General features: G+C 70.8%; 55 protein-coding genes and 1 pseudogene (2 of these 56 only partly in view). 34 read left to right on the plus strand and 22 right to left on the minus strand.

Annotated elements, in window-relative coordinates; genetic code table 11:
• Positions 1–77, minus strand: partial view of a trimeric intracellular cation channel family protein gene (locus AB0I49_RS23425; protein ID WP_363228986.1) — the start only. It extends 529 nt beyond the left edge of the window; only the first 77 of its 606 coding nucleotides appear in the window; the start codon lies at positions 75–77; the stop codon falls past the left edge of the window.
• 196 nt (positions 78–273) lie between these two features.
• On the opposite strand from AB0I49_RS23425, the gene AB0I49_RS23430 reads away from it, so the two are divergent.
• From AB0I49_RS23430 to mnmA, 3 genes are all read left to right on the plus strand, one after another.
• Complete coding sequence (locus tag AB0I49_RS23430) at positions 274–1134, plus strand: thioesterase family protein (RefSeq protein WP_363228987.1); 861 nt, start codon at positions 274–276, stop codon at positions 1132–1134.
• Between the two features lie 215 nt (positions 1135–1349).
• Positions 1350–2519, plus strand: coding sequence for a cysteine desulfurase family protein (locus AB0I49_RS23435; RefSeq protein ID WP_363228988.1), 1170 nt, complete (start codon positions 1350–1352; stop codon positions 2517–2519).
• 85 nt (positions 2520–2604) lie between these two features.
• Positions 2605–3753, plus strand: coding sequence for a tRNA 2-thiouridine(34) synthase MnmA (mnmA, locus tag AB0I49_RS23440; RefSeq protein WP_363228989.1), 1149 nt, complete (start codon positions 2605–2607; stop codon positions 3751–3753).
• A gap of 13 nt (positions 3754–3766) precedes the next feature.
• Here mnmA and AB0I49_RS23445 read toward each other — a convergent pair whose 3' ends face one another.
• A complete protein-coding gene (locus tag AB0I49_RS23445; RefSeq protein ID WP_363228990.1) occupies positions 3767–4171 on the minus strand; it encodes a VOC family protein in 405 nt (134 codons plus the stop codon).
• 63 nt (positions 4172–4234) lie between these two features.
• Between AB0I49_RS23445 and AB0I49_RS23450 the strand changes: the two genes are divergently transcribed.
• Positions 4235–4552 (plus strand): hypothetical protein, encoded by a 318-nt coding sequence (locus tag AB0I49_RS23450; RefSeq protein ID WP_363228991.1) that lies wholly within the window; start codon positions 4235–4237, stop codon positions 4550–4552.
• 44 nt (positions 4553–4596) lie between these two features.
• Here AB0I49_RS23450 and AB0I49_RS23455 read toward each other — a convergent pair whose 3' ends face one another.
• Positions 4597–5754: a serine hydrolase domain-containing protein gene (locus tag AB0I49_RS23455; protein ID WP_363228992.1), complete on the minus strand. Its 1158-nt coding sequence runs from the start codon at positions 5752–5754 to the stop codon at positions 4597–4599.
• A 173-nt stretch (positions 5755–5927) separates the two neighbouring features.
• Here AB0I49_RS23455 and AB0I49_RS23460 point away from each other — a divergent pair, with 173 nt between their 5' ends.
• The 3 genes from AB0I49_RS23460 to AB0I49_RS23470 all read left to right on the plus strand — a co-directional run bounded on the left by AB0I49_RS23460 (position 5928) and on the right by AB0I49_RS23470 (position 8283).
• Positions 5928–6707: a GPP34 family phosphoprotein gene (locus AB0I49_RS23460; protein WP_363228993.1), complete on the plus strand. Its 780-nt coding sequence runs from the start codon at positions 5928–5930 to the stop codon at positions 6705–6707.
• Positions 6708–6776: 69 nt separating this feature from the next.
• Complete coding sequence (locus tag AB0I49_RS23465; RefSeq protein WP_363228994.1) at positions 6777–7379, plus strand: TetR family transcriptional regulator; 603 nt, start codon at positions 6777–6779, stop codon at positions 7377–7379.
• 418 nt (positions 7380–7797) lie between these two features.
• Positions 7798–8283 carry a hypothetical protein gene (locus AB0I49_RS23470; protein ID WP_363228995.1) on the plus strand — a complete coding sequence of 162 codons (486 nt, stop codon included), beginning with the start codon at positions 7798–7800 and terminating at the stop codon, positions 8281–8283.
• Between the two features lie 77 nt (positions 8284–8360).
• On the opposite strand, the gene AB0I49_RS23475 is transcribed toward AB0I49_RS23470, so the two are convergent.
• On the minus strand, positions 8361–9212 hold the full coding sequence (locus AB0I49_RS23475; RefSeq protein WP_363228996.1) for an SDR family oxidoreductase: 852 nt from the start codon (positions 9210–9212) through the stop codon (positions 8361–8363).
• A gap of 185 nt (positions 9213–9397) precedes the next feature.
• On the opposite strand from AB0I49_RS23475, the gene AB0I49_RS23480 reads away from it, so the two are divergent.
• Positions 9398–9787: a helix-turn-helix domain-containing protein gene (locus AB0I49_RS23480; RefSeq protein ID WP_363228997.1), complete on the plus strand. Its 390-nt coding sequence runs from the start codon at positions 9398–9400 to the stop codon at positions 9785–9787.
• On the opposite strand, the gene AB0I49_RS23485 is transcribed toward AB0I49_RS23480, so the two are convergent.
• Together AB0I49_RS23485 and AB0I49_RS23490 are read right to left on the minus strand one after the other, a co-directional pair.
• A complete protein-coding gene (locus AB0I49_RS23485) occupies positions 9784–10572 on the minus strand; it encodes an alpha/beta hydrolase (protein ID WP_363228998.1) in 789 nt (262 codons plus the stop codon). The two genes, AB0I49_RS23480 and AB0I49_RS23485, sit on opposite strands and share 4 nt — an antisense overlap.
• A gap of 232 nt (positions 10573–10804) precedes the next feature.
• The gene (locus AB0I49_RS23490) at positions 10805–11314 is read right to left on the minus strand and encodes an Lrp/AsnC family transcriptional regulator (protein ID WP_363229000.1); all 510 of its coding nucleotides are present in this window, start codon (positions 11312–11314) and stop codon (positions 10805–10807) included.
• Between the two features lie 339 nt (positions 11315–11653).
• On the opposite strand from AB0I49_RS23490, the gene AB0I49_RS23495 reads away from it, so the two are divergent.
• Entirely contained in the window at positions 11654–12118 is a 465-nt protein-coding gene (locus tag AB0I49_RS23495) for a DUF2000 domain-containing protein (RefSeq protein WP_363229001.1), read from the plus strand.
• Between the two features lie 82 nt (positions 12119–12200).
• On the opposite strand, the gene AB0I49_RS23500 is transcribed toward AB0I49_RS23495, so the two are convergent.
• The 5 genes from AB0I49_RS23500 to AB0I49_RS23520 all read right to left on the minus strand — a co-directional run bounded on the left by AB0I49_RS23500 (position 12201) and on the right by AB0I49_RS23520 (position 17344).
• Positions 12201–12779 (minus strand): hypothetical protein, encoded by a 579-nt coding sequence (locus AB0I49_RS23500; protein WP_363229002.1) that lies wholly within the window; start codon positions 12777–12779, stop codon positions 12201–12203.
• A gap of 199 nt (positions 12780–12978) precedes the next feature.
• Complete coding sequence (locus AB0I49_RS23505) at positions 12979–13563, minus strand: TetR/AcrR family transcriptional regulator (RefSeq protein WP_363229003.1); 585 nt, start codon at positions 13561–13563, stop codon at positions 12979–12981.
• Positions 13564–13830: 267 nt separating this feature from the next.
• Positions 13831–15177 (minus strand): cytochrome P450, encoded by a 1347-nt coding sequence (locus tag AB0I49_RS23510; protein WP_363229004.1) that lies wholly within the window; start codon positions 15175–15177, stop codon positions 13831–13833.
• A 380-nt stretch (positions 15178–15557) separates the two neighbouring features.
• Positions 15558–16517 (minus strand): NAD(P)H-quinone oxidoreductase, encoded by a 960-nt coding sequence (locus AB0I49_RS23515; RefSeq protein ID WP_363229005.1) that lies wholly within the window; start codon positions 16515–16517, stop codon positions 15558–15560.
• A 209-nt stretch (positions 16518–16726) separates the two neighbouring features.
• Positions 16727–17344, minus strand: coding sequence for a TetR/AcrR family transcriptional regulator (locus AB0I49_RS23520; protein WP_363229006.1), 618 nt, complete (start codon positions 17342–17344; stop codon positions 16727–16729).
• A gap of 324 nt (positions 17345–17668) precedes the next feature.
• Here AB0I49_RS23520 and AB0I49_RS23525 point away from each other — a divergent pair, with 324 nt between their 5' ends.
• Positions 17669–18055: a hypothetical protein gene (locus tag AB0I49_RS23525; protein WP_363229090.1), complete on the plus strand. Its 387-nt coding sequence runs from the start codon at positions 17669–17671 to the stop codon at positions 18053–18055.
• A 260-nt stretch (positions 18056–18315) separates the two neighbouring features.
• Here AB0I49_RS23525 and AB0I49_RS23530 read toward each other — a convergent pair.
• Together AB0I49_RS23530 and AB0I49_RS23535 are read right to left on the minus strand one after the other, a co-directional pair.
• Positions 18316–18504: pseudogene (locus AB0I49_RS23530) on the minus strand (SRPBCC domain-containing protein); the annotation flags it as partial.
• Positions 18501–19103: a CGNR zinc finger domain-containing protein gene (locus tag AB0I49_RS23535; protein ID WP_363229007.1), complete on the minus strand. Its 603-nt coding sequence runs from the start codon at positions 19101–19103 to the stop codon at positions 18501–18503. The gene AB0I49_RS23535 and the pseudogene AB0I49_RS23530, both read right to left, overlap by 4 nt.
• A 21-nt stretch (positions 19104–19124) precedes the next feature.
• Between AB0I49_RS23535 and AB0I49_RS23540 the strand changes: the two genes are divergently transcribed.
• From AB0I49_RS23540 to AB0I49_RS23560, 5 genes are all read left to right on the plus strand, one after another.
• Positions 19125–19577: a VOC family protein gene (locus tag AB0I49_RS23540; protein ID WP_363229008.1), complete on the plus strand. Its 453-nt coding sequence runs from the start codon at positions 19125–19127 to the stop codon at positions 19575–19577.
• A 700-nt stretch (positions 19578–20277) separates the two neighbouring features.
• The gene (locus AB0I49_RS23545) at positions 20278–21252 is read left to right on the plus strand and encodes an alpha/beta hydrolase (RefSeq protein ID WP_363229009.1); all 975 of its coding nucleotides are present in this window, start codon (positions 20278–20280) and stop codon (positions 21250–21252) included.
• Between the two features lie 190 nt (positions 21253–21442).
• The gene (locus tag AB0I49_RS23550) at positions 21443–22363 is read left to right on the plus strand and encodes an acetoacetate decarboxylase family protein (RefSeq protein ID WP_363229010.1); all 921 of its coding nucleotides are present in this window, start codon (positions 21443–21445) and stop codon (positions 22361–22363) included.
• A gap of 14 nt (positions 22364–22377) precedes the next feature.
• Positions 22378–23976, plus strand: a complete 1599-nt coding sequence (locus AB0I49_RS23555) for a succinic semialdehyde dehydrogenase (RefSeq protein WP_363229012.1) — start codon at positions 22378–22380, stop codon at positions 23974–23976.
• A 47-nt stretch (positions 23977–24023) separates the two neighbouring features.
• Positions 24024–24734: a type 1 glutamine amidotransferase domain-containing protein gene (locus AB0I49_RS23560; protein ID WP_363229013.1), complete on the plus strand. Its 711-nt coding sequence runs from the start codon at positions 24024–24026 to the stop codon at positions 24732–24734.
• 20 nt (positions 24735–24754) lie between these two features.
• Here AB0I49_RS23560 and AB0I49_RS23565 read toward each other — a convergent pair whose 3' ends face one another.
• Genes AB0I49_RS23565 through AB0I49_RS23575 form a run of 3 tightly spaced genes read right to left on the minus strand, consistent with a single transcriptional unit; the run spans position 24755 to position 26044 of the window.
• Positions 24755–24964: a DUF397 domain-containing protein gene (locus AB0I49_RS23565; RefSeq protein ID WP_363229014.1), complete on the minus strand. Its 210-nt coding sequence runs from the start codon at positions 24962–24964 to the stop codon at positions 24755–24757.
• 3 nt (positions 24965–24967) lie between these two features.
• Positions 24968–25177, minus strand: a complete 210-nt coding sequence (locus AB0I49_RS23570; RefSeq protein WP_363229015.1) for a DUF397 domain-containing protein — start codon at positions 25175–25177, stop codon at positions 24968–24970.
• Between the two features lie 12 nt (positions 25178–25189).
• The gene (locus tag AB0I49_RS23575; RefSeq protein ID WP_363229016.1) at positions 25190–26044 is read right to left on the minus strand and encodes a helix-turn-helix transcriptional regulator; all 855 of its coding nucleotides are present in this window, start codon (positions 26042–26044) and stop codon (positions 25190–25192) included.
• A 290-nt stretch (positions 26045–26334) separates the two neighbouring features.
• Here AB0I49_RS23575 and AB0I49_RS23580 point away from each other — a divergent pair, with 290 nt between their 5' ends.
• From AB0I49_RS23580 to AB0I49_RS23615, 8 genes are all read left to right on the plus strand, one after another.
• Positions 26335–26844 carry an ATP-binding protein gene (locus AB0I49_RS23580; RefSeq protein ID WP_363229017.1) on the plus strand — a complete coding sequence of 170 codons (510 nt, stop codon included), beginning with the start codon at positions 26335–26337 and terminating at the stop codon, positions 26842–26844.
• A 171-nt stretch (positions 26845–27015) separates the two neighbouring features.
• Positions 27016–27444 (plus strand): hypothetical protein, encoded by a 429-nt coding sequence (locus AB0I49_RS23585; protein ID WP_363229018.1) that lies wholly within the window; start codon positions 27016–27018, stop codon positions 27442–27444.
• 674 nt (positions 27445–28118) lie between these two features.
• Positions 28119–29738, plus strand: a complete 1620-nt coding sequence (locus AB0I49_RS23590) for an MFS transporter (protein WP_363229019.1) — start codon at positions 28119–28121, stop codon at positions 29736–29738.
• A gap of 53 nt (positions 29739–29791) precedes the next feature.
• The gene (locus AB0I49_RS23595; protein WP_363229020.1) at positions 29792–30289 is read left to right on the plus strand and encodes an FBP domain-containing protein; all 498 of its coding nucleotides are present in this window, start codon (positions 29792–29794) and stop codon (positions 30287–30289) included.
• A 177-nt stretch (positions 30290–30466) separates the two neighbouring features.
• Positions 30467–31627: an NAD(P)/FAD-dependent oxidoreductase gene (locus AB0I49_RS23600; RefSeq protein WP_363229021.1), complete on the plus strand. Its 1161-nt coding sequence runs from the start codon at positions 30467–30469 to the stop codon at positions 31625–31627.
• 297 nt (positions 31628–31924) lie between these two features.
• Positions 31925–33253 carry an NADP-specific glutamate dehydrogenase gene (gdhA, locus tag AB0I49_RS23605; protein ID WP_363229091.1) on the plus strand — a complete coding sequence of 443 codons (1329 nt, stop codon included), beginning with the start codon at positions 31925–31927 and terminating at the stop codon, positions 33251–33253.
• 195 nt (positions 33254–33448) lie between these two features.
• Positions 33449–33988 carry a TIGR00730 family Rossman fold protein gene (locus AB0I49_RS23610; RefSeq protein WP_030884596.1) on the plus strand — a complete coding sequence of 180 codons (540 nt, stop codon included), beginning with the start codon at positions 33449–33451 and terminating at the stop codon, positions 33986–33988.
• A 24-nt stretch (positions 33989–34012) separates the two neighbouring features.
• Positions 34013–34702, plus strand: coding sequence for an SDR family oxidoreductase (locus AB0I49_RS23615; RefSeq protein ID WP_363229022.1), 690 nt, complete (start codon positions 34013–34015; stop codon positions 34700–34702).
• Positions 34703–34733: 31 nt separating this feature from the next.
• On the opposite strand, the gene AB0I49_RS23620 is transcribed toward AB0I49_RS23615, so the two are convergent.
• On the minus strand, positions 34734–35177 hold the full coding sequence (locus AB0I49_RS23620) for a DUF3592 domain-containing protein (RefSeq protein ID WP_363229023.1): 444 nt from the start codon (positions 35175–35177) through the stop codon (positions 34734–34736).
• Positions 35178–35261: 84 nt separating this feature from the next.
• Here AB0I49_RS23620 and AB0I49_RS23625 point away from each other — a divergent pair, with 84 nt between their 5' ends.
• From AB0I49_RS23625 to gatB, 7 genes are all read left to right on the plus strand, one after another.
• Entirely contained in the window at positions 35262–36275 is a 1014-nt protein-coding gene (locus AB0I49_RS23625) for a methionine synthase (RefSeq protein WP_363229024.1), read from the plus strand.
• Positions 36276–36307: 32 nt separating this feature from the next.
• Positions 36308–38497 (plus strand): NAD-dependent DNA ligase LigA, encoded by a 2190-nt coding sequence (gene ligA, locus AB0I49_RS23630; protein WP_363229026.1) that lies wholly within the window; start codon positions 36308–36310, stop codon positions 38495–38497.
• Between the two features lie 185 nt (positions 38498–38682).
• Entirely contained in the window at positions 38683–40839 is a 2157-nt protein-coding gene (locus tag AB0I49_RS23635; protein ID WP_363229027.1) for a bifunctional diguanylate cyclase/phosphodiesterase, read from the plus strand.
• A gap of 173 nt (positions 40840–41012) precedes the next feature.
• Positions 41013–41309 carry an Asp-tRNA(Asn)/Glu-tRNA(Gln) amidotransferase subunit GatC gene (gatC, locus tag AB0I49_RS23640; protein WP_363132166.1) on the plus strand — a complete coding sequence of 99 codons (297 nt, stop codon included), beginning with the start codon at positions 41013–41015 and terminating at the stop codon, positions 41307–41309.
• Between the two features lies 1 nt (position 41310).
• Entirely contained in the window at positions 41311–42804 is a 1494-nt protein-coding gene (gene gatA, locus AB0I49_RS23645; RefSeq protein WP_363229028.1) for an Asp-tRNA(Asn)/Glu-tRNA(Gln) amidotransferase subunit GatA, read from the plus strand.
• Positions 42801–43043 carry a hypothetical protein gene (locus AB0I49_RS23650; RefSeq protein WP_363132168.1) on the plus strand — a complete coding sequence of 81 codons (243 nt, stop codon included), beginning with the start codon at positions 42801–42803 and terminating at the stop codon, positions 43041–43043. Before gatA ends, AB0I49_RS23650 begins: the two co-directional genes overlap by 4 nt.
• A 14-nt stretch (positions 43044–43057) precedes the next feature.
• Complete coding sequence (gene gatB, locus AB0I49_RS23655) at positions 43058–44566, plus strand: Asp-tRNA(Asn)/Glu-tRNA(Gln) amidotransferase subunit GatB (protein ID WP_363229029.1); 1509 nt, start codon at positions 43058–43060, stop codon at positions 44564–44566.
• A 73-nt stretch (positions 44567–44639) separates the two neighbouring features.
• Here the strand turns inward: gatB and AB0I49_RS23660 are convergent, their stop codons facing one another.
• Positions 44640–45776, minus strand: coding sequence for a helix-turn-helix transcriptional regulator (locus AB0I49_RS23660; protein WP_363229030.1), 1137 nt, complete (start codon positions 45774–45776; stop codon positions 44640–44642).
• Positions 45777–46113: 337 nt separating this feature from the next.
• Complete coding sequence (locus AB0I49_RS23665) at positions 46114–46284, minus strand: hypothetical protein (protein WP_363229031.1); 171 nt, start codon at positions 46282–46284, stop codon at positions 46114–46116.
• A 579-nt stretch (positions 46285–46863) separates the two neighbouring features.
• Between AB0I49_RS23665 and AB0I49_RS23670 the strand changes: the two genes are divergently transcribed.
• Both AB0I49_RS23670 and AB0I49_RS23675 read left to right on the plus strand, forming a co-directional pair.
• On the plus strand, positions 46864–48057 hold the full coding sequence (locus tag AB0I49_RS23670) for an ATP-binding protein (protein WP_363229032.1): 1194 nt from the start codon (positions 46864–46866) through the stop codon (positions 48055–48057).
• Entirely contained in the window at positions 48047–48634 is a 588-nt protein-coding gene (locus tag AB0I49_RS23675; RefSeq protein ID WP_363229033.1) for a DUF4276 family protein, read from the plus strand. The genes AB0I49_RS23670 and AB0I49_RS23675 overlap by 11 nt, the downstream gene beginning before the upstream one ends.
• 25 nt (positions 48635–48659) lie before the next feature.
• Here AB0I49_RS23675 and AB0I49_RS23680 read toward each other — a convergent pair whose 3' ends face one another.
• Entirely contained in the window at positions 48660–49892 is a 1233-nt protein-coding gene (locus tag AB0I49_RS23680; protein ID WP_363229034.1) for an alpha/beta hydrolase, read from the minus strand.
• Positions 49893–50086: 194 nt separating this feature from the next.
• Between AB0I49_RS23680 and AB0I49_RS23685 the strand changes: the two genes are divergently transcribed.
• Positions 50087–51112 (plus strand): helix-turn-helix domain-containing protein, encoded by a 1026-nt coding sequence (locus AB0I49_RS23685; protein ID WP_363229035.1) that lies wholly within the window; start codon positions 50087–50089, stop codon positions 51110–51112.
• On the opposite strand, the gene AB0I49_RS23690 is transcribed toward AB0I49_RS23685, so the two are convergent.
• On the minus strand, positions 51099–52604 hold the full coding sequence (locus AB0I49_RS23690; RefSeq protein ID WP_363229036.1) for a M81 family metallopeptidase: 1506 nt from the start codon (positions 52602–52604) through the stop codon (positions 51099–51101). The genes AB0I49_RS23685 and AB0I49_RS23690 overlap by 14 nt on opposite strands.
• A 59-nt stretch (positions 52605–52663) precedes the next feature.
• Positions 52664–53821 carry an ROK family transcriptional regulator gene (locus AB0I49_RS23695; protein ID WP_363229037.1) on the minus strand — a complete coding sequence of 386 codons (1158 nt, stop codon included), beginning with the start codon at positions 53819–53821 and terminating at the stop codon, positions 52664–52666.
• Positions 53822–54039: 218 nt separating this feature from the next.
• Here AB0I49_RS23695 and AB0I49_RS23700 point away from each other — a divergent pair, with 218 nt between their 5' ends.
• On the plus strand, positions 54040–55180 hold the 5' portion of the coding sequence (locus AB0I49_RS23700) for a peptide ABC transporter substrate-binding protein (protein WP_363229038.1). 659 nt of this gene lie beyond the right edge of the window; 1141 of the gene's 1800 nt are visible here — the first part of the coding sequence; its start codon is at positions 54040–54042; its stop codon lies beyond the right edge, outside the window.

Genomic DNA, 55180 nt, shown 5'->3' on the forward strand with positions numbered 1-55180 from the left:
ATGTTGGCCCGGTGAGCCGCCAGTACCCCGCTCGCGGCGAAAGCGGAGACACCCACCAGGTAGAGCACGTGAAGCATGGGCGTCATCATCGCAGGCGCGGGGGACAATCCGGACGCTCGTGATTCGACGCCGGTGATCCGACGCTCGTGATTCGACGCCGGTGATCCGACGCCCGTGATTCGACGCCCGTGATTCGACGACCGCGACCGGCGCCTTCCGGCCGCCGCAGCTGACCCTTACCTGCCGGTAACCTCTCGGTGTAGCGTGCATCGCATGGCACAGGCAACCATCGGTGACATCGGTGACATCGGCGACAGCGCGTCCCTCAGCGAATTCGATCGCGATTCGGCGCTCACGCCGCGCGGGGACGGCGTGTACGAGGCGAACCTCTCGCTCGGCTGGACGATCTTCGGAGCCGTCAACGGTGGCTTCCTGCTCGCCCTGCTCGGCCGCGCGCTCGGCGACGCGCTGCCGCACCCCGACCCGTACTCCATCACCGCGCACTACCTCTCGGCGTCCCGCCCCGGCCCCGCCGTCATCCGCACCGAGACCGTACGCACCGGCCGTACGCTCTCCGTCGGCCAGGCGTCCCTCTTCCAGTTCGACGAGGACGGCAACGAGGTCGAGCGGCTCCGCGCCCTCGCCACCCACGGCGACCTCGACACGCTCCCCGACGACGTCCGCACCTCGGCCAAGCCCCCGAACCTGCCCCCGTACGAGCGCTGCCTGAGCCGGCACGACGGCGAGGTGCCGGACACCACCGAGATCGCGGACCGCCTCGACATCCGGCTCGACCCCGCCACCTGCGGCTGGGCCGTCGGCTCGCCCAGCGGCCTCGGCGAGATGCGCGGCTGGTTCGGCCTGGCGGACGGGCGCGACGCCGACCCGCTGGCGCTGCTACTGGCGGTGGACGCCCTGCCGCCGACCGCCTTCGAGCTGGGCCTCAAGGGCTGGGTCCCCACCATCGAACTGACCGCCCACATACGCTGCCGCCCCGCCCCCGGCCCGCTGCGCGTCGCCCTGACCACCCGCAATCTCGCGGGCGGCTTCATGGAGGAGGACGTCGAGGTCTGGGACAGCGCGGACCGCCTGGTGGCCCAGGCCCGTCAGTTGGCGCGGCCGACGATGGGGTGAGGGGCTGACGGGTTCCAGGGGCTGACGGGGCCATGAGCCGAGGCTTGCAGGGCGCGGGCTTACGGGCGGCTGGAGCAACTGGTGTCGCTGGGGCCGCCGGGCTCGTTGAGGCGCGCCTGCCAGGCCGCCCGCGGCGCCGCTCGCGGGGGCGCTCGGCGGCCTGAGCCGATGCGCCCGGCACGCGCCCCCGCTCCGGCTCGTAGAATCGTCCCACCATGGCCTACCTCGACCACGCCGCCACCACCCCGATGCTCCCCGAGGCGGTGCGGGCGATGACCGCCCAGCTCGCCGTCACCGGCAACGCCTCCTCGCTGCACGCCGCCGGGCGGCGGGCGCGCCGCACCGTCGAGGAGTCCCGCGAATCCCTCGCCGCCTGCCTCGGCGCGCGCCCCAGCGAGGTGGTCTTCACCGCCGGCGGCACCGAATCCGACAACCTCGCCGTCAAGGGCCTGTACTGGGCCCGGCGCGCCGCCGACCCGGCCCGTACGCGCGTACTGGCCAGCCCCGTCGAGCACCACGCGGTGTTCGACGCCGTCGACTGGCTCGCCGAGCACGAGGGCGCGCGGGTGGAGTACCTGCCCGTCGACGCGTACGGGCGGGTCCACCCCGACGCGCTGCGCGCGGCCATCGAGCGCGACCCGGACGATGTGGCGCTGGCCACCGTCATGTGGGCCAACAACGAGATCGGCACGATCATGCCGGTGCGTGAACTGGCCGAGGTGGCAAGGGAGTTCGGTATTCCGCTGCACGCCGACGCCGTCCAGGCGTTCGGCCAGGTCGATGTCGACTTCGCGGCGTCCGGCCTGGCGGCCATGACGGTGAGCGGCCACAAGATCGGCGGCCCGTACGGGATCGGCGCGCTGCTCCTCGGCCGCCAGTACGCGCCCGTGCCGCTGCTGCACGGCGGCGGCCAGGAGCGCCATGTGCGCTCCGGCACCCTCGACACCCCGGCGATCACCGCCTTCGCGGTCGCCGCGCGGCACGCGGCCGAGAGCCGCGAGACCTTCGCCCGCGAGGTCGGCGCGCTCCGCGACGAGCTGATCGCGGCCGTACGCGCCGCCGTCCCCGACGCGATCCTCGGCGGCGACCCCGACCCGGCGGGCCGGCTCCCCGCCAACGCGCACTTCTCCTTCCCCGGCTGCGAGGGCGACTCCCTGCTCCTGCTCCTCGACGCCCAGGGCATCGAGTGCTCCACGGGCTCCGCCTGCACGGCCGGCGTCGCCCAGCCCAGCCACGTGGTGCTCGCCACCGGCACCGACCGCGAGCTGGCGCGCGGCACGCTGCGCTTCTCGCTCGGCCACACGTCCACGAAGGCGGACGTCGCGGCGGTGGCGGAGGCGATCGGCCCGGTGGTGGCGCGGGCCCGCTCGGCCGGCCTCTCGTAACGGCGGCCCCGGGGCGTGTGGCCGCCGGTGCCGGGGTTCTCGCGGCGCGGCCCGAGGGCGCGGGGCCCGTTACCCTGGACGGGCTATGACTGACTTCCCTGGTGCGCCCACTGGTCCCCGCGACGGCTCCCGGCTGCGCGTACTCGCCGCGATGTCCGGCGGCGTCGACTCCGCCGTCGCCGCCGCCCGAGCCGCCGAGGCCGGCCACGACGTGACCGGCGTCCATCTGGCGCTGTCCGCGAACCCGCAGTCCTTCCGCACCGGCGCGCGCGGCTGCTGCACCATCGAGGACTCGCGGGACGCGCGCCGCGCGGCGGACGTCATCGGCATCCCCTTCTACGTCTGGGACCTCGCCGAACGCTTCCGCGAGGACGTCGTCGAGGACTTCATCGCGGAGTACGAGGCCGGGCGGACGCCCAATCCGTGCCTGCGCTGCAACGAGAAGATCAAGTTCGCGGCGCTGCTGGACAAGGCCCTCGCCCTCGGCTTCGACGCGGTCTGCACCGGCCACTACGCCACGGTCGTACGGACCGAGTCCGGCGCGCGCGAACTGCACCGCGCCTCCGACATGGCCAAGGACCAGTCGTACGTGCTCGGCGTCCTGGACGAGAAGCAGCTCGCCCACGCCATGTTCCCGCTGGGCGACACCCTCACGACGAAGGACGAGATCCGCGCCGAGGCCGAGCGGCGCGGGCTCGCCGTCGCGAAGAAGCCCGACAGCCACGACATCTGCTTCATCGCCGACGGCGACACGCAGGGCTTCCTCGCCGGCCACCTCGGCACGGCCGAGGGCGACATCGTCGACGAGTCCGGCGCCAAGCTCGGCACCCACGAAGGCGCCTTCGGCTTCACCATCGGCCAGCGCAAGGGCCTGCGCATCGGCACCCCGGCCCCGGACGGCAAGCCGCGCTACGTCCTGGACATCTCGCCCGTGAACAACACGGTGACGGTCGGCCCCGCCGAATCCCTCGACGTCACGGCCCTCACCGCCATCAAGCCCCGCTGGTGCGGCACCCCGCCCACCGCCCCCGGCACCTACACCGCCCAGCTCCGCGCCCACGGCGGCGAGACCGAGGTCCACGCCGAGCCGCTGGACGGCGCCGAGCTGGCCGTCACCTTCACGGAACCGGTCCGCGGCGTGGCCCCCGGTCAGGCGATCGTGCTGTACGACGGGACGCGGGTGGTGGGGTCGGCGACGATCGCCACGACGGAGCGGGTTACAGCGGCGGTTTGAGGGCGTAGGGGCTTCAGCCCGAGCGCTGCTCGCCGCGCGGCTGGAGCAGATCCCACCGGTTCCCGTACAGGTCCCGGAAGACGGCCACCGTGCCGTACGGCTCGCGCCGGGGAGCCTCCTCGAAGACGACCCCGGCCGCCCGCATACGGTCGTGATCCCGCGCGAAGTCGTCCGTGTTGAGGAACATCCCGACCCGCCCGCCCGTCTGATCGCCCACCCGCGCCGCCTGGGCGGGCCCGGCGGCCCGAGCAAGCAGCACCGCCGTCCCCCGCGCTCCGGGCGGCGCGACCACCACCCAGCGTTTCCGCTCGTCGATGCGGGTGTCTTCGACGAGTTCGAAACCGAGGGCGCCGACGTAGAAGGCGATGGCCTCGTCGTAATCGCGCACGACGAGGGTCACCAGTCCGATATGAGTCACCCGGGGATGATGCCCTGGCCCGGCGACTTTGCGCTGGGAGGCTGTGGTTCCTACTCTCACGGAGTGGACATTCTCGACCGGCTCTCCGAGCTGCCGACCGAGAGCACGGCCGCCGCGGCGGCCTCTGCCGAAGCTCTCGAAACCATCGTCAACCGCGTCCGGGCGACAGGGATTCCGACGGCGCTGACCCAGGACGGCGAGGCTGTGGCGGCCGTGCTGTCCTGGGAGCTGTTCGAAGAACTGGAGGCCGCTGTCGCGGCGTTGCGCCGGGTCGAGCATCGGCGGGAGGGGTGCCGGTTCGGCCCGGTCGAGCCGCCGCCGGGGGCCGACTGCGGCTGCCGTACGACCGCGGAGCTGGAGGCGGGGGGCCGTACCTCTTAGCGGAGCGCCTCCTCAGCGGGTCGCCTCCCTGGCGGGGCGCTTCTTCAGCTGAGCGCCTCGGACGAGGCGACCAAGGCTCGGACGAGGCGCTCGTTCTCCGGGGCGGGCCCGTTCGGGAAGGGGAAGCGGCGGCGGGTGAAGCCGTAGGCCAGGCCGTGGCGCGGGTCGGCGAAGGCCTGCTGGCCACCCGCGCCGCTGTGGCCGAACGCGCCCTGCCCCAGCACCGGATACACCTCTGACGTGGCGTGGAACCCGACCGCGAACGCCTTCCGCTCGCGGTTGACCAGGTCGTAGCCGATCGAGTGGATCTGCGCGAAGGCGGCGGCGGTGTCCGGCTTCAGCAACGGCGCCCGGCCGTCGACCTGGCTGATCGCGGTCGCGTACATCCGGGCCAGGCCGCGCGCCGAGGCCACGCCGCCCAGGGACGCCGGGCCGAGGGCCCGTACCACGGGGAAGTTCGGCAGTTTCCACAGCTCCGGGTTGTCCGGGTGGTTCCGGTTGAAGGCGATGCCCGGCAGGCTGTGCGCGTCCGTCGCGCGCGCGGCCAGGGCGGCCAGCCGCTCGGGGGTCGCCACCGCCGGCCGCGCGCTCAGATAGCGGGACTCCTCGCCGGCCGCCAACCCGAGGTGGACATCCACCTCGTAGGCATCGCGGACCCGTTCGGCGAAGTGCTCCTGCACGCTCCGACCGGTGGCCCGTCGCACCACCTCGCCGCTCAGCGCCCCGATGACCAGCGCGTGGTAGCCGAACGCGCTGCCCGGCCGCCAGTACGGGCGCTGCGCGCCCAGCCGCTCGGCGACGATCCGGTCGTCGGCGAGCTCGTCGAGCGTGAACCCGGCGTCCGCGCCGACCAGACCGGCCCGGTGCGACAGCAGACCGCGGAGGAGGACGTCCCCCTTGCCCTCCACGGCAAACTCCGGCCAGTAGTGGCTGACCTTCTGGTCGAGGTCCAGCACGCCGTCCTGTACGAGCAGGGCCACGACCAGGTGCGCGGCGCCCTTGGTGGCCGAGTACGCGGCGAGCAGCGAATCGGGGGTGATCTCCGGGCCGGTCCACAGGTCCACGACGCGTTCGCCGTGCCGGTACGCCACGACCTGCGCGGCGTAGTCGCCGTCCTCCGCGGCCGAGGCCGCGGCGAACTCGGCCTGTACCGGCTCGAAGCCGTCGGCCACGGTGCCGTGTATCGCGTTGCTTTCGGTCATCGTTTCCTCCTCATGCAGGTCGCGGATGCCGTCGAGCGTAGTTCAGTTAATGACCAGTGGTTACAAATGGTGGTGTGGTGGTCGTCACCTCGTCTCGGCGCTCAATATGCGTGCTGGTCAGCGGCCTGCCAGGGGCCATAATCGGGGGTGAGCCCCCAGCGGAAGCGAGCGACGTGGACCCGACACTGCCCCGGCGGATGTACCTGCTCAGCCTCTACACGGAAGCCGGCGAGCCGGGCCTCGGCCGCTACCGCGGCCTGCTGATGCGCGCGGCGGCGCTGACCGAGCTGAGCATCGAGGGGCGGCTCGGGGACCGGGACGGGAGGGTCGTTGTACGGGACGCGTCCGCCGATGCCACGCCCTCCGGCACCACCTCCGCCGATGCCACACCCTCCGACGCCACGTCCTCCGACACCACCTCCTCCGAGGCCGGCACCGACGACGACGCCGCCACCACCGCCGATTCGTTCCTCGCCGAACCGCCGAGCGATCCGTTCCTCGCCGAAGCGCTGCGCGAGGTGGCCGCGGACAAGCCGCGCCACTGGATCGCGTTCCTGCTGCGCGACGCGCATACGGCGGAGGCAGCCGTACGGGAGCAGCTCGGCGACACCGGGGTGATCACGGTCCGCCAAGGCAGGGCGCTCGGCGTACTCCCCACCCGCAAGGTCACCGTCAACACCCCCGAAGAGGTGCGCGTGCTGCGGGAGAAGGCGCGGAACGCGGTCCTGCTCGGCCCCGATCCGGCGACGGTCCCGGTGGACGAGACGGCCATGGCCGTGCTCGCCGCCGAGGGCGAGATCGAGAGCGTGTTCACGCTGACGGAACGCTGGAAGCACAGGAAGGCGTTCGCCGCGCTCGGCGACCAGTTCGACGCGGTCGTACCGGGGCTGCGCCAGGCGCTCCGCGCGGCGGTCGCGTCGAGCAGATCGGCCGGGGGCGGCTGGAGCCGGTGACGCGCGGGGCGGCCATCTGCTGAACGCCGGGCCACGCCCCCGAGGGTGTCCGAACGTATAGTCGTGGCCATGGCTGATGCCGCAACGACTCGATCCACACAGCGCCCCGGCCGCCCCGCACGCCCCGGCCGTCCCGCGCAGATCAGCCGCGAACGCATCGTCGACGCCGCCTTCGCGGCCGGCAACCTCGACTCGCTGACCATGCGCGAACTCGCCACGCGCCTGGGCGTCACCCACGGCGCCCTCTACCGCTGGGTCAAGAACCGCGACCAGCTCTTCGACCTCATCAACGAGGTCATGGTCGAACGCGTCCTCCCCGCGGAGGGCCCGCAGGGCGACCAGTGGCGACCGTGGCTGGCACGTGTCGCCTGGGCCATGCACGACCAGTTCCTCGCCGTACCCGGCTACGCCACCCGCACTTCACGCCCCCACCGCCACTCCACCGCCTTCGACCGCCTTCGGCAAGAGGTCGTCACCGCCTTCACCGATGCCGGCGTCGCCCCCGAACTGGCCGAACAGAGCTGGTACATCTTCATCACCTCCCTGGTCAGCTGGTTGTCCGTCCAGGAAAACCCCCTGAACCTCGGCCACACCGCCCCTCGCTTCGAACTCTTCCTGGGCACCCTGCTGCGGGGGCTGCCTGCGCGGGAGCCGGGGGAGGAGCGGGGCTGAGGGCTCCGTGATCTGATCGCCGCGTGACCCTGTTCAAGGGCCGCAGGGGCCTATCGACCTCCCCCCCCGGCGAATTCGTTCGCATCTGGACGGCGGTGCCTGGGGCGGCCCTCGTGTGCGATCTTGGCCGGAAGTCTCCCCGGACCTCCGCGGCCCAGGTCACGCGATGATGCGGGCCCGTACCGGCGGGTGAGGAGGGTCCGTACCCCACGGGCAATGCCCCCTGGGTAGCCTGATTCCGGACGGCTGCTTGTAGCTCACATCGATCCGCGTATCGAGCGTATCGGGCGTATGACGTGTACGACGCGTGTGACGTGTACGAGGTATGTACGACGCGTGTGACGTGTACGAGGTAGGGGGCGGCGTCGTCCGGCAAGGGTTCGCGGGAGGGGACGGGTGTGAGATGGGCGGCGGAGCGGTGACGGCGACGAACGCGAAGAAGAGCCGACTGCGATTTCTTCCGTATGTCATTTTCGCCGCCCTGGCGATGTGGGTGGCGGCCGAGGTCTTCTTCATAAACAACGACCCGGAGCCGGGGGCCTCTTCGCGCACAGCCCTTGAGGAACAGGTGCTCAAGGCCGCTCGGAACGGCGACGCCGACGGTCTGAAGCAGCTCTTCGCGAAGGACAGCGTCGCGGACGACTACGCGAAGGACTATTTGGACCGGTTGAGCGACGCCGAACCGAGCGGACTGAAGGTGTCGGTTCACGCCCGCGGCGGCGCCGAATTCCTGACGCTGGCGGGGGCGTCGGGGAGCACGTCGGGTAAATCAGGTAATGCGGGTGAGTCCGGCAAGGCCGCGAAGGGCGGCGCTATTTGCACCTCATGGCAGGTGGAATCCGATGGCGGGCGCTGGTTCCTGGACGGGACCCCGCCGGTCGAGCCGACTCCGTGCGGAGGGTAGGGCGGGGGCAGCGCCGGCGGGGTGCTTTGTAGGTTCGTAAGGGCTTCGCAGCAGAGGCTTCGTGGCTGGGGCGCTTCCTAGACGAAGGCGCTGACGTGGTCGGCGATGAAGGTCCGTACGTCGCGCGGCGGGACACCGGTTACGGCCTCCACGTCATCGGACAGCCATTCCGCGTCGCCTTCGGCGATGAGCCCGAACACCTGCGCATTGGACGTCGCGACCGGCTCGGGGACCCCGGCCTCGATCATGGCGGCCCGATGCTCGGCGGGGGAGATCCGGCGGTACTCGATCTCGTGCCCCAGTTCGTCGGACAGCGCCCGCGCGACGTCGGCGTAGGTGATCAGCTCGGGTCCGGTCAGCAGGTACGTACGCCCCGCGTGATCGTCCGGCGCGGCGGCGACGGCCGCCGCGGTCGCGGCGACATCACGGGAGTCGACCATCGCGAACCGCCCGTCGCCGGCCGACATCACAAAGCCCCGCGTCTGCTTGATCACCGGTGCGAAGGCGAACAGGTTCTGCATGAAGATGTTCGGCGCCAGCAGCGTGAACCCCAGCCCGCTCGCCCTCAAGTGCGCCTCGATCCGCGCGTGATCGCGTCGTCGGCCGACGGGCGAGGACGCGGTCGCCTTGTGGTTGGTGATCTTGACGACATGCTTCACGCCCTGGCGGACGGCGCTGTCGATGACCGCGATCTCCTGCTCGGGGACGGACGGGCTGATGAGCACGACGGTGTCGGCGCCGCGCATGGCAGCGTCGAGCGTGTCCGTACGCTCGAAGTCGCCGACGGCGATATCCACGCCGGCCGGGAACGAGCCTCCCGGCGCACGGGCCGGGTCCCGTACCAGCGCCCTGGTGGCCAGGCCCTGCTCGGCGAGGAGCCGAACGGTCTCCGAGCCGATCTTGCCGGTAGCTCCGGTGACCACGATCACGACGTTCTCCTTCGATTGCGCGGGTGGTGCTGCGGCCCTCGACGGGTCTCCGTGGACCTTTGTGGGCCTCTGTTCGGTCTCCGCGGGCCCCTGCGGACCTCCGCGGACCTCTGTGGGCCTGTACAAGCCTGCGTCACAGCGGTATCAATTGTGAAGTAGGCACCGATTGGATATATAGGTACCTGATGGATACCAACCAGGTCACGTACGCGAAGGACTGCCCGTCGCGCACGGTGCTCAGCGTGCTCGCCAACAAGTGGTCGCTGTACGTGCTCAGCGTGCTGCGCCGGCAGCGGCGGCCGCTGCGCTTCACCGAGCTGCGCCGCCATGTCGAGGGCGTGACGCAGAAGTCCTTGACGCAGGCGCTCCGCAACCTTGAGCGCGACGGGCTGATCAGCCGCACCGTGTACCCCACCATTCCGCCGCGCGTGGAGTACGCCCTCACGGAGCTGGGGGTCGAGGTGGGCGCGCTCACCACGGCGATCGCCGATTGGTCCAAGGACAACGTCTCACGAGTGCAGGAGGCCCGCCGGGCCTACGACAACCGCGCGGCGGGAGGCGAGGACTCGCCCTAGCAGACTTCCGGCTCGGCTACGGGCCTGGTCTCGGTGATGGCACGCACGAACCCCTCCGGGTTGTCGAGCATGATGTTGTGCCCGCAGTCGGGGACGGCGACGACGGACACTCCGGCGGCGGTCAGCTCACCGGCGCCGGGCAGCGGCGCGTCGTCGGCCGGCAGCAGAAAGGTCCGGGGAATGTCCAGCTTGAGCAGCTGCTCCCGCATGGTGGGTACGGACCCGGCGACGAGGTGTACGGCGCTGCGGTGCAGCGCCACCCGGCCGGCCAGCCGCATGGTCGCCCACCAGTGGCCTCCGGCCCGCACCCGGGTCTCCTCCCAGCCGCCGCCCCTCAGGAACTCCGCCTCGGAGTAGGCGGCGATCCCCCGGCTGCCGCCGGCGCCGCGCTCCGGCCGCAGCGGATCCAGGTTGGCGTCCACGAGCACCAGCCGCGAGACCAGCCCCGGATACCGGCTCGCCATCACCACGGCCACCGACCCGCCCATGCTGTGCGCGACCACCTCCGCGCCGGTGACGCCCGCGGAGTCCAGCGCGGCGGCCAAGGCGTCGGCATGCGCTTCCAGGGTGTAGCCGAACCCCTCCGGCCGATCGCTGATCCCGTGCCCGAGCAGATCGACCAGCAGCGCCCGCCGCCCGGCCAGCAGCGGGTGCACGGCGACCCCGGTGAAGTAGGGCCCGGAGGAAGCACCCAGCCCGTGCACGTAGACCCGCGCGGGCTCTTCTCCCGGCAGCTCCACCCACCGGATCCGGTCCCCCGCGGGTGTCACAACGGCGCTGTACATGAGCAATTCCCCCTTGAGCGGACCCGATCCGGGGCCAAGATCTCGCTGAAGTGCCCGAGGCTAGTGGATGGGTCCGACAGCGCCGCGCCAAACGGCCCGCACCGCGCGTAAGGGGGCGAATCCCATCGCTGTACCGGGGGTGGGGTGAGACTGGGCGGGGCGCAGCGCGTCCCACTCCTGCCCCAGCCCCAACTCCCCCTCGCTTCAGCCGCCGCGCTGCACGGCCGTCCCCCTACCGATGGCGGCGCGTGTGCCGAATCGGCTCCCCGTAGGCGGCGCCGGCACCTGCCGGTTCGATGATGCGGGGGCGGACGTGTTCGTACGCCATCGTCGTCTGGACGTCGGCGACCTCGCGCCGCTCGGTGAGGCGGTCGATGACGAAGGCGTAGACGCCGTTCACGTCCGGTACCGCGATGTGCAGGAGGAAGTCATAGGCGCCGGAGGTGACGAACATGGCGATCACCTCAGGCAGTTGATGCGCCCACTCCCGGAACCCCTCGATGACCGGCCGGGCGGGGGGCCGGATGCGTACCGAGATCAGCGCCTGTACGGGCCGCCCGACGGCCTCCAGATCCAGCGCGGCGTGATAGCCGGTGATCAGGCCGCGCTCCCGGAGCAGCCGCACCCGTTCCAGGGACGTCGAGGGCGAGACGCCCGTCTTCGCGGCCAGGTCCCGGTTGGTCTGCCGTGCATCGTTCTGCAACTCCCGCAAAAGAGCCCGGTCCACCGCATCAAGTTCCACTGTTTCGCCTCCACGCTGCACGAAGTGCGCTGATCTGCCTGCCAAGGCGCATTAATACCTAGCCTATGGCGACATGAGGCAACAGAAACACGGCAACACGGCAACACGGCTGCATGGCTTCACTGGCGGTGCTGGGCGTACTCGCCCGCCGCCACCTCCCCGCCCTGAACGGCGAACGGCTCACCCGTACGTGGCTGATCTCCACCGCGGCCGTCGTCCTCGGCAGCCGGCTCATACAACTCGCGCACGCCAGGCGCCTCACGCACCTCACGCACCTTGTGCGCCTCAAAAGACAGCAGCAATCACCACCGTCACACCCCGCACCCAGGAGTAGCAGCCATGCCCGTACCCGAACTGGCCGCCGGCGACGTCCGTACCGACCTCTCCACCCGCCAGGCCAAGCTCAAGTGGGTGATCGTCATCGACGCCGCCCTCCCCGCCGGACGGCAGGCCAACGCCGCCGCCTGCATCGCGGCAGCCATCGGACGGCAGCACCCCGAACTGCTGGGCGCCGACGCCGAGGACGCCGACGGGTTCCGCCACCCCGGGCTGCCCTGGGCCGGATGCTCCATCCTGGCCGCCGACGCCCCGACGCTGAACACCCTGCGCGGCAAGGCGGCGGAGAAGCAGGACGTCCTCATCGTCGATATGCCGGAGAACGCGCAGAACGTAAGGGTCTACGACCAGTACCTGGAACAGGTCGCCGGCACCAAAGCCGCGGACCTCGCCTACTGCGCCGTCAGCCTCCTCGGCCCCCGCAACCGCGTCGACAAGCTCGTCGGGAAGCTCTCTCTGCTCCGCTGACCCTCGCTCGCTTGACCGCAGGCCGCTGCGGCGGGGGACGGCGCGGAACCCCGGCGGCCGGCGCCGCCGGGGCCCGGTCGGGTCAGCCCTGGGCCCTGTGGATCTTCCAGTCGGCGACGTCGGAACTGCGGTTGAAGTAGGCGTTGGTGCACAGGTCGTACTTGGCGCCGGTGAGTGCGCTCGTGTGGTTGGTCTCCAGGAAGCCGCCGTTGTCCCCGTAGAGGTTCCAGAGGTGGACGACGTCGCCGGCCCGGACGTTCTGGTCGGCGGGGCTGGAGGTCTGCGCGAAGATCCGCCAGCGGCCGGTGCCCGTGGCCCGGTCCTGGGACTGGGAGGTGGACACGTCGTACTTGGCGCCCGCGTTCTTCTGCTCGGTACTGGCGTGCCCGTTGGTGTCGAGGTAGCCGCCGTCGCCGCCGTACATGTTGCGCAGGTAGATCACGTCACCGCTGACCACGGGCTGGCCGGCGGCCTTGCCCGAGGCCGAGAGCACCTCCCAGGTGCCGGTTCCCTTGCCGCGGGACGGGCTGTCGGCGGTCGCCACCTGGTACTTGCCGCCGGACGCGCTGCTGTGGCCGTTGGTGTCGAGGTAGCCGCCCTTCCAGCTGTCGTAGCCGTTCTGCAGATGGATCTGTTCGCCATACTTGAGTTCGTTCGCCATCAGGCTTCCCCTCGTGGATGACGTCGTGAATGACGGCGAGCGCGCCCCGGCGGACGCAGGAACACGCTCGATTGCGACACCACCCACCCTGTCGCAGAGCCGCGCGTTGGGAACCGGCTGCACAGGCTTGTCCAAAACTCGGCCGCGCCAGTTCCGGCCAGGAAAGCGGGCCGAGGCGCCGGAGTCGGCGCCGGACCGCCTACTGCGCGCGCAGGCCGGCGAGGAGGAGTCCGACCAGGCGGCGGGCGTCGTAGCGGGGGTTGTCGGCGCCGATGCACAGGTTGCCCACGCCGGCCATCAGCTCCAGCGCCCCGATGTCGCCGCGGATCTCGCCCGTATCGGCGGCGGCTTCCAGCAGGGCGGCGCAGACCGGTACGAGGCGGTCGATGAAGTAGGCGTGCAGGGTCGAGAACATGGGGTCGTCGGAGCGCAGCGCCTCGGCCAGGCCGTGCTTGGTGACGAGGAAGTCGACGAAGAGGTCCACCCATTGCGTGAGGGCGGTGTGCGGCGAGGGGCTGTTCGCCAGCAGGTGGGGGCCCGCTTCGGCGCACGCCTCCACCTGGTGCCGGTACACGGAGGCGACGAGGTCCGCGCGGGTGGGGAAGTGGCGGTAGATCGTGCCGACCCCGACGCCGGCCTTGGCCGCGATGTCGCGCACCGGCGCGTCGACGCCGGAGGCGACGAAGGCCGCCGCCGCCGCTTCCAGCAGGGTCTTCTCATTACGCCGGGCGTCGGCCCGCTTCCGGGGCGCCCGTGATCCTGTTTCGCTGCCGGTGCCGGTCACTGCGCTGAAACTCCCATCGCTCCACCTTGTCAATCGGAACCGTGTTCCGTATAGTCTCAAGCGGAACAAGGTTCCGTCTGTCCATCATGGCAGAAGGGGAGTGCCGTGCCCAGTTTTGTACGCCGTTCACGTTCTGCCACGGATGCTGTTGCTGCCGCGACTGCCGCGACTGCCGCGACTGCCGCGACTGCCGCGACTGCCGCGACTGCCGCGACTGCCGCGACTGCCGTAGATGCCGTGTCGGCCGTAGAGCCTGTGCAGTCGTCTTCACTCCCGTGGCCGCACCGTCATCCGGATCCCGTCCCGAGCCCACAATACGAACCGTTCCACCGGCACCGCCTCGTGCCCCGGCGCGGGCCGGAAGCGCAGACGCTTCAGCAGTACGGCGAGGACGAGCTGGGCCTCGACCGTCGCCAGGGCCGCGCCCTCGCAGCTCCGCGGCCCGATCCCGAACGGGATGTACGCGAGCCGCGGCCGCTTGGCCGCCTCCCGCGGAGTGAACCGCTCGGGGTCGAACCGCTCCGGCTCGGGCCAGTACCGGGGATTCAGATGCACTGCCCAGAAGGGGTAGAACACCGTCGTCCCGGCGGGAAGCTCGTACGGGCCGAGGGTCAGGTCCTCCGTCGTCTCGCGCGCGCCGTACGGGCCGGGTGGAAACAGCCGCATCGACTCCTTCAGCACCATGTCCAGGTACGTGAGCCGGCGCAGGCCGCCGTAGTCGGGCGCGGCCCGCTCGCCGAGTACGTCGTCCAGTTCGGCGGCGACGCGGTCGGCCGCGTCGGGGTGGCGGCCCAGCAGATACAGCGTCCACGACACGGCGACGCCGGTGGTGTGGTGGGCGGCGAGCAGCGTCATCATCACGGTGTCCCGGATCCGCGCCGGACTCTCCCCGGCGTCCACCAGCGCCCCGATCAGGTCGCTGCGGTCCGTACGATCCCCGGAGCGGTGCGCCGCCACCACGCGGTCCACCGTCTTGCGCAGGTACGCGAGCGCCTCCTCCGCCCGTTCCGTCGAGCGCGGGTCGTCCCGCGGCACCTGGTAGAGCCGCCCGAGATGCTCGGTGAGCACCTCCTCGAACGCCACGGCGATGCGATCCACGTCCGTATCGGCGTCTGTACCGGCGGCTGTACCCACGTCCGCGTCGCCGAAGGCGAACCCACAGATCATGCGGAGCGACAGCGCCGTCAACTCCCTCTGCAATTCGACGGGTTGGCTGCCGTCCCGGCCCTGGTCGGCCCAGCGGTCGGCGAGCTCCCGCGCCAGTTCCGTGAAACGCGCGAAGTGCCGTTCGTGGGACGGGCGTCCGGCCAGTACCGAGAACAGCAGCCGTCGCCAGGGGGTGTGCTCGTCGGCTGGGAGCACTTGCAGGTTGCCGGCCTCGCACAGCGGGTCCAGGAACGCGAACAGTTCCTCGGGCCGTTTGTCGAGGTGCGCCGTCGCCTCCAGGAGTACGGGGTCGGCGACCGATACGGCCGTGTCCGCGCCCGGAAGCTGGAAGCGGACGACGGGCCCGTACGCGTCGTGCAGGCGCAATTGATACTGGTGCAGCCCACCCGCCGCCGCGATGGCGCCGAGCCCGCCGTCCTCCTGGTGCCTGGGTCCGGGAATGCGCATGACGGTGCCTCCTGTCCTGGGCCTGTCCATGGTCCCGTTGTCCACCGGGCCTGTCCGCAGGATGCCCGACTCGGCTCGCGAGGCAGCCGCTCTTGCGGCACACGCCGCACTCGGACGCGGGCTGCACGTGCCGTACGCGATGACGCCCCCGCGTCCGGACCGCGTCGCCTGCCTCACCTGCCTCGCCTGCCGCGAATACGCACACGCACATGTACACGCACACGCACGCCACGAGGGCGGGGAGCGCGGCGCGGGCCGAGAACGTGACGGGGGGAGGGGGTGCGGCGCAGGCCGAGAACGTGACGAGGGGAGGGAGTGTGGCGTGGGGCGGGTGGGTCCGCCCGGTCTCGGGTTGGGCGGTGAGCTCTATTCGTCTGGGTTTATTCGTTCACCAGCAGGATCTTGCCTACGTGCCGGCCCGCGTCCATGAGCCGGTGCGCCTCGGCGGCCTCGGCCATGGGCAGGGTCTCGTCGATGATGAGCCGCACGGCTCCGCTCTCGATCATCGGCCAGACCTTTTCCCGGACTTCGGCCACGACGGCGGCCTTCTGCTCGGCGGGCCGGGTGCGCAGGGTGGTGCCGTGCACCGACAGGCGGCGGAAGACCATCTCGGCGAGGTTGAGGTTGCCCTCCAGGCCGTCCTGCAGGCCGATGATGATCAGGCGGCCGTCGGTGGCCAGGGAGCGGATGTTGCGTTCGAGGTACTGGCCGCCGACGACGTCGAGGATGACGTCGTAGGGGCCGTGTTCGGTGAAGTCCTGCGTGCGGTAGTTGATCGTCACGTCGGCGCCGAGGTCTTTCGCCCGGGCGGCCTTCTCGGGGCTGCCCACGGTGGTGACGACCCGGGCTCCGAGCGTCTTGGCGATCTGGATCGCCGTGGTGCCCACGCCCCCGGCTCCGCCGTGCACGAGGAAGGTCTCGCCCGCTTTGAGTCCTGCGGTCATGACGATGTTCGACCACACCGTGGCGACGGCTTCCGGCAAGGCGGCTGCCTCGGTCAGGCCGATGCCCTCGGGGACCGTGAGCAGCTGTCCTGCGGGCACGGCGACCTTCTGCGCGTAGCCGCCTCCCGTCAGCAGGGCGCAGACTTCGTCGCCCACCTGCCAGCCACTGACGCCTTCGCCGATGGCGCTGATGCGGCCGGAGACCTCCAGCCCCGGATAGGGCGAAGCGCCTTCCGGTACGGGGTACAGGCCCATCCGCTGCATGACGTCGGCCCGGTTCAGCGCGCTGGCCACCACGTCGACGACGACTTCGCCTGCGCGGGGCGACGGATCTTCGACTTCGGTCCACTCCAGGACCTCGGGTCCGCCCGCTTCCTTGATCGTTACTGCCTTCATGATGCTCCGCTCACTCTCGGGTGGGAGGGATTTGCAGCTATAGGGAAATAGCACTCTTTGTGACCGATATCCGCAAAGCGAATGTTTGCGCTGCTCACATTAGGGCTGAAAGTGTGCAGCGTCAACATGCGTGCGTGCGGTGAGGGGGCGTGGATCGCCTGGGGTGCTCTCGCGCCGCTGTCGGCGTCAGTTCCGGCGGCGGCTTCCGGTCACGCGCCGCCGGGAGGCTGCACGGTCGTCGCCTGCGTGAGTGCAGGGGCGGCGCTGAACAGGGCGAGGACCGCGGTGCGGACCTGGTCGGCGACAGTGTCGGGGGTGGCGGCGTCGAACTTGCCGTCGAGGTGCAGAAACGCCAGGCCGTGGGCGAGCGCCCACACCGATGTCCACAGCGCGTCCGGGGCGGCGTCAGGGAAGGTGCGGCGGACGATGCCGTGGAGGTATTCCGTGATGGCCGCGGTCGCGGCGACCCGCTCCTCGTTGTCGGGGTCGCAGGGCTCGGCGAACATCGCCCGGAACAGGGCGGGGTGGTCGAGCGCGAAGCGGACGTAGGCGACGGCGACCGCCGCGAGTTCTTCGGGGGCGGCGGGCGCGGGGTGGGCGGCGGCGAGGTGCTCGATGAGTGCGCGGTAGCCCTCGGCCGCGACCGCGGAGACGAGGGCTTCGCGGTCCGGGAAATGGCGGTACGGGGCGGTCGGCGACACGCCCGCGCGCCGCGCGACGGCCCGCATCGACAGTGCGGCGCTGCCGTCCTCTTCCAGCAGTTCGCGCGCGGCGCGCAGGCAGGCGGCGCGCAGGTCGCCGTGGTGGTACGCGGTCGCTCGTGGCACGGGTCACGCCCTTTCGTGTGTGCGCCGCTTGCCTCGTCCGGCTGATGTGAGCGGCGTATACATGCTATGTGACCGCTCCGATTGCGTGGGGCGGAGCTCGCCTGGGGCGGAGCAGGTCGGAGGGGGGCAGGGCTGGCCGGAGGGGGTCAGGACAGGTCAGAACAGGTCGCGGCAGGTCGGGGCAGATCAGGATGAATCCGAGCGGATGCGGGTCAGCCATCCCGGCGGCTACCGAGGGTTGATGCGTGTGACGTCGTCGGAGACTCACGTCCTCGCCGAGATGGCGAGGGGAATATGCGCCTCTCTTGACACCGTTTGGTGATCATGCGCATCTTCCGAACCTATGCCCGCGCCTATGCCGACGACCTGGATGCGATGCTGGCGCCGTTCACCGCGGTTACGGGTGAACCGGTCAGCACCCGTTTCACGATGCCGAATGGCTTGGAGCTGGCCACGGTCGGCCGCGTTCTCGTGGTGGCGGGCGATGAGCAAGTACTGGAGCCCTACAGGGCGACGGTGGCCACGCTCATCATCGATGACCTCGACGAGTGCCAGGTTCTGCTCAACCGAACCGGAGCGCAGATCGTGCGCGGTCCGCAGGCCGTTCCCACCGGCAGGAACCTGACCGCCAAGCTGCCGGGCGGCGTCCAGATCGAATACGTGGAATGGGACGAGGCTCAGTGGGAACGTGCCGGAGGCCGACCGGCCTGACGACTTGTGGAAACGCCGTCCGATCAGGGTCTTGATCCGGGTCGGAGTCCAGGTCACCCGGGCCAGGGCCCTCGCCGCGGTCGCCACCATGGGCCAGGCCCGTCACCATGGGCCAGGTCCGTCACAATGGCCCAGGTCCGTCACCGCCTGCGCCGCATCGTCTGCGGCGACGCCCCCGGGCCCGGCGTTCACGTCAGGTGCCGTAGTCGTCTGCGCTGATGCTCGACGTGCTCTGTACGGCCGCTGCGGGTATCGCGCATCAGCCCATCGGCTGTCCGGTAGGGGGCGCCGCGTTCCGGGGTGAGGGTCACGCCGGGGCCGAGCCAGAGGGCGAGCCCTTCGGGGCCGCTGATGAAGTCCCAGACGACGGGCGCGGGGTGGGGCAGTGTGCGGGATACGCCGATCTGCCAGCCGGCGTCCTTGGTGAGTCCAGTGGGCGTCGCGGTCATCCTTCTTCGGCGTGGCGGGCGCGCAGGGCCCTGACCTTGTGGCGGTTGCCGCAGTGCTCCATGGAGCACCAGCGGCGGCGGCCGGGGCGCGAGGTATCGACGTAGACGAGGTGGCAGTCCTCGGCGGCGCAGGTGCGGATGCGGTGCGCGAAGGGGCCGGTCAGCAATTCGATGGCGTCACGGGCGACGGTGGCCGCCAGGTGCGTGCCGCTGGAGGTTCCGGCCCACTGCCGCTTCCCGGTCGGCGTGATGGCGGGCGCCAGGGCCGGCCGGGCGGCTGCCTCGTTGATGGCCTCCAGGTCGCCGGGCGGGTGCGGTTCGCCGCGTGTATGGGCGATGACCACCCGGAACACCGCGTCGCGCAGCCTTCGCGTATCGGCTACCTCCGCTTCTGAGACGTGCAGTGCGGGCGTCGGGGTCAGCCGCGACCGGTCCGCCCAGGTGACGAGGCCGGCGGGTTCGTACAGGACCTCGTACCGGCGGTAGGGGCCGGGGCCGCCGGTGGTCAGCAGTTCCAGGCACAGTGCGCCGGGGTCGAATCGGTAGGCGACGCCGGTATGGGAGTGCAGCGTCAGCCCCTTGGTTGCGGTGGAGTCCATGTAACCAATATGAGTGGTTACATGGCATTGAGTTGGAAGTTGGTCGTCGACAGCGCGAACGCGCCCGCCCTCGCGGACTTCTGGGCCGCGGCCTTGGAGTATGAGGTGGAAGACCCCAGTTCTCTCATCGAGCAGCTCCTGGTAGCCGGCCACATCGGCGACGAGGCGGTCACCGAGCATCGCGGCCGGAAGATCTTCCGCGGCTATGCCGCGATCCGCCATCCCGAGGACCCGTACGACGCGACCAGCGGCGTCGGCCGCGGTCGACGGCTGCTCTTCCAGGACGTGCCCGAGGGCAAGGCCGGCAAGAACCGCCTGCACCTCGACGTCCACAGCGAGCCCGGCGGCCTTGAGGAGCTGGTAGCCCGGCTGGAACGCTTGGGGGCAACCCGCGTCCGTGAGGTCGACAAGGGGCCTGCCGGGCATTGGTGGATCATGCTGGACCCGGAAGGCAACGAGTTCTGCGTGGCGTAGGCCGGGCTGCGGTTGCCTTGTACCGCGCGGCGACGGGGGATCGATGCCGTTGGCCGGGGCCGGGGCCGGGGCCGGGGCCGGGGCCGACTCTGGGTTCGGGCCCTGGTCCAGGTCCCGGTCTGGGTCCCGGAACCGCATCGGACCATGCGGAAGCCTCCGCCGCGCACACGGCTACGGATGACAACTCGACCGTAAATCAGCCGTCTTCGGAGTTTCCGGCGAGCTCATCCTCCTGCGCACGCGCGCACGGCCACGAATCACCGGCTCACCCGCGCACGCGGCTGACATGATCCCGGCCACCCCTCCGCTCCCCGCTCCGCCCCCCCGGCACAGCGACGAGCCGGGCCTCCGCCTGACCTCTGGGTGTGCCCGCCCCGCCTCGCCGGTCCGACCCCGCTGCGTGCCCGCACCGCGCAGCCGGTCCTGGTACGCCGGATGTCCGGAGGGCGCTGGCGGGAGCCCCGCCCCTCCCACGGCAGGTTGCGCATCTCGGGTGAGACGCGACGATGAATGGGGGATGCGAGCCGTTGCGTACGACACGTGCCGGATGCCACTGGATGCCAAGCGTCGGATGTCGGGTGCTGGGTCGTAGGCGTCGGATGTCAGGTGCCGGGTCTCAGGTGCCGGACGTCGGGCGCGACGGAGCACAGCCGCGACGAAAGAGCGAAGCAGAGCGCCTACCCGGAACCAGGGAGTAGTGATGACCGAGATTCCACCTCCGATCACCCCCTACCTCGAACCCGCCGCGAAGGAGCTGGCCGAGGCGACCGACCCGCACCCCCGGATCTACGAGGTCCCCCCGGAGCAGGGGCGTCAGATGCTCCTCGACCTCCAGAGCGACACCAGCGTGCCCCGTCCGGACGTCGACGAGGAGTGGGTCGAGGTGGACGCCGGCAAGTGGGGCACGGTGCGTACGCGCATCATTCGGCCCAAGGGGGCGAGCGGCCCGCTGCCGGTGGTCTTCTACATCCACGGCGCCGGCTGGGTCTTCGGCGACGACAAGACCCACGACCGCCTCTTTCGCGAACTCGCCGTCGGCGCGGGCGCCGCGGGCGTCTTCCCCGTCTACGACCGGGCGCCGGAGGCGAAGTACCCCACCCAGGTGGAACAGAACTACGCCGTGGGCCAGTGGGTCCTGGACCACGGCGCGGAGCACGGCCTCGACACCTCGCGCGTCGCCGTCACCGGCGAGTCGGTCGGCGGCTGCATGTCGGCGGTGTTCGCGCTGATGAACAAGGAGCGCGGCGGGATCGGCCTCAAGGCCCAGGTCCTGCTCTACCCGGTGACCAACGCCGACTTCGACACCCCTTCCTACCGGCAGTTCGCCGAGGGCTACTACCTCACCCGCGACGGCATGAAGTGGTTCTGGGACGCCTACACCACCGACCCGGCCCAACGCGCCGAGGCGCACGCCTCCCCGCTCCAGGCATCCCTGGACGAGCTCCGGGGACTGCCCACCACCCTCGTCATCACCGACGAGGCCGATGTCCTGCGCGATGAGGGCGAGCAGTACGCCAACAAGCTGCGCGAGGCCGGTGTGGACGTCACCTCGGTCCGGGTGGCCGGCATGGTTCACGACTTCCTCCTCCTGGACAGCCTGCGCGACACCCGCGCCGCCAACGTCGCCCGCAAACTAGCCGTCGACGCCCTCACCTCAGCACTGCACGCCACCTGACCTGCATCTCACCTGACCTGCACGCCACCCGAGCACCGCACTCCACCCGAGCACCGCATCCCACCCGAGCACTGCCCGCCACCCGAGCACCGCACGACGCCCGAGACGCTCGCCCCGCAGTGTTGACGGTGCTTACATCGCCGCTTAGGCTGATGTGAGCACCGCCAACATTTGAGAGGGAGCGAAGGACATGCCGTCAGAACCGCAGGACACGGTGAAGGTCGACTTGGGAGGTCGCACGGTCGCGGTCCCCAAGGGCGGCCTCTACGACCGGTACCGGATGGACACCGACCTGGACGAGGTCGCCGACGATCCCCGCGTCAGCAGCGTGGACTTCTTCCGGCGGCTGCCCAAGACCGAGGTCGACTCGCCGATCGGGCCCACGCTCACCCCGAACTTCTACTACCGCATCTCGACCGCCCGGCTCACGATGCTCGCCCCCACCCGCGCGATCCGCACCCGCCTGCCCGGCGAGCTGGCGCCGCTGGAGGTCGCGCCCGGATTCGGGCTCGTCTCGGTGATGTTCTTCCGTTACGACGTGTGCGACATCGACTTCTACACCGAAGCCGCCGTCGGAATCGCGGTGAAGCCCGCCCGGCACGGCAAGCTCGGATTCTTCGACCTGGTGACCGCCCTCAAGAACGACCACCTCGATTCCTACGTGCTCTCCCTGCCGGTGAGTACCGACATCGCCCAGGTCCGCGGGCACGACGGCTACGGCTTCCCCAAGTGGGTCACCGGACTCGACGTCGACATCGACGCGCGCCGTACGACGGCGCGAGTGGCCAACGACACGGGCGGGACCGACGTGTCCCTCTCGGCGCCCACACCCGCCCAGACCGTGTACGCGAGCGGTGAGCGCGTATCGAGCCTCACCTCGTACACGTCGATCGGCGGCGCCTGGCACTCCACCCTCAACCAGACCAACCTGCTCGCGGCAGGCGCCGTCCGCTTCCCCCGCGGCGTCGGTCTCCAGGTCGGGCAGGGCCGCATGGCCGACGACCTGCGCTCGCTCAACCCCACCAGGCCCGTCCAGTTCGACGTCGTCACGGAAGGCCAGGCCGCCCTGCACATGCCCGTCCCCACCTCGGTCCCGAGCCGGAACCGGTGACAAGGAGCCCCGCCATGGCCATCGATCACATTGCCCGACCCGCCGCCGCCCGCGGTACCGGCCTGCCCGCATCCCTCACGCCGGACCGTATACACCGGCTGGCCGGGCGCGTCGCGGCCGCGGACGACGCCGTACGGGTCATCACTCGCGCCCCCTACACCGGCGCCCCGCTGGCCGACCTTCCCGTCTCGACCCCCGCCGACGTCGAGGGCGCGTTCGCCCGTGCCCGTACTGCCCAACGGGCCTGGGCGGACACCTCGTTGAGCGAGCGCAAAAAGATCATGCTGCGCTTCCACGACCTCGTACTCCGCCGCCAGGACGAGGCCCTGGACTTGATGCAGGCCGAGAGCGGCAAGACCCGCCGCGACTCCTCCCTCGAAGTCGTCGACACCGCGATCACCTCCCGCTACTACGCGCGCAGCGCCGCCGCGTACCTGGCGCCCAAGCGCCGCCGCGGCGCGATCCCGCTGCTGACCCACACCACCGAACTGCGCCACCCCAAAGGCGTCGTCGCCATCGTCTCCCCGTGGAACTACCCCCTGAGCATGGCCGCCGGCGACGCCATCCCCGCGCTCATGGCCGGCAACGCCGTCGTCCAGAAGCCCGACACCCAGACCGCGCTCACCGCGCTGTGGGCACTGGACCTGATGCGCGAGGCCGGACTGCCCGACGGCGTATGGCAGATGGTGATCGGCCGCGGCAGTTCCATCGGCGACGCGCTGATGGACAACGCCGACTACATGATGTTCACCGGCTCCACCGCCAGCGGGCGGCGGATCGCCCGCGACGCGGGGGAGCGCCTCATCGGCGCCTCCCTCGAACTCGGCGGCAAGAACGCCATGCTGGTCCTCGACGACGCCGACGTCGACCGCGCCGTCGACGGCGCCATCGCCGCGTGCTTCCCCTCCGCCGGACAGCTCTGCGTCTCCATCGAGCGCCTGTACGTGGCCGAGTCCCTCCGCGACACGTTCGTCGCCGCCTTCGTCGCCCGCGCCGAGCGGCTCACGATGGGCGCCGCCTACGACTACAGCGTCGACGTCGGCTCCCTCACCACCCCCGCCCAGCTGGAGATCGTCACCGCACACGTCGACGACGCCGTCGCCAAGGGCGCGACCGTACTGGCCGGCGGCGCACCGCGCCCCGACCTGGGCCCGCTGTTCTACGCACCGACCATCCTCACCGACGTCACCCCCGACATGACGCTCCACGACCACGAGACCTTCGGCCCCGTCGTCTCCCTCTACTCCTTCACCGACGTCGACGAGGCCGTCGCGCGCGCCAACGCCACCCCGTACGGTCTCAACGCCAGCGTCTGGACCCGCGACGGAGCCCGGGGCCGGGCCGTCGCCGCCCGCATCCACGCCGGCACCGTCAACGTCAACGAAGCCTTCGCCGCCGCCTGGGGAAGCGTCGACGCCCCGATGGGCGGCATGGGCGAATCAGGACTCGGCCGACGCCACGGCGCTGACGGCATCCTCAAATACACCGAGCCGCAGACCATCGCCCACCAGCGCCTCCAGGGCTTCACCCCGCCTGCCCGCGTCTCACCCGAGACCTGGGCCTCCCTGCTGACCGGCGCACAGAAGGTCCTCAAGGCGGTCGGCGCACGCTGAGCGCCACGAACGAGCCGGGCGAGCCGCCCCGCACAAGGGAGACAGAGATGACCAGAGTCCTGTTCGTCGTATCCGCGGCCGACCGCTGGACGCTGAAGAACGGAGAAGTACACCCCTCGGGCTACTGGGGCGAGGAACTGGCCATGCCGCACAAGATCTTCACCCGCGCGGGCTGCCAGATCACCCTCGCGACGCCAGGTGGCGCCGCGCCGACCCTGGACCGCCTGAGCATGTCCCGCACGGCGGGACTGCCGTCCAAACTGCGCGAGGTCAGCCGGTACCTCGACTCCATCCAGGGCGAACTGAACAGCCCCCGGCCCCTGGCCGCGATCGACCCGGACGCCTACGACCTGGTCTTCTACCCCGGCGGCCACGGCCCCATGGAGGACCTCGCCGTCGACCCGGTCTCCGGAGCGCTGCTCACCCGCGTGCTGCGCTCCGGCAAACCGCTGGCACTGCTGTGCCACGCACCGGCCGCCGCGTTCGCGGCGAAGAACGAGGACGGCTCCTGGCCGTTCACCGGATACCGGATGACGGGCTTGTCCAACCTGGAGGAGAAGTTCAACAGCTTCGGCCGCAAGGCGATCTGGCTCCTCGAAGACCGCCTGCGCGAAAGCGGCGCCGACTACCGCAAAGGGCGCTTGCCATTGCGTCCCTTCACACAAGTCGACCGCAACCTGTACACCGGCCAGAACCCCGCGTCCTCCGAACTGCTCGCCGAGCGGCTCGTGAAGGACGTGATCGGCACGGGCACCTGAGCGGTGCGGGTGAAATCCTTTCAGGAATGGAACGGTTCGGTGCTGCGGGCCTTTATGTGGCGCAGCAATGCACGTAGGGCGGTTCGGTTCGTCGTGACGGCGGTAGCCGGGCTTTCGCTCTCGCGAAGTGAGATACCGCTGTTGCGCGTCGCGGCCAGCTCGATGCAATTGTTGCCGCCGTCGCCGGAGAAGGACGACTTCAGCCAATGGGGATGGGGTGCGTGCCGCATCGATCACAACTCCCTGGGGGCGGTACGGATGAAGGCTCCCGACTTCACGCCTCGAACGAGCGCGCTCAACGCGTCTCGGTGCGGCGAGAGGACGGCGGTCGGACTGCCGCTCTCGCGGAGCGCGATCCTGTCGTTCTCGTAGGCGGCGAGCTCTATGCAGTTGTTGCCTCCCTCATCGGAGAACGAGGACTTCAGCCAACGAAGGCCGTGCACGTAAGACACCTCTCACAGATCCCTGAGCGCGGAGCGGATGAATTGCCTGGACTTACTCGGAGTCAACGCGACGTTGTCCACCAAGTCCAGTCGCGTCCGGAAGTTGGCGAGCTGCGTGGGGGAGTCGAAGAACACCGCGCCGGTGGGCCCGTCCAGTTGCACGGTGTCCAGGTGTTGGTTCGGCGCCTCGGCGTAGAGGACGGAAGCGTCGCCGAGCAGTGGGAATCCCCCGGCGGTGAAGGGGATCACCCGGAGTGTGATGTTGGGTCGCGTGCTCTCCTCCATCAGGTGGGTGAGCTGGGCGCGCGTGATGGCGCGCCCTCCGATCTGCATCCTGATGGCAGCCTCGTGAATCACGCCGGTGTACGGGGTGGCGTGGTCACCGGTGATGACTGTTTGGCGCGCCAAACGGTGTGCCACCCGTAGTTCGACTTCGAGGCGCGGCAGAGGGGGCACGCGGAGGTCGAAGATGGCGCGGGCGTGGTCCTCGGTTTGGAACAAGCCAGGCAGGTGCGCGATTTGGAGGGTGCGCAGACGCGCCGCGTAGTGTTCCAGTACCGCGACGTCCAGGAAACCCGGCGGGACTTTGCCCCGGTAGTCCTCCCACCACCCCGACTTGCGGCCGCCTGTCAATTCTGCCAGCGCATCGATCAGGGCTGAGTCGTCGCACTCGTAGATGCTCGCGAGCCTTCGCAGACGTTCCTCGCTGATGCCGAACCGTCCGGCCTCCACGTTGGAGATGACGGTTCGGTCGGTGCCGAGAAGGCCGGCTGCTGTCGGAGCGGTCATGCCGACCGCTTCGCGGAGCCTTCTCAACTCGACGCCGAATCGGCGTTGCAGGATGGTCGGAATCTGCCGTGGTGCCATGTGCCCTCTTCTCGTCCGAGCACAGTGTGCCCAGGCGAGTGCGTACGGTCCACCGAGGACGAGATGTTAACCCTTCAGGGTGACTTGGCATAACAGTTATGGGATTTGGCCTTACTCTGTGAGGCGTGCCACTCGCGTCGCCGTCACGGGCGGAAGCGCACCGGTCCCCCCTGCCCACCCGGAAACGACCCGGCTCCGCAGGGGGGAACCGGCAAAGCCACCGCCCGCCACCGGCGATCACCGGCACACGTCCGTTCGTCATCGCACGCCCGCACCCAAGGAGGTGCCTCGTGAGGACAGAAGAATCCCCCCACGCCGATGGCCGTCCCGCAGACCACCCGGCCCCCATCCCGTTCACGGAACCCTGGCAGTACGAACTCGGCTTCCCGTGTGATCCGCGCGGGCCGCGCATCGCGCGGATCACCCTGCGCGCCATCCTGGCGGCGCACGAGCTCACCGAACTCAGCTACCGCGCCGAGCTGTTGGCCTGTGAGCTGGCCACGAATTCCGTGCGGCATACGCGAGGGTCCGCGACCGTGCGGCTGCACTGGTTGTACCCGGTGCTGCGGGTCAGTGTCTGGGACGCCAGTCCGGATCTGCCTCAGCGGTACGAGCCGCCGGCCGACGGCGAGAGCGGGCGGGGGCTGGCGATCGTGGAGCTGGTCGCCGATCGTTGGGGCGGGTGTGCCATAGGGGGCGGGGCGAACGGGCCCGGCGGCAAGACGGTCTGGTTCGAACTCGCGCTCGCGGTCGGTCCCGTTCCGCCCGGGCCTGCCCTTCCCTCCGCGCTCGCCGCCTGAGCGGCGGGCCCGCCGCGACGCGGCTCGTAGCGGTTCAACGCGGCCGTTCGGGTGGGGCCGTACACCTGGTCGGGTCCGGCGGGCGGTTTCGCCGGTCGGCCGGGCGGCGCCCGGTGGTGCACTGGGCCCCCGCCCCCCTGGTCGTACGGCCGTCACCCACTGGAGGACCGAGTGGAACCCTTCATCGCCCTCGTCGTCGGGTTCGCGGTGGCGCGCCTGATCGGCGTGGCCGGGGTAGGTGCGCTCGACGACTGGCAGTCCGCGCTGCGGGTCGGCGTGGCCCTGATGTTCCTGTTCACCGCGTCCGCCCACGCCCACCCCAAACTGCGCGCCGACCTCATCGGCATGGTGCCTCCGGCGCTGCCCCGACCGGACCTGTTGGTGACGGCCACGGGGGTGCTCGAACTCGCCGGTGCCATCGGCTTGTTGACCCCCGCCACATCGACCGCGGCCGCCTGGTGCCTGATCGCGCTCATGGTCGCGATGTTCCCCGCCAACGTGTCCGCCGCCAGGCGGCACGTCGCCCAGGGCGATCCGATCGTGCGGCGGAGCCTGTGGCAGCTCGTCTACATCGCGGCTGCGGCGCTCACGCTCGTCTAGACGAATACGTCCGTTGTATTCAGTGATCGAATGCCGCCTACGTGTCGGGGCCGCACCAGCAGCTGTACTCCGGCTCGGGGTTGGCACCACGCCCCTCCGTGCGCGCGGGCGGTCGGTAATTCCGGTCGCGCGGTGGTGTCGATGGGATAGTCTGTTCGGGATTTCGCGCGGCAGGTTCTCTGCCGCCCCGCTCGGCGCGCTCGGCGTCGACACGCACCGCGTGCCCTGCCCGGAAGGAGGCGAGAGACATGGACCGTGCTGAATGCGTTGCGGCCATAGTTGCCTCCGGCCGTGTGCCCTCCCTCCTCTGCGGTGCGCGGTAACTCTTCCCCCTTCTTGTTTCTTGTCTTCGGCGTCTCCTTGAGATGCCGCGTCACGAGATGTCCTGGCCTGCGTCGTTCGTCGCCGCGCGGGCTGCGGGGGCGCGCGCCCGAAGACGGGCCCTTCTTTTGCTGGTCACCGTGAGCTCGGCACGCTCCGCCTCACGACCGGCAATTGCGCCGGCGTGAGTGACACGCGGCTGGTGAGGCAGGCCCCGGGTGCTGTCCGCGGTTCCCGCTGCCCTATCGCCATGCCGTGTCCCCGTGCTGCGTACACCGGCCCGTCGTCACCACCGCGACCTTCCCTGGCCGGCTGTCCCGACAGCACTTCGACACGAAACGTACGTGATCGTCATGAGCAAGAAACGTCCCGGAGGGGAATCCCTCCCGTCCGCCCCTTCCGCGGCCACCGACCGTTCCCCGGACAGCGAGGTCCCCGCCGCGACTCCGGCACCGGCACCGACTCCCACTCCGGCACCGACTCCCACTCCGGCACCGACTCCCACTCCGGCCCCGGCATCGACTCCGGCACCGGATCCGAAGCGCTGGTGGGCGCTGGCCGTCATCGCCCTCGCCCAGCTGATGGTGATCCTTGACGGCACCATCGTGAACATCGCGCTGCCCTCCGCCCAGCACGCTCTCGGCATGTCGGACGCCGACCGGCAGTGGGTGATCACCGCCTACACGCTGGCCTTCGGCGGGCTGCTGCTGCTCGGCGGCCGGATCGCCGATCTGGTGGGGCGCAAGCGCACCTTCGTCATCGGCCTGGCCGGGTTCGCCGCGGCCTCCGCGCTCGGCGGCGCGGCGGCCGGTCCCGGGATGCTGTTCGCGGCGCGGGCCCTGCAAGGCGCGTTCGCGGCGGTCCTGGCGCCCTCGGCCCTGTCGCTGCTGACGACGACGTTCACCGACCCCAAGGAGCGGGCCAGGGCGTTCGGGGTCTACGGCGCGCTGGCCGGCGGCGGCAGCGCGGTCGGGCTGATCGTGGGCGGTCTGCTGACCGAGTACCTGAACTGGCGCTGGTCCTTGTACGTCAACGTGCCCATCGCGCTGGCCGCCCTGATCGGCGCACCGGCCTTCCTGCGCGACCGCTCCGGCCGCCGGGGCGGGCGTCTGGACGTGCCGGGCGCGCTGCTGGGCTGCGGCGGGCTCGTCGCCCTCGTGTACGGCTTCAGCGAGGCCGAACCCCGCGGCTGGACCAGCCCGTTGGTGCTCACGCCGCTCGCGGCCGGCGTGGTCCTGCTCGCCGCCTTCGTGTGGTGGCAGAGCCGCGCGGCGAACCCGCTGCTGCCGCTGCGCATCGTCAAGGACCGTGTCCGGGCCGGATCGCTCGCGACGATGGGCTTGGCCACCATCGGCATGTTCGGCGTCTTCCTGTTCCTGACGTACTACCTCCAGGTCGTCCTCGGCTACCCGCCGGTGCGGACGGGCCTGGCCTTCGTGCCGATTTCAGCGGGCATCGTCATCGGCGCGACCCAGATCGCGGCCCGCCTGCTGCCCCGCACGGCACCGCGCGTCTTGATGTCGTCCGGCATGGCGCTGGCCGCCGTCGGCATGGTGCTGCTCAGCCGCCTGACCGTGCATGCGCAGTACCTCCCGCACGTGCTGCCCGCCCTGCTGCTGCTCGGTCTGGGCATGGGCCTGACCTTCATGCCGGTCTACGCGACGGCCACCGCCGGCGTGCCCGCGCAGGACGCCGGTGTGGCCTCGGCCGCCCTCAACACCATTCAGCAGATGGGCGCTTCGCTGGGCACCGTCCTGCTCAACACCATCGCCACCGGCGCCACCAGCCGTTATGTCCACGCGCACGCGCACGGTCCGGCCCACGGCGGCGCGACCATCGACGAAGGCATGGTGCACGGCTTCTCCGTCGCCTACTGGTGCTCGGCGGGCGTCCTGCTGCTCGCCGCCCTGGTAGCGGGCCTCACCGTACGGCGCAAGACGCCGAAGCCCGCCGGAAACGACGCACCGGCCTAGCCGGCCAGGGCCGTGTCCCGCCGCCTTCCACCTCACTTCTCGAAGGACCCTTCATGAAACCCCTGACCGAGCACGACATCCGCACCTCGTTCGTCAACTGCTCGAAGGGCGAGGCCAAACGCCTCCCCCTGCCCAAGAACCTGGCGGACCTCGACCACTGGGACGACCTGGACTTCCTGGGCTGGTTCGATCTGTCCGCGCCCGATCGCAAGTATCTCGTCGTCGAACGCGCCGATGAACTCGTCGGCCTGTCCCTGCGCTCCGTCTCCGGCAACCGCGGCTTCCTGCGCCGCAGCCTGTGCTCGCTGTGCCTGACCACGCATCCCGGCAGCGGCGTCTCCCTCATGACCGCCCCCAAGGCGGGCCCGGCCGGCCGCGGAGGCAACTCGGTGGGCTTCTACATCTGCGCCGACCTGGACTGCTCGTTGTACGTACGGGGCCGGAAGAAGGCGGCAGCGGGCGGGCACATGGAGGAGTACCTCACAGTCGAGCAGCAGATCGAGCGCCTGCGCGGCAACATCGACGCGTTCGTGGAGCGGGTCTTCCACTGAGACCGATGAGACCGATGAGACCGACAGGGGCTCGACGGCCGTACGTCGGCGGGTGTCGCCCCGGCGTCGGGCCGACATCGGCCCGGCATCGGCTCCTTGTCGGCCGGAGGCCGGAATCTTGCCCGAGGCCGGTCGGGCGCCCGCCCGGCCGGCCTCCGACAGGCAAGGAGCAACACCATGACCACGACCACCGACGTCACGACCACGGACGTCACGATCATCGGCGCCGGCCTCGGCGGACTCGTTCTGGCCCGCGTCCTGCACCTGCACGGCATACCCGCCACGGTCTACGAAGGGGAGGCGTCGCCGACGGCTCGTACGCAGGGCGGCATGCTCGACATCCACGACTACAACGGACAGCTCGCCCTCAAGGCGGCCGACCTGATGGACGAGTTCCGCGGCATCATCCTGGAGGGCCGCCAGGCGATGCGGTTCGTCGACCGGGACGGGAATGTCCTGCTCGACAAGGCGGACGACGGTACGGGCGGCCGGCCCGAGGTGCAGCGTGCCGAACTGCGGCGGATTCTGCTCGACTCCCTCCCGGCCGGGACCGTCAAGTGGGGGCACAAGGCCGTAGGCACCCGCGCCCTTGGCGACGGGCGCCACGAGGTGACGTTCGCCGACGGTTCCACCGTCACCACGAACCTGCTGGTCGGCGCGGACGGCGCTTGGTCACGGGTGCGTCCGCTGCTCTCGGACGCCACCCCTGAGTACGTCGGCCGGTCCTTCGTCGAGACGTATCTCTTCGACGTCGAGACCCGTCACCCCGCCACCGCGAAAGCGGTCGGCGGCGGCTCGTTCGGCGTCATCGTCCCGAGTGGGGAGCGGGCGTGGATCGCGGCGCACCGGGAGAGCGGTGCGACCATCCACACCTATATAACGCTGTCCAAGCCGCTGGACTGGTTCGCCGACATCGACTTCACCGGCACCGGCACCGGCACCCACGCGGCAACCGCGCGCCTCGCGGCGGAGTTCGACGGCTGGGCGCCGGAGCTCACCGCGCTGATCACCGACGCCGACACCGCGCCCGTACTGCGTCCGCTCCACGCCCTGCCGGTCGGGCACCGCTGGGACCGCACGCCGGGCGTGACCCTGATCGGCGACGCCGCCCACCTCTCGATCCCCGACGGCGAAGGCGCCAACCTCGCCATGCAGGACGGCGCCGAACTCGGGCAGGCCCTCGCCGCGCACCCCGGCGACGTCGAGGCCGCGCTCGCCGCGTACGAGCGGGAACTGTTCCCCCGCGGCGCCGCCGCCGCGGCCGCTGCCGTGGCGGTCAACGACCGCACCCCCGAAGAGCTGCTGGCCGCCCTCACCGGGGACGCCGAGCCCTCATGACCCGTCCGACCCGACTGAGAGCTATGTCATCCCTGCGTAAGGCCCCTTCGCAGGTTCTGATCTCTCATTCGGGGGCAAAGGAAGCCAATGGCGTCGTCTTCCGGAAGGACGGCGAGCACCCCGTCCTGGCACGGCGAGCGGCCCCTCCCGCCCGGCTTTCGCGCAGCGCGGCCAGTGTTCCGTCGCCGCCCCGGCGGCCTCCCCGGTGCGTCCGGCGCTTAAAGTCGCATGGCCATACCAGAAACGGCATGGTCATATTCGCTGTCCTGGAAGGGGACCGATGTGAGTACTGATGTGATGTCGTCCTTTCACCACGAGCTGATACGCCGCAACCCCGGCGAGCCCGAGTTCCACCAGGCCACGCTGGAGGTCCTGGAGACGCTCGCGCCGGTCCTCGCCGCGCGGCCGGAGATCGCGGCGGCCAAGCTGGTGGAGCGGATCTGCGAGCCGGAGCGGCAGATCATGTTCCGGGTGCCGTGGCAGGACGATGCCGGGCAGATCCACATCAACCGGGGCTTCCGAGTGGAGTTCAACAGCGCCCTCGGCCCGTACAAGGGCGGGCTGCGCTTCCACCCCTCGGTCAACCTCGGCATCGTGAAGTTCCTCGGCTTCGAGCAGATCTTCAAGAACTCGCTCACCGGGCTCAACATCGGCGGCGGCAAGGGCGGCAGCGACTTCGACCCGCACGGCCGGTCCGACACCGAAGTGATGCGGTTCTGTCAGTCGTTCATGACGGAGCTCCACCGCCACCTGGGCGAGCACACGGACGTACCGGCCGGCGACATCGGCGTCGGGGGCCGGGAGATCGGCTTCATGTTCGGTCAGTACCGCCGCATCACCAACCGCTGGGAGGCCGGCATCCTCACCGGCAAGGGGCTCCAGTGGGGCGGCTCCCACGCCCGTACGGAGGCCACCGGGTACGGGAACGTGCTGTTCACCGCCGAGATGCTCAAGCAGCGCGGCGAGGACCTCGACGGGCAGCAGGTCACGGTCTCCGGCTCGGGCAATGTGGCGATCTACACGATCGAGAAGGCCCAGGCGCTCGGCGCCAACGTGCTGACCTGCTCGGACTCCGGCGGCTACATCGTGGACGAGAAGGGCATCGACCTCGCCCTGCTCAAGCAGATCAAGGAGGTCGAGCGCGGCCGCATCATCGAGTACGCCGAGCGGCGCGGCGCCTCGGCCACATACGTGCCGGGCGGCTCCGTCTGGGACGTGCCCGCCGACGTCGCGCTGCCCTCGGCCACCCAGAACGAACTCGACGGCGACGCCGCCCGTACGCTCGTACGCGCCGGGGTCAAGGCCGTCTCCGAGGGCGCCAACATGCCGGCCACGCCGGAGGCGGTCACCGTGCTGCGGGAGGCCGGGGTCGCGTTCGGGCCGGGCAAGGCGGCCAACGCGGGCGGCGTCGCGACCAGCGCGCTGGAGATGCGGCAGAACTCCGGGCGCGAGTCCTGGACCTTCGAACGGGCCGAGGGCGAGCTCGCGGAGATCATGCGCGGCATCCACGCCACCTGCTTCGAGACCGCCGAGCGCTACGGCGTGCCGGGCGACTACGTGACGGGCGCCAACATCGCCGGATTCGAGCGGGTCGCCGACGCGATGCTGGAGCAGGGCCTCATCTGACCGGCATCTGACCGGCATCTGACCGGCCCGGAACGAGGCCGGGCGAGGGCGCTCGGCCGGTGCGAACGAGAACACAGAGACCGGGGCGGACCTGTACGGACGTACGGGCGCTCACGGAACCAGCCAGGGGCCGCAGCCCTTGTCGCCCGCAATGGCGGGGGCGGCAAGGCACGTGCCGCGCGTAACGTGGCACCCATGAATATCTGCGTCTTCTGTTCCGCCGCCGACCTCGACGACCGCTACACCGCCCCCGCTCGTGAATTCGCCGAGCTGATCGGCAAGGGCGGCCACACCATGGTGTGGGGCGGCTCCGAGTCCGGCCTGATGAAGGTCATGGCGGACGGGGTGCAGGACAACGGCGGGAAACTGGTCGGCGTCTCGGTGGAGTTCCTGGCCGCGAAGGCGCGCACCAACGCGGACGAGATGATCGTCACCAAGGACCTCGCGGAGCGCAAGGCGCTGCTGCTGGCGCGCGCGGACGCGATCGTGATCATGGTGGGCGGCACCGGCACGCTCGACGAGGCGACCGAGATCCTGGAGCTGAAGAAGCACGGGATGCACAGCAAGCCCGTGGTGCTGCTGAACGCCGCGGGCTTCTACGACGGGCTGAAGCAGCAGTTCCAGCGGATGGAGGAAGAGGGCTTCCTGCCGATCCCGCTGACGGAGCTGGTCTTCTTCGCCGAGGACGGCGTCGGCACCATGGCGTACCTCGAAGAGTCGGCCGGAGTCCAGTAAGTCCCGTAGGGCAAGCTGGGTCCCATGAGTACGCACATGATCACTGGGGCCGGCTCGGGCATCGGGGCGGCCGTCGTCGAGAAGCTGCTGGCGCGCGGCGACGAGCTGTACCTGTTCGCGCGCGACGCGGGGCGGGCCAAGGAGCTCGCCGAGCGCTACCCCGGCGCCCGCACCCTCGTCGCCGACCTGGGCAACCCCGACCGGCTCTCCTGGGCGCTCAGCCAGCAGTCCGTCCCCGACCGCGTCGACACGCTGCTGCACATCGCGGGCGTCGTGGACCTCGGCGGCATCGGCGAGCTGAGCACGAAGGCGTGGAACCGCCAGCTCGCCGCGAACCTCGTCTCCCCGGCCGAACTGACCCGGCTGTTCCTGCCCCAGCTGCGCATCGCCCACGGCCACGTCCTCTTCGTCAACTCCGGCGCCGGCCTCAGCGCGGGCCCCCAGTGGGGCGCGTACGCCGCGAGCAAGCACGGCCTCAAGGCCCTCGCCGACTCGCTGCGCGCCGAGGAGCACGGCAACGGCGTGCGGGTCACGTCCGTCTATCCGGGGCGCACCGCCACGGCGATGCAGGAGAAGGTGCACCAGCAGGAGGGCAAGGAGTACGACGCCGGGCGCTGGATCGACCCGGAGTCGATCGCGAAGACGATCCTGCTCTCGATCGACCTGCCGCGGGACGCGGAGATCAACGACATCACGGTGCGGCCGGGGCGCTGACGCGCGGCGCTCTCGAACGGGCGGGTACGCGCTACATGAACACCGCCACGTACACCGCGAGGCAGCACACGATGACCGCGAGGAGCGCGGTGAGGACCGCCATCGAGGCCGCCGCCGCGCGCAGCATCCCGGAGTTGTCGGGCTGGAGGGCGGTCGCCTGCTCCGGCTGGTCCGGTAAATAGCGGACGGTGAGCGTGTCTCCCGCCATCACCGTGGCCGGGCCCGTCTCCTCGAACCGCACCGGGCGGCCGTCGCGCGTCCGGTACTCGTACACGTGGCGGAGGACGGTGTGCCGGCCGTCGCCGCCCCGCGTGGTGGCGTACGCGCGCAGACAGCGGCCCTGGGCGGTCAGGCCCGTACGCCACAGCGTGGTGAGGCGCCGCCGCCGTTCGGCCACCCTGCCGATGCCGTAGAGCGCGAGGCAGGCCATCAGCGCCGGGATGGCGAGCACGAGTGCGCTGGACAGAAAGGACATGGCACACACCTCCGGTTTCTGGGACGGAGACTCCGCCCGGACGGTCGCGGTTCCCGCGTGCTCGTACTCTCGTACCCTTCCGGGGTGAGTGAGAAGAGCGAGAAGAGCTGGGCCGCGGGCGTGGCGACCGGCGTCGGGTCGATGCCCGGCGGCGACGCGCGCGAGGCCGCGAAGACCGTCACCGGATCGCTGGAGGCGTTCCCTCATCTGCCGGAGCTGCCCGCGCGGGGGCCCGGCGCGGACATGATCGGGCGGACCGCGGGGCTGCTCGTGGAGGTGTACGCGCATGTCGAGCCCAGCGGGTGGCGGATCAGCGACCGGCCGGGGCGGGACACCAGACGCGCGGTGTCGTGGCTGGGCGAGGACCTCGACGCGCTGGAGGAGTTCACCCAGGGGTACGAGGGGCCGCTGAAGGTGTCGGCCGTCGGGCCGTGGACGCTGGCCGCCGCCCTGGAGACGCGCGGCGGCGAAGCGGCGCTGCGCGATCCGGGGGCGTGCCGGGACCTGACCGCGTCGCTCGCCGAGGGGCTGCGGGCGCATCTGGCGGAGGTGCGGCGCAGGGTGCCAGGGGCCCGCCTCGTGCTCCAGCTCGACGAGCCGTCGCTGACCGCGGTGCTGACCGGCCAGGTGCGTACGGCCAGCGGCTACCGCACCCACCGGGCCGTGGACCGGAGCGTGGTGGAGGGCGCGCTGCGGGACGTGGTGGCCGTCGCCGGGGGCGCGCCGGTCGTCGTCCACTCGTGCGCGCCGGACGTGCCGTTCGGCCTGCTGCGGCGGGCCGGGGCCGCGGGCGTGTCGTTCGATTTCTCGCTGCTCACCGAGCGTGAGGAGGAGGTGGTCGGGGAGGCTGTGGAGGGCGGGACGGCGCTGTTCGCGGGCGTGGTGCCGGGCATCGACGGCCCATTGTCGGACCCTGCCGGTAGCGTCATGGGTGTCAGGACGCTGTGGCGCAGGCTGGGGCTGGCACCGGGGACTCTCGCGGAGTCCGTCGTGGTCACCCCCGCGTGCGGGCTCGCGGGCGCTTCGCCCGCATATGCCCGTACGGCCCTCGCACACTGCGTCAAGGCGGCGAGATCGCTCGCGGACAACCCTGAGTGACGGCGCTCTTGGAGCAACGGGAGGACGAGACGGTGGCAGGCGAACAGGACGCAGCGGTGCCCGCGGAGGCGCGGGAGAAGCACGCGCGACTCGCTGAGCAGATCGAGGACCATCGCTTCCGGTACTACGTGCGGGACGCCCCGGTCGTCAGCGACGCCGAGTTCGACAAGCTGCTGCGCTCCCTGGAGGCGCTGGAGGAGGAGCATCCGCAGCTGCGGACCCCGGACTCGCCCACCCAGAAGGTCGCGGGCGCCTACGAGACCGACTTCGCCACCGTCGAGCACCGCGAGCGCATGCTCTCCCTGGACAACGCCTTCGACGACGAGGAGCTGGCCGCCTGGGCCGAGCGCGTCGCCAAGGAGGTGGGGGAGGGGACCTCGTACCACTTCCTGTGCGAGCTCAAGGTCGACGGCCTCGCCGTCAACCTCACCTACGAGCACGGGCGGCTGACCCGCGCCGCCACCCGCGGGGACGGCCGCACCGGCGAGGACATCACGCCCAACGTCCGCACCATCGACGAGATCCCGCACCGGCTGGAGGGGGAGCGGGTCCCGGACCTGGTCGAGGTGCGCGGCGAGGTCTTCTTCCCGATGGAGAAGTTCGAGGAGCTCAACGCCCGGCTGGTGGAGGCCGGCAAGCCGCCGTTCGCCAACCCGCGCAACGCGGCGGCCGGTTCGCTGCGCCAGAAGGACCCGAAGATCACGGCGACCCGGCCGCTGCACATGGTGGTGCACGGCATCGGCGCGCGCGAGGGCTTCGACATCGACTGCCAGTCGCACGCGTACGACCTGCTGCGCGACTGGGGGCTGCCGACCGCCAGGCACAACCAGGTGGTCGACTCGCTGGAGGGCGTGCGGAAGTTCATCGCGCGCTTCGGCGACACCGAGACCCGGCACTCGATGGAGCACGAGATCGACGGCGTGGTCGTCAAGCTCGACGAGATCCCCCTCCAGGGGCGGCTGGGGTCCACGTCGCGCGCCCCGCGCTGGGCCATCGCCTGGAAGTACGCGCCGGAGGAGGTCAACACCAAGCTGGTCGACATCCGCGTCGGCGTCGGCCGCACCGGCCGCGTCACGCCGTACGCGGTGGTGGAGCCCGTCACGGTCGCCGGCTCCGAGGTCGAGTTCGCGACGCTGCACAACCAGGACGTGGTCAAGGCCAAGGGCGTCCTGATCGGCGACACGGTGGTGCTGCGCAAGGCCGGCGATGTGATCCCCGAGATCCTGGGGCCCGTCGTGGACCTGCGCGACGGCAGCGAGCGGGAGTTCGCGATGCCCGCCGAGTGCCCGGACTGCGGCACGGCGCTGCGCCCCGCCAAGGAGGGCGACATCGACCTCCGCTGCCCCAACGCCCGTTCCTGCCCCGCCCAGTTGCGGGAGCGGGTCTTCTATCTCGCGGGCCGCAAGAGCCTGGACATCGAGAATTTCGGCTATGTGGCGGCCACCGCGCTGACCCAGCCGCTGGAGCCCGCCGAGCCGCCGCTGAAGGACGAGGGCGACCTCTTCGACCTCACCGTCGAGGAGCTGCTCCCCATCAAGTCGTATGTGCTCGACCCGGACAGCGGACTGCCCAAGCGCGACCCGGAGACGGGCGAGGAGAAGATCGTCACGTTCTTCGCCAACCAGAAGGGCGAGCCGAAGAAGAACACCCTGTCGATGCTGGAGAACATCCAGGCCGCGAAGGAAAGGCCGCTGGCCAGGATCCTCACGGGGCTGTCGATCCGGCACGTGGGGCCGGTCGCGGCGGAGGCGCTGGCCCGTGAATTCCGGTCGCTGGAGCGGATCGCGGAGGCGAGCGAGGAGGAGCTGGCGGCCACCGAGGGCGTGGGTCCGACCATCGCCGCGTCCGTGAAGCAGTGGTTCGCGGAGGACTGGCATGGCGCGATTGTGGAGAAGTGGCGCGCCGCGGGGGTACGCATGGAGGAGGAGGCGGGAGACGATGAGGGTCCGCGGCCGCTGGAGGGCCTGACCGTCGTCGTCACCGGAACGCTCCAGTCGTACACGCGGGACGGCGCTAAGGAGGCGCTGCAGAGCCGGGGGGCGAAGGTGACCGGTTCGGTCTCGAAGAAGACCGATTTCGTGGTCGTCGGCGACAACCCCGGATCGAAATATGACAAAGCGATGCAGGTGAAGGTGCCGGTACTGGAGGAGGACGGCTTCGCCGTACTCCTCGAACAGGGGCCGGACGCCGCACGCGAAGCGGCCGTGACCCCACCCGAATAGTCCGATCAGGAGTCCCGGCATAGTCAGCGGGCATCAACCCTGGAGCGCATACCAGAGGGTGGCGGAGGACCAGGCCGCAATCGGGAAACCGTAGCCGATCGCGGCCCGCCGCAACCCTCTGCGGCCTACTGTTGAGATGTGCGCCTGCCGTGGCGCGGGCATCGAAGGCTGTGAGAGGGACGGGCATGAAACCCACCGACAGCGCCGAACCGGCGTCACGGCTGCGCCGGCTGGCCCTGCCGGCGCTGCCGACGTCAGCGGTCGCCCTGGCCGTGATCGCACTCGCCATCGCGGCCTACCGGACACTCGACGCCGGGCGGGCGCTCTTCCCCGGCGCCACCGTCGGCTGGGGGCTCGCCGCCCTCACCGGCATCATCGTCGGCCACCTCGTCGCGTTAGGCCGCGACCGCTGGTGGGGCGGCACCGGCTCCGGAGCCGCCCTCACCCTCGCGGTCCTGCTGCTCTACGGCTGGCTGCCCGCCGTCCTCATCAGCCTCGCCGTGGTCGCGCTCGTCGCCGCCGCCCGCAGACACCGCTGGCGACAGGCGGTACTGCACAGCGCCGTCGACATCCTGGGCATCGGCGCGGCGGCCCTCGCGCTCGCCGCGTTCTCCACCGCGCCCACCGTGGAGACGCCCTGGCGGCCGGAGGAATGGAACGCGGCGACCGCCCCCGAGGTCGCCCTCGCCGCCTTCGCCTACCTCGTCGTCACCCGCCTCCTGCTCTGGTACTGCATGGCCCCGCGCCGCGCCGAACTCCCCACCGTCGCCCGCGCCGCCCTCGTCCGGCAGGCCCTCATCGGCGTCGCGCTGCTCGGCCTCGCCCCGCTCATCGCCGTCGTCGCCATGAGCGAACCGATCGTCCTCCCGCTCTTCGCCGTGCCCCTCATCTCCCTCGACTCCACCCTGTGGATCGCCCGGGCCCGCGCCGAGGAGCAGCTGCGCGACCCGCTCACCGGCCTCCCCAACCGCCAGCGGCTGCTCCAGCGCACCTGGTCCGCGCTGGACGAGGCCCAGCGCGACGGCACCCGCACCGCCCTCGTCCTCATCGACCTCGACCGCTTCCGCTCCGTCAACGACACCCTCGGCCACCTCGCCGGGGACCGGCTGCTGCTCCAGATCGCCGACCGGCTCCGGCTCGCCCTGCCGCGCGGCGCGGAGGCCGCCCGGCTCGGCGGCGACGAGTTCGCGGTGCTGCTGCCCACCGTCGACTCGCTCACCAGCGCGCAGCGCGTGGCCCGTTCGCTCGTCGCGGGCCTCGGCACCCCCCTCGACCTCGACGGGCTCACCCTCGTCCTCGAAGCCAGCGCGGGCGTCGCCGTCTACCCCGACCACGCCCTCGACGCCGAAGGGCTGCTGCGCCGCGCCGACGTCGCCATGTACCAGGCCAAGCGGGACCGCAGCGGCGTCGAGGTCTACGAGGCCCGCCGGGACGGCAACACCCCCGACCGGCTGGGCCTCCTCGGCGACCTGCGGCGCGCCCTCGACGCGGGCGACGTCGAGCTGCACTACCAGCCGAAGGTCGGCTTCGACGGCCACGTCGCCGGGCTCGAAGCGCTCGTGCGGTGGGTGCACCCCGACCGCGGCCGGGTGCCGCCCGACGAGTTCATCGCCATCGCCGAGTCGTCCGGCCTGATGCCCCGGCTCACCGAGTACGTCCTGGAGACCGCCCTCGGACAGGTCGCCAAGTGGCGGGCCATGGGGCTGGAGGTGCCGGTCGCCGTCAACGTCTCCCCGCGTGACGTCCACTCACCCGGCTTCGCCGGAGCCGTCGCCGCCCGCCTCGCCCGGCACGGGGTGCCGCCGGGATCACTGCAACTGGAGATAACCGAACACGTCCTGCTGGAGGACCCCCAGCGGGCCGCCGACACCCTCGCGGGGCTCACGGGGCACGGCGTGAAGATGTCCCTCGACGACTTCGGCACCGGCTACTCCTCGCTCGTGCACCTGCGCAGGCTCCCGGTGAGCGAGCTGAAGATCGACCGGTCCTTCGTGGCCCGGCTCGTCGTCGACACCGAGGACGCCGAGATCGTCCGCTGCACCCTCGACCTCGCCCACTCCCTCGGCCTCCTGGTGGTCGCCGAGGGCGTCGAGGACGACGAGACCTGGGAGCGGCTGCGCGACCTGGGCTGCGACGCGGTGCAGGGCTGGCTGGTCGCCGCCGCGATGCCGCCGGACGAGACCACCGCCTGGCTGCGGCTGCGCAGCGAGAGCGGCTGGCACCGCGAGGGCGAGCCCCCGCCGCCCGCCGCCGCTCCCGTGCCGCCGACCGAACCGGAGATGCCGCCGGCCCCGGCCCCGGCCGAAGAAGCGGGGACCGCGTCCCGCCGCCCGATGCTCTAGCCCCGCGGGAGGTAGGGGACGGGCGGGGGCTCGCTGCCGGCGGGCCTCGGAAGGGGGCGCGGGCCTTCCGCCGGCGGCCTCGGGCCGGGTCAGGGGAAAGGGTTTCGCGGGCACCGCGTCGGGAGCCATAGGATTGGGCCCGAAACCTACACACTCACCCTGAGGATCGCTGCATGCCTGGCATCACGCGCGAGGAGGTCGCCCACCTCGCCCGGCTGGCGCGTCTGGAGCTCAAGGACGAAGAGCTCGAGCACTTCGCCGGACAGCTCGACGACATCATCGGCGCGGTCGCCCGCGTCTCCGATGTGGCCGACGAGGACGTACCGCCGACGTCCCACCCGCTGCCGCTGACCAACGTCATGCGACCGGACGAGGTCCGTCCGTCGCTGACCCCGCAGGAGGCGCTCTCCGGCGCCCCGGCCCAGGAGCAGCAGCGTTTCAAGGTGCCGCAGATCCTGGGGGAGGACTGACATGACCGATCTCACCAGGCTCACCGCCGCCGAGACCGCAGAGAAGATCGCCTCGGGCGAGGTGACCGCCGTCGCCGTCACCGAGGCCCACCTGGCCCGCATCGAGGCCGTCGACGAGAAGGTCCACGCCTTCCTGCACGTGGACCGGGACGGCGCGCTCGCGCAGGCCCGCCGCGTGGACGAGAAGCGCGCGAACGGCGAAAAGCTCGGCCCGCTGGCCGGCGTGCCGCTCGCGCTCAAGGACATCTTCACCACCAAGGGGATCCCGACCACCGTCGGCTCCAAGATCCTCGAAGGGTGGATCCCGCCGTACGACGCGACGGTCACCCGGCGCCTGAAGGACGCCGACATCGTCATCCTCGGCAAGACCAACATGGACGAGTTCGCCATGGGGTCCTCCACCGAGAACAGCGCGTACGGCCCGACCGGCAACCCCTGGGACCTCACCCGCATCCCCGGCGGCTCCGGCGGCGGCTCGTCCGCGGCCATCGCCTCGTACGAGGCCCCGCTCGCCATCGGCACCGACACCGGCGGCTCCATCCGCCAGCCGGCCGCCGTCACCGGCACCGTAGGCGTCAAGCCCACCTACGGCGGCGTCTCCCGCTACGGCATGGTCGCCTTCTCGTCCTCCCTCGACCAGGGCGGGCCCTGCGCCCGTACGGTCCTGGACGCGGCCCTCCTGCACGAGGCCATCGCCGGGCACGACCCGCTCGACTCGACGTCCATCGACGCCCCGGTCCCGTCCGTCGTCGAGGCGGCGCGCCACGGCGACGTGAAGGGCATGCGCGTCGGCGTCGTCAAGGAGTTCGCGGGCGAGGGCTACCAGGCCGGCGTCATGCAGCGGTTCAACGAGTCCGTGGAGCTGCTGCGCGAGCTCGGCGCGGAGGTCGTGGAGATCTCCTGCCCGTCCTTCGACAAGGCCCTCGCCGCGTACTACCTGATCGCGCCGTCCGAGTGCTCCTCCAACCTGGCCCGCTTCGACGCCATGCGCTACGGCCTGCGGGTCGGCGACGACGGCACGAGGTCGGCGGAGGACGTCACCGCCCTGACCCGCGAGGCCGGGTTCGGCGACGAGGTCAAGCGCCGCGTCATCCTCGGCACGTACGCGCTCAGCTCCGGCTACTACGACGCGTACTACGGCTCCGCGCAGAAGGTCCGCACGCTCATCACGCGCGACTTCGAGCGCGCCTTCGCGTCCGTGGACGTGCTGATCTCGCCGACCACCCCGACCACCGCCTTCCCCATCGGGGAGCGGTCGGATGACCCGATGGCGATGTACCTCGCCGACCTGTGCACCATCCCGACCAACATGGCGGGCAACGCGGCCATGTCGCTGCCCTGCGGACTGGCGCCCGAGGACGGGCTGCCCGTCGGACTCCAGATCATCGCCCCCGCCATGGCCGATGACCGGCTCTACCGTGTCGGAGCGGCCGTGGAGGCCGCCTTCGAGGCACGTTGGGGACACCCGCTGCTTGAGGAGGCACCGTCGCTATGAGTGGAAAGCTCGAGAAGGCCAAGGGCTTCAAGAAGTCCAAGCCCGGCACGTACCTGTCCATCGGCACCACGCTCTTCGGCGCGATCAGCGTCGCGAAGCAGGCCAAGAAGGCCCGCTTCGAGCAGGACACGCTCCAGCTGATCGACGCGGTGGTCTCGGCCGCCGCCATCGCCACCGGTGTCGCCCTGCTCGTCCGCGAGCTGCGCCGCATGGGCGACGACGACGTCCTGCAGGGCTGAGAGGTTAGTTTTCCGTGACTGTCACCGACCTGGTGCCGTACGACGACGCGCTGGCCGCCTACGACCCCGTGATGGGTCTTGAGGTGCACGTCGAGCTCGGCACCAAGACCAAGATGTTCTGCGGCTGCTCCACCGAGCTGAAGCAGGACGCCAACAGCCAGACCTGCCCGACCTGTCTCGGCCTGCCCGGCGCGCTGCCGGTCGTCAACGAGATCGGCGTCGAGTCCGCCATCAAGATCGGCCTCGCGCTGCACTGCGAGATCGCCGAATGGTGCCGCTTCGCCCGGAAGAACTACTTCTATCCGGACATGCCGAAGAACTTCCAGACCTCCCAGTACGACGAGCCGATCGCCTTCAACGGCTATCTGGACGTCCAGCTGGAGGACGGCGAAGTCTTCCGCGTGGAGATCGAGCGCGCCCACATGGAGGAGGACACCGGCAAGTCCACCCACGTGGGCGGCGCCACCGGCCGCATCCAGGGCGCGTCCCACTCGCTGCTCGACTACAACCGGGCCGGCATCCCCCTCATCGAGATCGTCACCAAGCCGATCGAGGGCGCCGGCGAGCGGGCCCCCGAGGTCGCCAAGGCGTACGTGGCCGAGCTGCGCGAGCTCATCAAGGCGCTCGGCGTCTCCGAGGCGCGCATGGAGCAGGGCCAGATGCGCTGCGACGTGAACCTGTCGCTGCGCCCCCAGGGCGTGGAGAAGTTCGGCACGCGCAGCGAGACGAAGAACGTCAACTCCCTGCGCTCCGTCGAGCGCGCCGCCCGCTTCGAGATCCAGCGGCACGCGGCCGTACTGTCCTCGGGCGGCACGGTCGTGCAGGAGACCCGGCACTTCCACGAGGAGGACGGCTCCACCACCGCCGGCCGCATCAAGGACAACGCCGAGGACTACCGGTACTTCCCGGAGCCCGACCTCGTCCCCGTGGCCCCCGCCCGCGAGTGGGTGGAGAAGCTGCGGGCCGCGCTGCCCGAGCTGCCGCGCGTACGCCGCAACCGGCTGCGCGAGGAGTGGGGCGTCTCCGAGCACGACATGCAGTCGATCCTCAACGCGGGCGCGGTCGACCCGATCGTCCAGACGATCGACGCGGGCGCACCGGCCGACCAGGCCCGCAAGTGGTGGATGGGCGAGCTGGCCCGCCGCTCCAACGAGGACGGCGTCGACCTCGCCGCCCTGCCGATCACCCCCGCCCAGGTCGCGCGCGTCTGCGCGCTCGTCGCCGAGGGCTCCCTCAACGACAAGCTGGCCCGCCAGACCATCGAGGGCGTCCTCGCGGGCGAGGGCTCGCCGGACGAGGTCGTCGAGAAGCGCGGCCTCGCGGTCGTCTCCGACGAGGGCGCGCTGGGCACGGCCGTGGACGAGGCCATCGCCGGCAACGCCGCCATCGCCGACAAGATCCGCGGCGGCAAGGTCGCCGCGGCGGGCGCCCTGGTCGGCGCGGTCATGAAGGCCACCCGCGGCCAGGCGGACGCGGCCCGCGTCCGCGAACTGATCCTGGAGCGGCTGGGCGTCGAGGGCTGACACCTCTGCTGTGTACGAGACGGCCGCCCTTCTTGGAAGGACGGCCGTCTCGTATATGTATGGTGCTGTCACCTCAGGCCGACGAGTCCGAAGGCGTCGATGCAGCCTCCATCCGCCGAACCGTCGCACGTCGCGATAGCCGATGTCGTTGCATATGCGCGAGGTGAGCGTGGGGTGTGGAGGCGCGCGGATACAGACAGGCGTACAACTGGGCCTGGGCCAGGATCCTGTCGAGCCCCTGAGCCGAGAGCGAGTATGCGCCGGGGCCGCTGTCCGAGGATCGTTCGTGTGTGACAAAACGGCGTGCGACCAGGCCGTCCCATGCTTCCGGATCGGCCAGCTCCCGAGCCCGCGACTCCGGCACGGTTACCTCCCTGTTCACCAGGTGCACCACCGTCCTCCACTGTCGGCTGCTCATGGCCTCGGCCAGGAAGCGGACCAGGGTCGCCGCAGCACGCTGGGCAGCCCGGTCGATATACCTAGTGGTGGCTGCGATCCGTTTTTGGGCTCGCGAGGCTTCCCGCTCGTTCTGCGCGTACGCGACTCTCACCTCGGCTTCTGCCCGCATCCGGAGCCAGCCGCGTAAGCGGGACAACTCATAGTTGACCAATCGACTCACCACACCGGGGGGTCTGCGCAGGAGGCGGGCGATGTTCAGTAGCGCGGGCTCGTCCACGTCGACGACCGCCGGGGCGTTCCTGACGTGGGCGCGGAGGAACAGTGGCTCCAACATCTGGGTAATCTTCCGGCGGCGTTCGGTGGCGTGCGGATGCCGGTTCAGGGCGGTCTCGATCTCCCTTAGGGAGACGCATAGTTCACGGGCCAACCGCAAGGGCAGCGTGCCGTCGTTGCGGGCCGGAAGCAGAGCGTAATGTTCCAGGTCGCGGTAGGCCGCGCCACTGATCCCCAGGCGGGTGGCCAGCTCGGCCATGGTCAGCCCCGCGGAGAACCGCAGGTGCCGTATGCCGTCTTCGAGCCTGGGCGGCATCCGGTACAGGGCTTTCGTCGGTACGCCGAAGACTTCGGCCAGTTCGGCGATGCGGCCGGCCTCAGGTACCGAGGTACCGCCTTCGTACGCCAGGACGCGCGCCTTCGACGTGCCCAGTCTGCGGGCCAGCTCGGCGGCGCTGAGCTGGTGCCCGTACACGGCTGTGCTGCGGCGCAGTTCCCGTAGCGCACGGTGGTCGAATGGGGCGGCTCCGCGAGCCATGGAATCCTCCCAACTCACTTGCAACGAAGCCGAGCTGACACGGGAGGGTACCGTCTAGGGTCAGCTCTGTGCATGCATGGGTGTCTTCGTCGCCCGGGACGGGGCTTGAACACTGATCAAAGACTTGGCCGGTATCGTTTGGAGTCGAATGGGGTTCCCGGCGTACGCTCTATCCCGGCAGTATTCACGGCACGGAGTGCATGCTCCACGTTTTGATAACGCTGTTGAGATGCGGCATTAAAGCGAGCCGTAAAGCATGGTGGCCCGCGTCCGGGGTGTCAGCCAGGAACGCGGGCCGGGCCGGCTCGGTATCAGGCGGCGGATGAGGAGGGCTTCCTCATCCGCCGTTGCCGTGGATGATCCCCCAGAGCGCAGCCAATGCGACGATCCCGTCGAAGATCAGCTGTGCCCATTCATTCCACGTCTTACCGCGATCCGGCTCCTCCTGGTCGTGTCGGTCCGGGGGTTCCTCCCCGTCCTCCTCGTCCAGTGTGGAGTCGTCAGCCATGTGGATCGTGCTCCCTTCCAGGTGTCCTTGTGGGGGTCAGGCCGGTTGGCCACGTGTACCCGCCGACCCGGGACCGGAAGAGAGTTGTGATGAGCCTACCGGTTCCCTCGGACGTCACCCGAACATGCGGCGCGCACATGCGTACCCCACGGCGACCGGTGAAGTGGAACCGCAACTCCGCTTCCGCACACCGGTGGTGACGCTGCATCGAACGTGCTGCTCAGAGCGAATCCGGCGAACTGGGCGGCGCTGAGGAAGCGTTCCATTTCTGGGGTAGGGGTGAATCGTCACCGATCGATGTGACCCATGTCACATTTGCTTGTGTCGTGTCGCGTTGCCGCTACTGTCCGGTAGTCCGTCAGGTGTTCGGTATGACCTTGTAGTGACAGCGAGTGGGCTCCGTCGATCAGTGAGCTTTCAACTAGCGCCGTTCCAGGCCATGTTGCAAGCCATGAGGGTCACTTCTGAGCAGGCGGGGCCAGACAGGGTGCGGGCGTGACTGTGACCCGGGCCAGGGTTGGAGGCTGGAACGGCTAGTGTGGCGCTGCCCGTGCGCACACGTGGTAGTGAGGAGCAGCGGTGATCACCCGGATCGAGATCGACGGCTACAAGTCGTTCGACGACTTCGCCCTCGACCTGCCGCCGTTCGCCGTCCTGGTGGGGGCCAACGCTTCCGGCAAGTCCAACCTTCTGGAGGCCGTGGATCTGCTCGGGCAGCTGATCCGCGAGCCGACCGGACAGACTCTGGTCGACCATGCCCGTCGCGGTGGGCCGAAAGAGCTGTTCCGGCGGGGGGCGGACGGCCATCCGGCCGGGGTCATGCGTATCGCGGTCGATGTCCTTGTGCACGGAGACCGTGGGTACTGCCACTTGCGGGTGGCGGCCCGTGTCCAATACGCGGACCCGCCGGAACCGCTGCGGGTGAGTGTCGACGTCGGCAATGCCCAGCACGGATACGACCTCTCCGGTGAATATGTGGAGCGTCTGAAACTCCCCACCAGTTCGTCGCGCCGGGACAACGGGCAACTCCATGCGGTCGAACAGCCCGTACGTGACAGCCCGTACGGCGATGAGCTGGCCGAAGCCACCAAGAACTGGCGGATCCTCGAGCCATCCCCCAAGGCGATGCGTGTTGTCTCGTCCACCTACGACATCGCGCCCCTCGCGGAAGACGGCAAGAACCTGGGGGCCGTTCTGGGGCGTTTGTCCCGCCACCCCGAGAGCTGGTACGACTTCAAGGCCGATGCTGTAGCGCTCCTGCCCGACCTCGCGGAGATCTCCGTGGCAGCCAACGCCGAGTGGGGGCAGTGGGATGTCTGGCTTCAACACAAGCACGAGCCGCGTATGACACCCAGTACGGCCTCGGCGGGCACGCTGCGTGTCCTGGCGCTGCTTGCCGCGGCCCACGACCCCGCTCACGAAGGGGTTCTCATGCTGGAAGAGCCAGAGAACGGCCTTCACCCCATTCGTGTCCCTCGTCTGCTGTCCAGGCTGTGCGGCCGGACCAGCGACCGTACGACTCTCACGTCGGGGCACGGGCGACAGACCCTGATCACCTCGCACTCGCCCGTCGCGGTCGCCGCCGCGCTGGAGGAGGCGCCGGATTCAGTGGTCTTCCTGGACACGGTGACCCGGTTCGGCGATGGGCTTCCGCCGCGTCGGCTGACGCGTTCCAGGAGAGTCGCCGACAGCGGCGCTCGGGGGGCCTTTGTGACACCGCTCGAAGTGCGTAAGTTCCTTGATCCGGTAGGACGGTTCGAGCATGGGGCGTAGGTACTTCAGCGCTGCGCTGATCACCGAGGCACGTAGCGATCAGTGGTTTCTGACTCCTCTCGTCGACCGGCAGATCGCTGAACTGGCCTGTGAGCCTCCCTCCGGCTTCGACTATTCAGGAGTCGTCGCAGCTGAACGCTTCACGGTGGCATCACGGGACGCGGTGGTGCGGGAAGTGGCCGAGCTGCTGCGTTACTTCGATGTGGTGATGATCCATAACGATCACAACGAGCGCGGCAAGGTGGACTCGGTCCGGGAACAGTTCGCCGACGACGCGTCCCGGATCGTCGCCTTGGTGCCCGTACGAGAAACCGAGGCATGGATACTGGCCGACGTAAACGCGCTGCGTGAAGCGTCGCCCGCGAGCGATACGGCGTGGGAAGTACCGCATGACGTGGAGAAGGTCGCCGATCCCAAGGCTGTGTTGAAGGCGGCTCTCGGCGGGCGGCGCGACGCCGCGAGGGACTTCGACCGGCTGGGACAGGCCGTGTCTCTCGAACAGCTGTGGAAGGTTCCCGCCTACCGGCGCTGGGTCCGAGAACTCCGAGCGGCGATGGAGAAGCTGCGCTTCTTGTAACGACATGACAGCCCGTTGGCATGGGTCAGCCCTGACGGGCCGGCAGGCGCCGGGCGAAGAACGTACGGAGGTTGTCGCGGACCAGCGGGATCGCGTGTTCCGGGGTGATCGCGCCGATCAGTTCCGTCCGGGCGGCGGCGGTCATCAGGTCCGCTGTCTGTAGCTGTGGGGCCATGGCGGCGTAGTCGGTGAAGACCCAGTGGGCGGCGTCGTCGATGCGGGTGCGGCGGGTGTGGCCGCCGGGGTGGGCGAGCAGGGCGGACCAGGAGCGGGAGAGTTCGCGTCGGTGCGGGAAGCCCGATGTGCCCAGCAGGAGCAGGGGGCGGCGCGTGCCGTGGCGGGCGACCGGGAAGAGGGGGCCTGGGCGGCCGGAGGGCTCCGGGGCGTAGTCCAAGTAGCCCTCCAAGTCGATCGCCGCGTGGATGCGGCGGTCCTCGTACATCGCCTCCGCCACGGCCGTGCCGCCCGCCGAGTGGCCGTAGATCCCCACCCTGCTCAGGTCCAGCGCGCCTCCCAGGCTGTCCGGTATGGGGCGGGTCGTCGGGTCCGGGTTGCCCCCGGCCGCCAGGATCTCCAGCTGGTCCAGTACGAAGCCGAGGTCCGCTACGCGGGTGTCGATCGCCGTGCGGAACACCTTCGGCTGCTCTCGGGGGTCGCCCCGGAAGACGGTCGTGCGGAACGTACCGGTCCTGCCCCGGCCCTCGACGGGGAACGACACCACGGCCGCGTCGCCCGGGTGGTCCACGGTCACCACCGCGTAGCCGTGGCTCGCCAGCTCCTCCGCCACGCCCGTACCCAGCGTGCGCGGGTCGCCGCCGCCCGGGCTGTAGAGCAGCACCGGGCTCGGTACGGGGTGCGCGGGCGCGTCCGTATGCGAATGGGTCGTGGTGGCCGCCCAGTTCACCCCGGTCTTCGGGAGCTGAAGGTGCGTCAAGGGGGCGATCTCCGCGAAGACGGCCGCGGCCTCTTCGGTCATCTGGCGCGCTACCGGGAAGCCGCCGACGGTACGGGCCGGGTAGAAGACCGTGACCATCACCTCCCGTACGGGGATACGGAGGTCCCAGGGGTCGTGCCTGCGACGGTCGACGAGATAGAGGGTCGTGACGCCCGTACGGTACGGGCCGGTGGGCGCCGGCAGGCGCAGGGTGACGCCGGCCGTGGCCGCTGTTCTCGGACGGGCCCGCGCGACGCCCCCGCTCCCCAGCAGCGCCCCGGCCGTCGCCAGCGCCGCCGTCCTCACCACGGTCCGTCGGTCCATTCCGGATCGTCCCTCGCCGTTGATCATGGCTCTGCTGCCTTCCCCTGTGTTCCCCTGTGTTCCCCTGCGTTCCTCGTGCCGGCCCGCCGCCCTCCGCGTGCGGGAAGGGCGCGTGCGCCGATACTGGGGTTCTGCGGGGAGTACGGGCGAAGGTTTCGGGCCCGGCCGAAACGATGGCGCGGCGAGGGGGAGCAGTGGTACGGATTCGCTTCACGGTCGCGGACTTCGCCCGCGTCCGGTTCGCGCCCCGGCCCGCCCCGCTCCAGGAGTTGAACGCGGCGCTGTCCATGATGGTCCGCCGCGACGGGCAGCTGCTCTTCGGCCACTGGCGGCAGCGGGCGCTGCGGAACCTGCCCTCCGCCGCCCTGCCGCTGCGGGACCTCGTGCCGGGGGCGGTGGCACCGCAGTTCATCGACGTGTTCAGCGACACCCTGGCCGAGGGGCTGGAGACCGTACGGGCCGCGCGCCCGGCGCTCGTACGCTCCGAGATGGAGCGGGTGTACGCGCTCCAGCCAACCCCGGCCCCGCCGTGGGTTCGCGGTCTGCACCGGGGCGACGGCGATTCCTGGCGGGTCCTGCGCCGCGCCCAGCTCGCGGCCTTCGACGCCGTTCTGCGGCCCGCCTGGGACCTGGTGGAGGACCTGCACCGGGCGGAGTTCACCCGGCACGCGCTGGCCGTCGCCGAGCACGGCATCGGCGCCGCGCTCACCGCGCTCGTCCCCGGAGGGCGGCTCGGCGACGACGGCGTCTGGGAGTTCGCGGGCCCCTCAGAACGGGACATCCGCCTGGACGGCCGGGGGCTGGTGCTCGTACCCACCTTCCACTGGACGGGCCGTCCGCTGATCGCCGACCTGCCCGGCCGCCCGCTGTACGTGACGTATCCGGTGGGCGACGGGCTGCCGCCCGCGCTGCTGGGAGCGGCCGACCCGGCCGGTTCGGAGGAGGCGCTGGCCGGGGTGGTGGGGCGGACGCGGCTCGACGTCCTGCTCGTGCTCGCCGACGAGCACACCACCACGGGTCTGGCCCGGCGGCTGCACGTCAGCAACGCCACCGCGTCCGCCCACGCCGCCGCCCTGCGCGGCGCGGGCCTGATCACCACGGTCCGCGCCGGGCGTTCGGTCCTGCACCGGCGCACCGCGCTGGGGAGCCTGCTGGTACGGGGCCGGGGCAGGGGAAGGGCCCCGGCCCCGTACCGGTCCACCGGGGCTACAGGAGCGTGACCGTCAGGTCCGGGTCCTCGAAGCCCTCGTCGTCGAAGGGGTACAGCGGGCGCTCCACGCGGTGGTGGCCCAGGCGCAGCAGGTCCTGGTCGACGCCGCCGGGGGTCAGGGCGAGGAGCCAGTCGGCGGCCATGTCGTACAGCTCCGGCTCCAGATAGCCGATCTTGACGACCACCAGGTCGTACGTGCGCGGGTCCAGCTCCCCGAAGTCGGCGCGGGTGTGGAAGGGCTTGCGCCGCTCGGTGAGCACGGTGGTCACGCCGCCGCAGATGACGGCGGCGGTCCGGCCGCCCTCGTCGTAGGCGGGGTTGCCGCGCGGGCCGTCCCCGTCGGCGGCCGTCGCGCCCTGGAGGGCGGTGACCGTGCCGGTGAGCTTGTACGGCTCGCACTTGCTGATGTGGCCGCCCACCGACAGGTTCACCGTCGCGCCGACGCCCGCCTCGAAGCACGCGGCCACCGCGGCCGGGTCCATGATGCCGGGGTGGATGGCGGTGCTGCGGCCGGACGCCAGCTCGTCGTCGGCGAGGAGGCGCTCCAGCATGTAGGGCAGGTCGCCCGCGCCGCCCGCGGTGGGGTTGTCGCCGGAGTCGCTGATCAGGAACGGGCGGGCGTCGGAGGCGACGGCCCGGGCGATGGCGGTGTCCGCGTCGGCGGTCGGGCCGACGAAGACGAACTCGCGGCGCACCCGCCAGTACTCCTCGGCCAGCGAGCGGGCCTGCGCCGCGGCCAGTTCGGCGTCGTCGCCGGTGACGACCACGGCCGCCTTGCAGCGCGGCTCGTCCGCCCAGGCGTAGCCCACCCAGATCGCGGCGTCCACGATGCCGTCCATCGCCTCGATGCCGGCCAGCCGCCCGTACAGCGACTTGGCGGGCTCCAGCCGGGTGCTGGTCTTCTCGCCGGGGAGCAGCACGGGGATCTGCACCCACGCGACGCTCGGCCGGCCCTTGCCGGAGGTGAGGCGCTCCACGAGCTTGCGGGCCGCGCGCTCGCGGGTGTCCCAGGCGTCCTCGTGCGGGGCGAGGCGGTGGGCGGTGATGAGGTCGAGCTGGTCGGCGAACCGGCGGGAGACGTTGCCGTGCAGGTCCATGGCGGCGGAGACCAGCGCGTCGGGGCCGATCGCCGACCGTACGGCGTCGGTGAGGTCGCCCTCGGCGTCCTCCAGGCCGACCACGCTCATCGCGCCGTGGATGTCGTAGACGAGGCCGTCGAGGGGGCCCGCCGCCCGGATGCGGTCGGTCAGCTCGACCTTGATCCGGTCGTACGTCTCCCGCTCGACCGCGCCGCCGGGCAGGGACACGGCGTGCACGAGCGGAACCCACTCCACCACGTCGTCGAGGTCGCTGCCGGGGCCGGTCCACGTGTAGCGGGCGAGCAGGTCCGCGTCGCGGGTGACGCGGAAGTCGTCGTACGTGGAGCGGTGCGGGCAGAAGGTGCTGGACTCGATGGACATGCCGCCGATGCCTATGCGGAGGCGGCGGGTGGGGGCAGTCATGGTTGCTCACTTTCCGTGGGGTGGCGGACCGTCTGAGGTGTTCTGGGAGGCCGCGGAGGTCAGGGCCCCGGCACGCCCGCCGCGCACTCGCGCAGCGCCGCGTGGCCCGCGCCCAGCAGCCCCGCGTCCGGGCCGCAGCTCGCCGCCGCTATCGTCAGCGCGCTCGTCGCCATCGGCAGGCACCGCTCGTACAGGACGCCGCGGACGGCCGCGACCAGCGGCTCGGCCTGGGACAGGGCGCCGCCGAGTACGACCGCCTCCGGGTTGAAGAAGTTGACGACCACGGAGAGCACGCCGCCTATGTGCCGCCCCGCCTGGCGCACCAGCGTCGTGGCGAGCGGTTCGCCGTCGGCGACCAGGCGCAGTATGTCGGCGGCGCCGTCCGCGTCGATGCCGCCCTCGCGCAGCGCCGCCGAGATGGCCGCGCCGCTCGCGACGGTCTCCAGGCAGCCGATGTTCCCGCAGGAGCAGGGGCGTTCCGCCGCCGCGTCCACCCGGACGTGGCTGATGTCGCCCGCGCTGCCGCCCGCGCCGCGGTAGAGCCGGCCGCCGCTGATGACGCCGGAGCCGATGCCGCGGCCGGCCTTGACGACCACGAGGTGGCGCAGCGCCGGGTGGGCGGCGCGGTGCTCGCCGGCGGCCATGAGGTTGGCGTCGTTGTCGACGAGGACGGGCAGGCCGAGCCGGTCGCGGAGGCGGTCGCCCAGTTCGTACAGGTGCCAGCCGGGCATCCGGGAGGGGGCGATGACGCGGCCGGTGGCGGTGTCGACGGGGCCGGGGAAGCCGATGCCCACGGCCCGCACCGGCCGGCCCGCCGCGCGCTGCCGGTCGGCGAGCTCGCCGAGGTGGGCGGCGAGCAGGTCGAGGGCGGGGCCGGGGCCGGCGGTGAGGTCGAAGCCGTGCTCGGAGGTGTCGAAGACGGCGTCGGTGAGGCCGACCGCGCCGATTCTGGCGTGGTGGCTGCCGAGGTCGGCGGCGAGGGCGACGGCTCCGCTGTCCGGTATGCGCAGCAGCCGGGGGCGGCGCCCGCCGCGCGAGGCGCCCTCGCCGCCCTCGGTCAGCAGCCCCGCGTCGACGAGCTCCTGGACGCGGGCGGAGACGGTGGAGGCGGCGAGCCCCAGCTCCCGTACGAGATCGGCGCGCGAGGTGGCGGCGCCGCTCGCGACGAGATCGAGGACGTGTGCGGCGGAGCCGGACTGCTCGTCCGCTGCCGTCATGTTGGCGGCCCTTCTGTCGGCGGCTTCTGCTGAGGGGTGCTGAGGGTCGTGCTGCGGGGGTTCTGCTGTGGGGCTTCGTTCGGCGAACGAAGCAAGTTCGGGCTTTGGTTCGCTGACAGTAGACATCAATCGAAGGCTTGTGCGCTAGACCCTTGACTTCTTTTCGTTTTCGTCCGTACTTTGCTCGCAATCTTCGACTGGTTGACTTTGGAGGCGGCATGGGGCTGCGCAAGAACCGAATACGCGGGCCCGTCGCCGCCCTTCTCGCGGCGGTGCTGGGCGTGGGCCTGCTCAGCGGCTGCGGCCCGAAGAGCTCCGCCGTCACCGAACTCGGCGCCACCGGGGGAACGAAGGTCGAGGGCGGCACGGCCACCATGGCGCTGCCGCCCGCCGCCACCCCGAACTGGATCTTCCCGATCGGCGCGCCCGGCTACCTGGCCACGTACAACAGCTCCATCCAGAACCTGCTCTACCCGCTGCTCTTCAACCCGGAGCAGAAGGGCGACAAGCTGTCGATGGACAGCCCGAGCAACCTCGCCGACGGCATGCCGGCCTACAGCGACGGCAACAAGACGGTGACCGTCAAGCTCAAGAAGGGCTACGACTGGTCCGACGGGAAGCCCGTCACCGCCTCCGACGTCGAGTTCTGGTTCGACCTGATCCGGGCCAACAAGAAGGACTGGGGCGGCTATTCGCCCGGCCTGCTGCCGGACAACGTCGAGAGCTTCGACGTCCTGGACGCGCACACCTTCCGGCTGCGGCTCGACCGCTCGTACAACCCGGACTGGTTCACCAACAACACGCTCCAGTACTTCAAGCCGCTGCCCGAGCACGCCTGGAACCCGAAGCACGAGGACCCCAAGAAGGTCTTCGCCCGGCTGACCGCGCACGGCAAGCAGCTCTCCAAGTTCGCCACCGACCCGCTGTGGAAGACCGTCGCCGGCCCCTGGCGGATCGAGCGGTGGACCACCAACGGCGAGGTCTCGCTCGTACCCAACAAGAAGTACAGCGGCCCCGACAAGGCGCACCTGGACCGCGTCGTCTTCAAGCCCTTCACCACCGCGGACTCCGAGTTCAATGTGTTGCGCGCGGGCGGCGTCGACTACGGCTACATCCCGCCCTCCGTGATGGCCCAGTCGAAGAAGTTCAAGGAGATGGGGTACCGCATCGACCCGTGGGAGGGCTGGGCGATCACCTACATCGTCCTGAACTTCAACAGCCCCACGGCCGGTCCCATGCTGCGCCAGCTCTACATCCGCCAGGCGCTCCAGCACCTCATCGACCAGAAGGAGATCTCCAAGGTCGTCTGGCAGGGCTCCGCCGCCCCCACCCGCGGCCCCGTCCCCGCCAGCCTGCTCC

Source organism: Streptomyces sp. NPDC050617, from assembly GCF_040654795.1.
In the GTDB taxonomy this organism is placed as follows: Bacteria; Actinomycetota; Actinomycetes; order Streptomycetales; family Streptomycetaceae; genus Streptomyces.

Bases quoted from the DNA above. Each gene is read 5' to 3' on its own strand.
- AB0I49_RS23430 (WP_363228987.1), top strand. From the start codon at position 274: ATGGCACAGGCAACCATCGGTGACATCGGTGACATCGGCGACAGCGCG.
- AB0I49_RS23435 (WP_363228988.1), top strand. From the start codon at position 1,350: ATGGCCTACCTCGACCACGCCGCCACCACCCCGATGCTCCCCGAGGCG.
- mnmA (WP_363228989.1), top strand. From the start codon at position 2,605: ATGACTGACTTCCCTGGTGCGCCCACTGGTCCCCGCGACGGCTCCCGG.
- AB0I49_RS23455 (WP_363228992.1), bottom strand. From the start codon at position 5,754: ATGACCGAAAGCAACGCGATACACGGCACCGTGGCCGACGGCTTCGAG.
- AB0I49_RS23465 (WP_363228994.1), top strand. From the start codon at position 6,777: ATGGCTGATGCCGCAACGACTCGATCCACACAGCGCCCCGGCCGCCCC.
- AB0I49_RS23480 (WP_363228997.1), top strand. From the start codon at position 9,398: ATGGATACCAACCAGGTCACGTACGCGAAGGACTGCCCGTCGCGCACG.
- AB0I49_RS23485 (WP_363228998.1), bottom strand. From the start codon at position 10,572: ATGTACAGCGCCGTTGTGACACCCGCGGGGGACCGGATCCGGTGGGTG.
- AB0I49_RS23495 (WP_363229001.1), top strand. From the start codon at position 11,654: ATGCCCGTACCCGAACTGGCCGCCGGCGACGTCCGTACCGACCTCTCC.
- AB0I49_RS23500 (WP_363229002.1), bottom strand. From the start codon at position 12,779: ATGGCGAACGAACTCAAGTATGGCGAACAGATCCATCTGCAGAACGGC.
- AB0I49_RS23510 (WP_363229004.1), bottom strand. From the start codon at position 15,177: ATGCGCATTCCCGGACCCAGGCACCAGGAGGACGGCGGGCTCGGCGCC.
- AB0I49_RS23515 (WP_363229005.1), bottom strand. From the start codon at position 16,517: ATGAAGGCAGTAACGATCAAGGAAGCGGGCGGACCCGAGGTCCTGGAG.
- AB0I49_RS23525 (WP_363229090.1), top strand. From the start codon at position 17,669: ATGCGCATCTTCCGAACCTATGCCCGCGCCTATGCCGACGACCTGGAT.
- AB0I49_RS23535 (WP_363229007.1), bottom strand. From the start codon at position 19,103: ATGGACTCCACCGCAACCAAGGGGCTGACGCTGCACTCCCATACCGGC.
- AB0I49_RS23540 (WP_363229008.1), top strand. From the start codon at position 19,125: ATGGCATTGAGTTGGAAGTTGGTCGTCGACAGCGCGAACGCGCCCGCC.
- AB0I49_RS23545 (WP_363229009.1), top strand. From the start codon at position 20,278: ATGACCGAGATTCCACCTCCGATCACCCCCTACCTCGAACCCGCCGCG.
- AB0I49_RS23550 (WP_363229010.1), top strand. From the start codon at position 21,443: ATGCCGTCAGAACCGCAGGACACGGTGAAGGTCGACTTGGGAGGTCGC.
- AB0I49_RS23555 (WP_363229012.1), top strand. From the start codon at position 22,378: ATGGCCATCGATCACATTGCCCGACCCGCCGCCGCCCGCGGTACCGGC.
- AB0I49_RS23560 (WP_363229013.1), top strand. From the start codon at position 24,024: ATGACCAGAGTCCTGTTCGTCGTATCCGCGGCCGACCGCTGGACGCTG.
- AB0I49_RS23565 (WP_363229014.1), bottom strand. From the start codon at position 24,964: ATGCGGCACGCACCCCATCCCCATTGGCTGAAGTCGTCCTTCTCCGGC.
- AB0I49_RS23575 (WP_363229016.1), bottom strand. From the start codon at position 26,044: ATGGCACCACGGCAGATTCCGACCATCCTGCAACGCCGATTCGGCGTC.
- AB0I49_RS23590 (WP_363229019.1), top strand. From the start codon at position 28,119: ATGAGCAAGAAACGTCCCGGAGGGGAATCCCTCCCGTCCGCCCCTTCC.
- AB0I49_RS23595 (WP_363229020.1), top strand. From the start codon at position 29,792: ATGAAACCCCTGACCGAGCACGACATCCGCACCTCGTTCGTCAACTGC.
- AB0I49_RS23600 (WP_363229021.1), top strand. From the start codon at position 30,467: ATGACCACGACCACCGACGTCACGACCACGGACGTCACGATCATCGGC.
- gdhA (WP_363229091.1), top strand. From the start codon at position 31,925: ATGTCGTCCTTTCACCACGAGCTGATACGCCGCAACCCCGGCGAGCCC.
- AB0I49_RS23610 (WP_030884596.1), top strand. From the start codon at position 33,449: ATGAATATCTGCGTCTTCTGTTCCGCCGCCGACCTCGACGACCGCTAC.
- AB0I49_RS23615 (WP_363229022.1), top strand. From the start codon at position 34,013: ATGAGTACGCACATGATCACTGGGGCCGGCTCGGGCATCGGGGCGGCC.
- AB0I49_RS23620 (WP_363229023.1), bottom strand. From the start codon at position 35,177: ATGTCCTTTCTGTCCAGCGCACTCGTGCTCGCCATCCCGGCGCTGATG.
- AB0I49_RS23635 (WP_363229027.1), top strand. From the start codon at position 38,683: ATGAAACCCACCGACAGCGCCGAACCGGCGTCACGGCTGCGCCGGCTG.
- gatC (WP_363132166.1), top strand. From the start codon at position 41,013: ATGCCTGGCATCACGCGCGAGGAGGTCGCCCACCTCGCCCGGCTGGCG.
- gatA (WP_363229028.1), top strand. From the start codon at position 41,311: ATGACCGATCTCACCAGGCTCACCGCCGCCGAGACCGCAGAGAAGATC.
- AB0I49_RS23650 (WP_363132168.1), top strand. From the start codon at position 42,801: ATGAGTGGAAAGCTCGAGAAGGCCAAGGGCTTCAAGAAGTCCAAGCCC.
- AB0I49_RS23660 (WP_363229030.1), bottom strand. From the start codon at position 45,776: ATGGCTCGCGGAGCCGCCCCATTCGACCACCGTGCGCTACGGGAACTG.
- AB0I49_RS23665 (WP_363229031.1), bottom strand. From the start codon at position 46,284: ATGGCTGACGACTCCACACTGGACGAGGAGGACGGGGAGGAACCCCCG.
- AB0I49_RS23675 (WP_363229033.1), top strand. From the start codon at position 48,047: ATGGGGCGTAGGTACTTCAGCGCTGCGCTGATCACCGAGGCACGTAGC.
- AB0I49_RS23680 (WP_363229034.1), bottom strand. From the start codon at position 49,892: ATGGACCGACGGACCGTGGTGAGGACGGCGGCGCTGGCGACGGCCGGG.
- AB0I49_RS23690 (WP_363229036.1), bottom strand. From the start codon at position 52,604: ATGACTGCCCCCACCCGCCGCCTCCGCATAGGCATCGGCGGCATGTCC.
- AB0I49_RS23695 (WP_363229037.1), bottom strand. From the start codon at position 53,821: ATGACGGCAGCGGACGAGCAGTCCGGCTCCGCCGCACACGTCCTCGAT.